This window comes from Geobacillus sp. Y412MC52 (assembly GCF_000174795.2).
Lineage (GTDB): Bacteria > Bacillota > Bacilli > Bacillales > Anoxybacillaceae > Geobacillus > Geobacillus thermoleovorans.
In genome coordinates, this window is sequence record NC_014915.1 from 95001 (window position 1) to 149993 (window position 54993).

The 54993-nt window shown below is 52.3% G+C and carries 68 protein-coding genes, 2 rRNA genes and 2 other annotated features (2 of these 72 running past the window's edge); all 70 genes read left to right on the plus strand.

All coding sequences use genetic code 11. From position 1 onward, the window contains the following. Positions 1–1738 (plus strand): 23S ribosomal RNA (locus tag GYMC52_RS00520); it begins 1191 nt to the left of the window's first position. Between the two features lie 228 nt (positions 1739–1966). After that, positions 1967–2083, plus strand: a 5S ribosomal RNA gene (gene rrf, locus GYMC52_RS00525). 265 nt (positions 2084–2348) lie between these two features. Then, on the plus strand, positions 2349–2810 hold the full coding sequence (locus tag GYMC52_RS00530) for a CtsR family transcriptional regulator (protein WP_012820466.1): 462 nt from the start codon (positions 2349–2351) through the stop codon (positions 2808–2810). Positions 2811–2825: 15 nt separating this feature from the next. Continuing rightward, positions 2826–3374, plus strand: coding sequence for a UvrB/UvrC motif-containing protein (locus tag GYMC52_RS00535; RefSeq protein ID WP_012820467.1), 549 nt, complete (start codon positions 2826–2828; stop codon positions 3372–3374). A gap of 5 nt (positions 3375–3379) precedes the next feature. Then, positions 3380–4471 (plus strand): protein arginine kinase, encoded by a 1092-nt coding sequence (locus tag GYMC52_RS00540; protein WP_012820468.1) that lies wholly within the window; start codon positions 3380–3382, stop codon positions 4469–4471. Beyond that, positions 4468–6900, plus strand: a complete 2433-nt coding sequence (gene clpC / locus GYMC52_RS00545) for an ATP-dependent protease ATP-binding subunit ClpC (protein WP_012820469.1) — start codon at positions 4468–4470, stop codon at positions 6898–6900. The genes GYMC52_RS00540 and clpC overlap by 4 nt, the downstream gene beginning before the upstream one ends. Before the next feature lie 77 nt (positions 6901–6977). Continuing rightward, on the plus strand, positions 6978–8351 hold the full coding sequence (gene radA / locus GYMC52_RS00550) for a DNA repair protein RadA (RefSeq protein ID WP_013143974.1): 1374 nt from the start codon (positions 6978–6980) through the stop codon (positions 8349–8351). A gap of 308 nt (positions 8352–8659) precedes the next feature. Then, complete coding sequence (locus GYMC52_RS00555; protein ID WP_012820471.1) at positions 8660–9754, plus strand: PIN/TRAM domain-containing protein; 1095 nt, start codon at positions 8660–8662, stop codon at positions 9752–9754. Between the two features lie 21 nt (positions 9755–9775). Then, on the plus strand, positions 9776–10462 hold the full coding sequence (ispD, locus tag GYMC52_RS00560) for a 2-C-methyl-D-erythritol 4-phosphate cytidylyltransferase (protein WP_012820472.1): 687 nt from the start codon (positions 9776–9778) through the stop codon (positions 10460–10462). 14 nt (positions 10463–10476) lie between these two features. Further along, positions 10477–10953 (plus strand): 2-C-methyl-D-erythritol 2,4-cyclodiphosphate synthase, encoded by a 477-nt coding sequence (gene ispF, locus GYMC52_RS00565; protein ID WP_012820473.1) that lies wholly within the window; start codon positions 10477–10479, stop codon positions 10951–10953. A gap of 201 nt (positions 10954–11154) precedes the next feature. Further along, complete coding sequence (gltX, locus tag GYMC52_RS00570; RefSeq protein ID WP_011229598.1) at positions 11155–12627, plus strand: glutamate--tRNA ligase; 1473 nt, start codon at positions 11155–11157, stop codon at positions 12625–12627. Between the two features lie 72 nt (positions 12628–12699). Further along, positions 12700–12935: a binding site (T-box leader), on the plus strand. Next, complete coding sequence (gene cysE, locus GYMC52_RS00575; protein WP_075261495.1) at positions 12933–13670, plus strand: serine O-acetyltransferase; 738 nt, start codon at positions 12933–12935, stop codon at positions 13668–13670. It overlaps the preceding feature by 3 nt. Continuing rightward, the gene (gene cysS / locus GYMC52_RS00580; RefSeq protein ID WP_011229600.1) at positions 13648–15048 is read left to right on the plus strand and encodes a cysteine--tRNA ligase; all 1401 of its coding nucleotides are present in this window, start codon (positions 13648–13650) and stop codon (positions 15046–15048) included. Before cysE ends, cysS begins: the two co-directional genes overlap by 23 nt. 6 nt (positions 15049–15054) lie before the next feature. Next, positions 15055–15480: a Mini-ribonuclease 3 gene (locus GYMC52_RS00585; RefSeq protein ID WP_012820476.1), complete on the plus strand. Its 426-nt coding sequence runs from the start codon at positions 15055–15057 to the stop codon at positions 15478–15480. Beyond that, positions 15480–16217 (plus strand): 23S rRNA (guanosine(2251)-2'-O)-methyltransferase RlmB, encoded by a 738-nt coding sequence (rlmB, locus tag GYMC52_RS00590; RefSeq protein WP_011229602.1) that lies wholly within the window; start codon positions 15480–15482, stop codon positions 16215–16217. The genes GYMC52_RS00585 and rlmB overlap by 1 nt, the downstream gene beginning before the upstream one ends. A 3-nt stretch (positions 16218–16220) precedes the next feature. After that, on the plus strand, positions 16221–16733 hold the full coding sequence (locus tag GYMC52_RS00595) for an NYN domain-containing protein (protein ID WP_012820478.1): 513 nt from the start codon (positions 16221–16223) through the stop codon (positions 16731–16733). A 36-nt stretch (positions 16734–16769) separates the two neighbouring features. After that, the gene (gene sigH, locus GYMC52_RS00600) at positions 16770–17486 is read left to right on the plus strand and encodes an RNA polymerase sporulation sigma factor SigH (RefSeq protein ID WP_012820479.1); all 717 of its coding nucleotides are present in this window, start codon (positions 16770–16772) and stop codon (positions 17484–17486) included. A gap of 60 nt (positions 17487–17546) precedes the next feature. Then, complete coding sequence (gene rpmG, locus GYMC52_RS00605; RefSeq protein ID WP_012820480.1) at positions 17547–17696, plus strand: 50S ribosomal protein L33; 150 nt, start codon at positions 17547–17549, stop codon at positions 17694–17696. A gap of 40 nt (positions 17697–17736) precedes the next feature. Then, complete coding sequence (secE, locus tag GYMC52_RS00610; protein ID WP_012820481.1) at positions 17737–17919, plus strand: preprotein translocase subunit SecE; 183 nt, start codon at positions 17737–17739, stop codon at positions 17917–17919. Between the two features lie 112 nt (positions 17920–18031). Further along, positions 18032–18565 carry a transcription termination/antitermination protein NusG gene (gene nusG / locus GYMC52_RS00615; protein WP_012820482.1) on the plus strand — a complete coding sequence of 178 codons (534 nt, stop codon included), beginning with the start codon at positions 18032–18034 and terminating at the stop codon, positions 18563–18565. A gap of 234 nt (positions 18566–18799) precedes the next feature. Beyond that, positions 18800–19225, plus strand: coding sequence for a 50S ribosomal protein L11 (gene rplK, locus GYMC52_RS00620; RefSeq protein WP_011229608.1), 426 nt, complete (start codon positions 18800–18802; stop codon positions 19223–19225). Between the two features lie 181 nt (positions 19226–19406). Continuing rightward, complete coding sequence (rplA, locus tag GYMC52_RS00625; protein WP_012820483.1) at positions 19407–20108, plus strand: 50S ribosomal protein L1; 702 nt, start codon at positions 19407–19409, stop codon at positions 20106–20108. Positions 20109–20155: 47 nt separating this feature from the next. Next, positions 20156–20319, plus strand: a sequence feature (ribosomal protein L10 leader region). 47 nt (positions 20320–20366) lie between these two features. Further along, positions 20367–20867, plus strand: coding sequence for a 50S ribosomal protein L10 (gene rplJ / locus GYMC52_RS00630; RefSeq protein ID WP_011229610.1), 501 nt, complete (start codon positions 20367–20369; stop codon positions 20865–20867). Between the two features lie 54 nt (positions 20868–20921). Continuing rightward, a complete protein-coding gene (rplL, locus tag GYMC52_RS00635) occupies positions 20922–21290 on the plus strand; it encodes a 50S ribosomal protein L7/L12 (RefSeq protein ID WP_012820484.1) in 369 nt (122 codons plus the stop codon). Between the two features lie 111 nt (positions 21291–21401). After that, on the plus strand, positions 21402–22004 hold the full coding sequence (locus GYMC52_RS00640) for a class I SAM-dependent methyltransferase (RefSeq protein ID WP_013143980.1): 603 nt from the start codon (positions 21402–21404) through the stop codon (positions 22002–22004). Between the two features lie 412 nt (positions 22005–22416). Continuing rightward, entirely contained in the window at positions 22417–25989 is a 3573-nt protein-coding gene (gene rpoB / locus GYMC52_RS00650) for a DNA-directed RNA polymerase subunit beta (protein WP_011229613.1), read from the plus strand. Positions 25990–26081: 92 nt separating this feature from the next. After that, on the plus strand, positions 26082–29681 hold the full coding sequence (rpoC, locus tag GYMC52_RS00655) for a DNA-directed RNA polymerase subunit beta' (protein WP_012820486.1): 3600 nt from the start codon (positions 26082–26084) through the stop codon (positions 29679–29681). Between the two features lie 134 nt (positions 29682–29815). Beyond that, positions 29816–30064: a 50S ribosomal protein L7ae-like protein gene (locus GYMC52_RS00660; protein ID WP_011229615.1), complete on the plus strand. Its 249-nt coding sequence runs from the start codon at positions 29816–29818 to the stop codon at positions 30062–30064. Positions 30065–30160: 96 nt separating this feature from the next. Next, entirely contained in the window at positions 30161–30583 is a 423-nt protein-coding gene (rpsL, locus tag GYMC52_RS00665; protein WP_011229616.1) for a 30S ribosomal protein S12, read from the plus strand. Between the two features lie 39 nt (positions 30584–30622). After that, the gene (gene rpsG / locus GYMC52_RS00670; RefSeq protein WP_011229617.1) at positions 30623–31093 is read left to right on the plus strand and encodes a 30S ribosomal protein S7; all 471 of its coding nucleotides are present in this window, start codon (positions 30623–30625) and stop codon (positions 31091–31093) included. A gap of 180 nt (positions 31094–31273) precedes the next feature. After that, complete coding sequence (gene fusA / locus GYMC52_RS00675) at positions 31274–33352, plus strand: elongation factor G (protein WP_013522754.1); 2079 nt, start codon at positions 31274–31276, stop codon at positions 33350–33352. A 128-nt stretch (positions 33353–33480) separates the two neighbouring features. Beyond that, on the plus strand, positions 33481–34668 hold the full coding sequence (gene tuf / locus GYMC52_RS00680; protein WP_011229619.1) for an elongation factor Tu: 1188 nt from the start codon (positions 33481–33483) through the stop codon (positions 34666–34668). A 296-nt stretch (positions 34669–34964) separates the two neighbouring features. Beyond that, positions 34965–35273 (plus strand): 30S ribosomal protein S10, encoded by a 309-nt coding sequence (rpsJ, locus tag GYMC52_RS00685; protein ID WP_008881945.1) that lies wholly within the window; start codon positions 34965–34967, stop codon positions 35271–35273. A 20-nt stretch (positions 35274–35293) separates the two neighbouring features. Further along, positions 35294–35935, plus strand: coding sequence for a 50S ribosomal protein L3 (rplC, locus tag GYMC52_RS00690; protein WP_011229620.1), 642 nt, complete (start codon positions 35294–35296; stop codon positions 35933–35935). 29 nt (positions 35936–35964) lie between these two features. Next, positions 35965–36588: a 50S ribosomal protein L4 gene (gene rplD, locus GYMC52_RS00695; RefSeq protein ID WP_011229621.1), complete on the plus strand. Its 624-nt coding sequence runs from the start codon at positions 35965–35967 to the stop codon at positions 36586–36588. Then, positions 36588–36875 (plus strand): 50S ribosomal protein L23, encoded by a 288-nt coding sequence (rplW, locus tag GYMC52_RS00700; RefSeq protein ID WP_011229622.1) that lies wholly within the window; start codon positions 36588–36590, stop codon positions 36873–36875. The genes rplD and rplW overlap by 1 nt, the downstream gene beginning before the upstream one ends. Positions 36876–36902: 27 nt before the next feature. Then, a complete protein-coding gene (gene rplB, locus GYMC52_RS00705) occupies positions 36903–37733 on the plus strand; it encodes a 50S ribosomal protein L2 (RefSeq protein WP_011229623.1) in 831 nt (276 codons plus the stop codon). Between the two features lie 33 nt (positions 37734–37766). Next, a complete protein-coding gene (gene rpsS, locus GYMC52_RS00710) occupies positions 37767–38045 on the plus strand; it encodes a 30S ribosomal protein S19 (protein ID WP_011229624.1) in 279 nt (92 codons plus the stop codon). An 18-nt stretch (positions 38046–38063) separates the two neighbouring features. Next, complete coding sequence (gene rplV / locus GYMC52_RS00715; RefSeq protein ID WP_011229625.1) at positions 38064–38405, plus strand: 50S ribosomal protein L22; 342 nt, start codon at positions 38064–38066, stop codon at positions 38403–38405. A 3-nt stretch (positions 38406–38408) separates the two neighbouring features. Continuing rightward, positions 38409–39065, plus strand: coding sequence for a 30S ribosomal protein S3 (gene rpsC / locus GYMC52_RS00720; protein ID WP_011229626.1), 657 nt, complete (start codon positions 38409–38411; stop codon positions 39063–39065). Positions 39066–39067: 2 nt separating this feature from the next. Then, the gene (gene rplP / locus GYMC52_RS00725; RefSeq protein ID WP_011229627.1) at positions 39068–39493 is read left to right on the plus strand and encodes a 50S ribosomal protein L16; all 426 of its coding nucleotides are present in this window, start codon (positions 39068–39070) and stop codon (positions 39491–39493) included. Further along, the gene (rpmC, locus tag GYMC52_RS00730; RefSeq protein WP_011229628.1) at positions 39493–39693 is read left to right on the plus strand and encodes a 50S ribosomal protein L29; all 201 of its coding nucleotides are present in this window, start codon (positions 39493–39495) and stop codon (positions 39691–39693) included. The genes rplP and rpmC overlap by 1 nt, the downstream gene beginning before the upstream one ends. A 24-nt stretch (positions 39694–39717) precedes the next feature. Then, positions 39718–39981, plus strand: coding sequence for a 30S ribosomal protein S17 (gene rpsQ, locus GYMC52_RS00735; RefSeq protein ID WP_012820488.1), 264 nt, complete (start codon positions 39718–39720; stop codon positions 39979–39981). A gap of 49 nt (positions 39982–40030) precedes the next feature. Then, the gene (gene rplN / locus GYMC52_RS00740) at positions 40031–40399 is read left to right on the plus strand and encodes a 50S ribosomal protein L14 (protein ID WP_011229630.1); all 369 of its coding nucleotides are present in this window, start codon (positions 40031–40033) and stop codon (positions 40397–40399) included. Between the two features lie 36 nt (positions 40400–40435). Further along, a complete protein-coding gene (gene rplX, locus GYMC52_RS00745) occupies positions 40436–40747 on the plus strand; it encodes a 50S ribosomal protein L24 (RefSeq protein ID WP_011229631.1) in 312 nt (103 codons plus the stop codon). Positions 40748–40774: 27 nt separating this feature from the next. Beyond that, the gene (gene rplE / locus GYMC52_RS00750) at positions 40775–41314 is read left to right on the plus strand and encodes a 50S ribosomal protein L5 (RefSeq protein WP_012820489.1); all 540 of its coding nucleotides are present in this window, start codon (positions 40775–40777) and stop codon (positions 41312–41314) included. A 29-nt stretch (positions 41315–41343) separates the two neighbouring features. Then, positions 41344–41529, plus strand: coding sequence for a type Z 30S ribosomal protein S14 (locus GYMC52_RS00755; RefSeq protein ID WP_003247599.1), 186 nt, complete (start codon positions 41344–41346; stop codon positions 41527–41529). A 33-nt stretch (positions 41530–41562) separates the two neighbouring features. Continuing rightward, positions 41563–41961: a 30S ribosomal protein S8 gene (gene rpsH, locus GYMC52_RS00760; RefSeq protein WP_012820490.1), complete on the plus strand. Its 399-nt coding sequence runs from the start codon at positions 41563–41565 to the stop codon at positions 41959–41961. Between the two features lie 32 nt (positions 41962–41993). After that, positions 41994–42530, plus strand: a complete 537-nt coding sequence (gene rplF / locus GYMC52_RS00765; protein ID WP_011229634.1) for a 50S ribosomal protein L6 — start codon at positions 41994–41996, stop codon at positions 42528–42530. Between the two features lie 33 nt (positions 42531–42563). Continuing rightward, positions 42564–42926: a 50S ribosomal protein L18 gene (rplR, locus tag GYMC52_RS00770; protein WP_013522755.1), complete on the plus strand. Its 363-nt coding sequence runs from the start codon at positions 42564–42566 to the stop codon at positions 42924–42926. Positions 42927–42945: 19 nt separating this feature from the next. Continuing rightward, the gene (rpsE, locus tag GYMC52_RS00775) at positions 42946–43446 is read left to right on the plus strand and encodes a 30S ribosomal protein S5 (RefSeq protein WP_011229636.1); all 501 of its coding nucleotides are present in this window, start codon (positions 42946–42948) and stop codon (positions 43444–43446) included. Between the two features lie 13 nt (positions 43447–43459). Beyond that, positions 43460–43648: a 50S ribosomal protein L30 gene (rpmD, locus tag GYMC52_RS00780; protein WP_011229637.1), complete on the plus strand. Its 189-nt coding sequence runs from the start codon at positions 43460–43462 to the stop codon at positions 43646–43648. Positions 43649–43672: 24 nt separating this feature from the next. Beyond that, positions 43673–44113: a 50S ribosomal protein L15 gene (gene rplO / locus GYMC52_RS00785; RefSeq protein WP_011229638.1), complete on the plus strand. Its 441-nt coding sequence runs from the start codon at positions 43673–43675 to the stop codon at positions 44111–44113. Beyond that, positions 44113–45405, plus strand: coding sequence for a preprotein translocase subunit SecY (gene secY / locus GYMC52_RS00790; protein ID WP_012820491.1), 1293 nt, complete (start codon positions 44113–44115; stop codon positions 45403–45405). The genes rplO and secY overlap by 1 nt, the downstream gene beginning before the upstream one ends. 43 nt (positions 45406–45448) lie before the next feature. Continuing rightward, the gene (locus tag GYMC52_RS00795) at positions 45449–46102 is read left to right on the plus strand and encodes an adenylate kinase (RefSeq protein ID WP_012820492.1); all 654 of its coding nucleotides are present in this window, start codon (positions 45449–45451) and stop codon (positions 46100–46102) included. After that, positions 46099–46866: a type I methionyl aminopeptidase gene (gene map, locus GYMC52_RS00800; protein ID WP_012820493.1), complete on the plus strand. Its 768-nt coding sequence runs from the start codon at positions 46099–46101 to the stop codon at positions 46864–46866. Before GYMC52_RS00795 ends, map begins: the two co-directional genes overlap by 4 nt. Before the next feature lie 95 nt (positions 46867–46961). Then, positions 46962–47180, plus strand: a complete 219-nt coding sequence (gene infA / locus GYMC52_RS00805; protein WP_011229642.1) for a translation initiation factor IF-1 — start codon at positions 46962–46964, stop codon at positions 47178–47180. A gap of 36 nt (positions 47181–47216) precedes the next feature. Next, positions 47217–47330, plus strand: a complete 114-nt coding sequence (gene rpmJ, locus GYMC52_RS00810) for a 50S ribosomal protein L36 (RefSeq protein ID WP_003247619.1) — start codon at positions 47217–47219, stop codon at positions 47328–47330. 20 nt (positions 47331–47350) lie between these two features. Continuing rightward, positions 47351–47716, plus strand: coding sequence for a 30S ribosomal protein S13 (gene rpsM, locus GYMC52_RS00815; protein WP_012820494.1), 366 nt, complete (start codon positions 47351–47353; stop codon positions 47714–47716). A gap of 25 nt (positions 47717–47741) precedes the next feature. Then, a complete protein-coding gene (rpsK, locus tag GYMC52_RS00820) occupies positions 47742–48131 on the plus strand; it encodes a 30S ribosomal protein S11 (RefSeq protein ID WP_011229644.1) in 390 nt (129 codons plus the stop codon). 150 nt (positions 48132–48281) lie between these two features. Beyond that, positions 48282–49226 (plus strand): DNA-directed RNA polymerase subunit alpha, encoded by a 945-nt coding sequence (locus GYMC52_RS00825; RefSeq protein WP_011229645.1) that lies wholly within the window; start codon positions 48282–48284, stop codon positions 49224–49226. Between the two features lie 100 nt (positions 49227–49326). Beyond that, the gene (gene rplQ, locus GYMC52_RS00830; protein ID WP_011229646.1) at positions 49327–49689 is read left to right on the plus strand and encodes a 50S ribosomal protein L17; all 363 of its coding nucleotides are present in this window, start codon (positions 49327–49329) and stop codon (positions 49687–49689) included. Positions 49690–49806: 117 nt separating this feature from the next. After that, positions 49807–50646 carry an energy-coupling factor ABC transporter ATP-binding protein gene (locus tag GYMC52_RS00835; RefSeq protein ID WP_011229647.1) on the plus strand — a complete coding sequence of 280 codons (840 nt, stop codon included), beginning with the start codon at positions 49807–49809 and terminating at the stop codon, positions 50644–50646. Beyond that, positions 50622–51494: an energy-coupling factor ABC transporter ATP-binding protein gene (locus tag GYMC52_RS00840; RefSeq protein WP_012820495.1), complete on the plus strand. Its 873-nt coding sequence runs from the start codon at positions 50622–50624 to the stop codon at positions 51492–51494. The genes GYMC52_RS00835 and GYMC52_RS00840 overlap by 25 nt, the downstream gene beginning before the upstream one ends. Continuing rightward, positions 51487–52284: an energy-coupling factor transporter transmembrane component T family protein gene (locus GYMC52_RS00845; protein ID WP_012820496.1), complete on the plus strand. Its 798-nt coding sequence runs from the start codon at positions 51487–51489 to the stop codon at positions 52282–52284. Before GYMC52_RS00840 ends, GYMC52_RS00845 begins: the two co-directional genes overlap by 8 nt. A 12-nt stretch (positions 52285–52296) precedes the next feature. Next, positions 52297–53073, plus strand: a complete 777-nt coding sequence (gene truA, locus GYMC52_RS00850; RefSeq protein WP_012820497.1) for a tRNA pseudouridine(38-40) synthase TruA — start codon at positions 52297–52299, stop codon at positions 53071–53073. Positions 53074–53252: 179 nt separating this feature from the next. Then, positions 53253–53690 carry a 50S ribosomal protein L13 gene (gene rplM / locus GYMC52_RS00855; RefSeq protein ID WP_011229651.1) on the plus strand — a complete coding sequence of 146 codons (438 nt, stop codon included), beginning with the start codon at positions 53253–53255 and terminating at the stop codon, positions 53688–53690. Positions 53691–53712: 22 nt separating this feature from the next. Then, complete coding sequence (gene rpsI / locus GYMC52_RS00860) at positions 53713–54105, plus strand: 30S ribosomal protein S9 (protein WP_012820498.1); 393 nt, start codon at positions 53713–53715, stop codon at positions 54103–54105. A 119-nt stretch (positions 54106–54224) separates the two neighbouring features. After that, entirely contained in the window at positions 54225–54665 is a 441-nt protein-coding gene (locus GYMC52_RS00865) for a YbaK family protein (RefSeq protein ID WP_012820499.1), read from the plus strand. A gap of 66 nt (positions 54666–54731) precedes the next feature. Then, positions 54732–54993: the beginning of an N-acetylmuramoyl-L-alanine amidase CwlD gene (gene cwlD, locus GYMC52_RS00870; RefSeq protein WP_012820500.1), read on the plus strand. Its footprint extends 455 nt past the window's final position; the window shows 262 of its 717 coding nt (coding positions 1–262); its start codon is at positions 54732–54734; its stop codon lies beyond the right edge, outside the window.

Below are 54993 nucleotides of genomic sequence, written 5' to 3' on the forward strand. Positions count from 1 at the left end.
ACGTGCCGCCGAAGCTGCGGGATGACCGTTGGTCATCGGTAGGGGAGCGTTCTAAGGGCAGAGAAGCCAGACCGGAAGGACTGGTGGAGCGCTTAGAAGTGAGAATGCCGGTATGAGTAGCGAAAACAGAGGTGAGAATCCTCTGCGCCGAAAGCCTAAGGGTTCCTGAGGAAGGTTCGTCCGCTCAGGGTTAGTCGGGACCTAAGCCGAGGCCGAAAGGCGTAGGTGATGGACAACAGGTTGAGATTCCTGTACCACCTTCTTCCCGTTTGAGCGATGGGGGGACGCAGGAGGATAGGGCGAGCAGGCGGCTGGAAGAGCCTGTCCAAGCCGTGAGGCTGATCCGCAGGCAAATCCGCGGATCATAAGGCCAAGCGGTGACGGCGACGGATGGATCCGGAAGTCCCCGATTTCACACTGCCAAGAAAAGCCTCTAGCGAGGGAAGAGGTGCCCGTACCGCAAACCGACACAGGTAGGCGAGGAGAGAATCCTAAGGCGCGCGGGAGAACTCTCGTTAAGGAACTCGGCAAAATGACCCCGTAACTTCGGGAGAAGGGGTGCTCTTTGGGGTGAAGAGCCCTGAAGAGCCGCAGTGAAAAGGCCCAAGCGACTGTTTATCAAAAACACAGGTCTCTGCGAAGCCGAAAGGCGACGTATAGGGGCTGACACCTGCCCGGTGCTGGAAGGTTAAGGGGAGCGCTTAGCGGAAGCGAAGGTGCGAACCGAAGCCCCAGTAAACGGCGGCCGTAACTATAACGGTCCTAAGGTAGCGAAATTCCTTGTCGGGTAAGTTCCGACCCGCACGAAAGGTGTAACGACTTGGGCGCTGTCTCAACGAGAGACCCGGTGAAATTATACTACCTGTGAAGATGCAGGTTACCCGCGACAGGACGGAAAGACCCCGTGGAGCTTTACTGCAGCCTGATATGGAATTTTGGTATCGCTTGTACAGGATAGGTGGGAGCCTGGGAAGCCGGAGCGCCAGCTTCGGTGGAGGCGACGGTGGGATACCACCCTGGCGGTATTGAAATTCTAACCCGCACCCCTTAACGGGGTGGGAGACAGTGTCAGGTGGGCAGTTTGACTGGGGCGGTCGCCTCCCAAAAGGTAACGGAGGCGCCCAAAGGTTCCCTCAGAATGGTTGGAAATCATTCGGAGAGTGCAAAGGCACAAGGGAGCTTGACTGCGAGACGGACAGGTCGAGCAGGGACGAAAGTCGGGCTTAGTGATCCGGTGGTTCCGCATGGAAGGGCCATCGCTCAACGGATAAAAGCTACCCCGGGGATAACAGGCTGATCTCCCCCAAGAGTCCACATCGACGGGGAGGTTTGGCACCTCGATGTCGGCTCATCGCATCCTGGGGCTGTAGTCGGTCCCAAGGGTTGGGCTGTTCGCCCATTAAAGCGGTACGCGAGCTGGGTTCAGAACGTCGTGAGACAGTTCGGTCCCTATCCGTCGCGGGCGGAGGAAATTTGAGAGGAGCTGTCCTTAGTACGAGAGGACCGGGATGGACGCACCGCTGGTGTACCAGTTGTCCCGCCAGGGGCACCGCTGGGTAGCTATGTGCGGACGGGATAAGCGCTGAAAGCATCTAAGCGTGAAGCCCCCCTCAAGATGAGATTTCCCACCGCGTGAAGCGGGTAAGATCCCTCGAAGATGACGAGGTCGATAGGTCCGAGGTGGAAGCGTGGCGACACGTGGAGCTGACGGATACTAATCGATCGAGGGCTTAACCAAGAAAAGCGCAGGCGAGCGGGTCGCCGCGACGGGCAAATGTTCTTCGCCTGCAGGGATGTTCACATCCCGAAGGCGAAGGTTATTTGACCCCGAGCGGCGGCGAGCCGGAGCTGGACAATGCGAAAAGCGCAGGCGAGCGGCTTCTTCCGACGGTTATCTAGTTTTGAGGGAATGAAAAAGTCTTGACAACAGGTCAACTTTCCTTATAATAAGACTTGTCCATTGTTGCCTAGTGGCTATGGCGGAGGGGAAACACCCGTTCCCATCCCGAACACGGAAGTTAAGCCCTCCAGCGCCGATGGTAGTTGGGGCCAGCGCCCCTGCAAGAGTAGGTCGCTGCTAGGCAAAATGGAAAGCACGTCTTTTCTTTCCTTGGAAGAAAAGGCGTGCTTTTTCATTTATTCGGCTGCTTGACGTTTTATTGTCCAAAAAAAACGGATATTCTATAGTTAGTTTTCCTTCTTTGGTCACTCTTGAAATTTTCCGTAATACATTGTATAGTAAGAGTAAGGTCAAATATAGTCAAAGTCAACAAATAGGCAGTGGGGTGTCCTTGTCAGCGGACGGCCCATCGCCAGGCAGCTTGGTTGTAAGGAAGGTGGTAGTTAGAGTGCCGAACATTTCCGACATCATTGAGCAATATTTGAAGCAAGTGCTCAATATGAGCGACCAAGATATCGTTGAAATTAAACGGAGTGAAATCGCTAATAAGTTTCAATGTGTTCCTTCGCAGATCAATTATGTCATCAATACGAGGTTTACCCTTGAAAGAGGGTACATCGTCGAAAGCAAGCGCGGTGGCGGCGGGTATATCCGTATTATGAAAGTAAAGGCGAAAAGCGAAGCACAGCTGATTGACCAGCTGATCGAGCTTGTCGGCCACCGCATCAGCCAGTCCAATGCCGAAGATGTGGTAAAACGTCTCGTTGAAGAAAAGGTAATTTCCGAGCGGGAAGCGAAAATTATGTTAAGCGCTATGGATCGTTCTGTTTTATATATCGATTTGCCCGAGCGGGACGAACTGCGGGCCCGCATGTTAAAAGCGATGCTGACGTCGCTGAAATACAAATAGGGGGAGGGGGAGGCATTGATTTGCCAAGAATGCAAGCAACGGCCGGCCACGATGCACTTTACAAAAATTGTAAACGGAGAGAAAACGGAGTTCCATCTTTGCGAGCAATGCGCCAGAGAGCATGGCCATATGTTTACGTTCTACGGCAATGATGATTTTTCACTCAACAACTTGTTGGCGGGGCTTCTCAACTTTCAAGCGCCAATGAAGGAAATGACAACTAACGCATTTCCGAATCCTGATGTGCTTCAATGCGAGACGTGTCAAATGACATATCACCAATTCACACAGATTGGACGGTTCGGCTGTGTCGATTGCTACCGGACGTTTGCCCGCTACTTGCCGCCGATTTTGAAAAGGCTTCATAGCGGCAATACCGCCCATTCAGGAAAAATTCCAAAGCGGAAGGGCGGCGTTCTCCACTTGCGTAAGCAGCTGGCCATCCTGAAACAAAAGCTTCAGGAGCTCGTTGCCCGCGAGGAGTTCGAGCGGGCGGCCGAGGTGCGCGACCAAATCCGCTCGTTGGAGGATGAACTGCGTCGACGCGGAGAGGGGGATATGTAAGCGGTATGTCGTTCGAGAAGTTTTTCAATACGGCGGTCAGCGCGTGGATGAGCCAAGAGGGGCCGGATTCGGACATCGTCTTAAGCAGTCGCATTCGATTGGCGCGCAACATCGTTGACTTTCGTTTTCCAACGCTGTTTAGCAGTGAAGAAGCCATGCAAATCGTCGCGTTGTTTGAACGGACGTTCGCCCATCGTTCTTACGAAGGGGCAGGCCGCTTCGAGTTGTTGAAAATGTCGGAGCTTCAGCCGATTGAAAAACGGGTATTGGTAGAAAAACACTTAATTAGTCCGCATCTGGCTGAGGATTCGCCGTTTGGCGCTTGTCTGCTTTCGGAAAATGAAGAAATCAGCATCATGATCAACGAGGAGGATCATATCCGCATCCAATGCCTATTCCCGGGGTTGCAGCTTGCTGAGGCTCTCGAGGCGGCGAGCGAATTGGACGATTGGATTGAAGAGTATGTCAACTATGCCTTTGACGAGCGGCTTGGTTATTTAACGAGCTGCCCGACCAATGTCGGGACGGGATTGCGGGCTTCGGTGATGATGCATCTTCCGGCGCTTGTGCTGACGCAACAAATTAACCGTATTATTCCTGCCATCAACCAGCTTGGGCTTGTTGTCCGTGGAACATACGGTGAAGGGAGTGAAGCGTTGGGAAATATATTCCAAATTTCCAACCAGATCACGCTTGGGAAATCGGAGGAAGACATTGTTGCTGATTTGCATACGATCGTTCAGCAGCTGATCGCCCAAGAAAGAGCGGCTCGTCAGGCATTAGTGAAAACTTTGGGCATACAATTAGAAGACAAGGTGTTCCGTTCATACGGCATACTGGCCAACTGTCGCGTCATCGAATCGAAAGAAGCGGCGCAATGTTTGTCCGATGTTCGCTTAGGGATTGATCTAGGATATATCAAGAACATCTCGCGCAACATTTTAAATGAGCTGATGATTTTGACGCAGCCGGGATTTTTGCAGCAATATGCCGGCGGGCCGCTTCGCCCTGAAGAACGGGACGTCCGCCGTGCGGCGCTGATCCGGGAGCGCTTAAAAATGGAGGAACGAAGAAAGATGGAGGGTGATGAACGATGATGTTTGGCAGATTTACAGAACGGGCGCAAAAGGTGCTGGCGCTGGCGCAGGAAGAAGCCATTCGCCTCGGCCATAACAATATCGGCACAGAACATATTTTGCTCGGCCTCATCCGCGAGGGCGAGGGGATCGCGGCTAAGGCGCTCATGGCGCTTGGGCTCGGCCCAGATAAAATCCAAAAAGAAGTCGAATCGCTCATCGGCCGTGGCAGTGAAGTGTCGCATACGATCCACTATACGCCGCGGGCGAAGAAAGTGATTGAGCTGTCGATGGACGAAGCGCGGAAGCTCGGCCATTCATACGTTGGCACGGAACATATTTTGCTCGGGTTGATCCGCGAGGGAGAAGGGGTAGCCGCTCGCGTGCTGAACAATTTGGGCGTAAGCTTGAACAAAGCGCGCCAACAAGTGTTGCAGCTGCTTGGCAGCAATGAGTCGATGTCAGGCCATGGCGGCGGTGCTTCGCACGTGAGCACGCCGACGCTTGACAGCCTCGCCCGCGACTTGACGGCGATTGCCCGCGAAGGGCGGCTGGACCCGGTCATCGGCCGCAGCAAAGAAATTCAGCGCGTTATTGAAGTGTTAAGCCGCCGGACGAAAAATAATCCGGTGTTGATCGGCGAGCCGGGCGTTGGGAAAACGGCCATTGCTGAAGGGTTAGCCCAACAAATCGTCAATAACGAAGTGCCGGAAACGCTGCGCGACAAGCGGGTCATGACGCTCGATATGGGGACGGTCGTCGCCGGAACGAAATACCGGGGGGAATTTGAAGACCGACTGAAAAAAGTGATGGATGAAATTCGTCAAGCGGGCAACATCATCTTGTTCATCGATGAACTGCATACATTAATTGGCGCCGGTGGGGCGGAAGGAGCGATCGACGCGTCGAACATTTTGAAACCGGCGTTGGCGCGCGGGGAGCTTCAATGCATCGGCGCGACAACGCTCGATGAATACCGGAAATATATTGAAAAAGACGCCGCGCTTGAACGCCGCTTTCAGCCGATTTACGTGGATGAACCGACAGTGGAAGAATCGATCCAAATTTTAAAAGGGTTGCGCGATCGGTATGAAGCGCACCACCGCGTTTCGATTTCCGACGAGGCCATTGAGCAAGCCGTCAAGTTGTCCGACCGTTACATTACCGATCGTTTCCTGCCGGATAAGGCGATCGATTTGATCGACGAGGCTTGCTCGAAAGTGCGCCTTCGTTCGTTCACTGCACCGCCGAAATTGAAAGAACTTGAACAAAAGCTCGAGGAAGTGCGAAAAGAAAAAGACGCGGCTGTGCAAAGCCAAGAGTTTGAGAAAGCGGCATCGCTGCGCGATATGGAACAGCGGCTGCGCGAAGAACTGGAGGAAACGAAACGGGCGTGGAAGGAAAAACAAGGCCAAGAAAATTTGGAAGTGACGGTCGAAGACATCGCCGCGGTTGTCTCGAGTTGGACCGGCATTCCCGTATCGAAGCTTGCTGAGACGGAAACAGAGCGGCTGCTCAAATTGGAAGAAATTTTGCATTCGCGTGTCGTCGGCCAAGATGAGGCGGTCAAAGCGGTCGCCAAAGCAGTGCGCCGCGCCCGTGCTGGCCTGAAAGACCCGAAACGCCCGATCGGTTCGTTCATTTTCCTTGGTCCGACCGGCGTTGGGAAAACGGAGTTGGCCCGAGCCTTGGCAGAAGCGATGTTTGGCGATGAAGACGCCCTCATTCGCATCGATATGTCCGAGTATATGGAAAAACACTCGACATCGCGGCTCATCGGGTCGCCGCCGGGGTATGTCGGTTATGAAGAAGGCGGCCAGCTGACGGAAAAAGTGCGCCGCAAGCCGTATTCGGTTGTCCTGTTAGATGAGATGGAAAAAGCGCATCCGGACGTGTTCAATATTTTGCTGCAAGTGTTGGAAGATGGGCGGCTGACTGACTCGAAAGGGCGGACGGTCGACTTCCGCAACACGATCATCATCATGACGTCCAACGTCGGCGCCGATGCGCTGAAACGGAATAAGTACGTTGGCTTCAACATTCAAGACGGGAACCAGCAATACAAAGATATGAAAAGCAAAGTGATGGATGAGCTGAAAAAAGCATTCCGTCCAGAGTTTTTAAACCGGATCGACGAAATCATCGTCTTCCATTCGCTCGAAAAAGACCATCTGAAACAAATCGTCCGATTGATGGCCGATACGCTCGTGAAGCGGCTGAAAGAGCAAGACATTGATCTTGAGCTGACGGAGGCCGCCATTGAGAAAATCGCCGCCGAAGGGTTCGATCCAGAATACGGTGCCCGCCCGTTGCGCCGCGCCTTGCAAAAGCATGTTGAAGACCGTTTGTCCGAAGAATTGTTAAAAGGCACGATCGCCAAAGGGCAAAAAGTCGTTGTGGATGTCAAAGACGGGGAGTTTGTCGTATTGTCGAAACAGGCGGTCGTGTGAGGGAAGAAAAGGCATGCGGCAGCTTCCTGCCCATGCCTTTTTTTCGTTGGAAAACGTTACAGAAAGGGTTAAGATCGATGGCGAAGAAGAAAACGAAGTTCGTTTGCCAAGAGTGTGGATATGAGTCGGCCAAATGGCTTGGACGCTGTCCGGGATGCCAAACATGGAATTCGCTTGTTGAGGAAATTGAGCAGGAGAAACCGACTGTGCGCGGCGCATTTCTTCATTCGGAGCGGGCGGGTTCGGCCAAACCGGTCCCGATTACAGCCGTGGAGGCGGTGCAAGAGCCGCGCATGAAAACGAACAGCGCGGAGCTCGATCGCGTGTTGGGCGGTGGAATCGTCAAAGGTTCGCTCGTTTTGATCGGCGGCGACCCTGGCATTGGCAAATCAACGTTGCTTTTGCAAACATCGGCGCAGCTGGCCGCCGCTGGGCATCAAGTGCTGTATGTCTCCGGTGAGGAATCGGTCAAACAAGTAAAGCTGCGCGCTGGACGCCTTCGTGCGGAGTGCGATCGGCTGTACGTGTTGGCGGAAGCAGATTTGGAATACATTGTGGCAGCGGTTGAAACGGTTCAACCTGCTTGTGTCATCATTGATTCGATTCAGACGGTGTATCGCACCGATATTTCCTCTGCACCGGGCAGCGTCGCCCAAGTGCGCGAATGCACGGCCGAGCTGATGAAGCTGGCGAAAACAAAAGGCATTGCCATTTTTATCGTCGGTCATGTGACGAAGGAAGGGGCGATCGCCGGGCCGCGCCTGCTCGAACATATGGTGGACACCGTTCTCTATTTTGAAGGGGAGCGACACCATACGTATCGCATTTTGCGAGCGGTGAAAAACCGTTTTGGCTCAACGAACGAAATCGGCATTTTTGAGATGCGCGACATTGGGCTGAAGGAAGTGGAAAACCCATCAGAAGTGTTTTTAGAAGAACGGTCGCGCGGAGCGGCTGGCTCGACGGTCGTGGCGGCGATGGAAGGGACGCGGCCGGTGCTCGTGGAAATCCAGGCGCTCGTCTCGCCGACGAGCTTCGGCAACCCGAGACGGATGGCGACCGGCCTTGACCATAACCGTGTGTCGCTTTTGATGGCCGTGCTCGAAAAGCGGGTTGGGCTGCTGTTGCAAAACCAAGATGCTTATTTGAAAGTGGCGGGCGGCGTGAAGCTTGATGAGCCGGCAATTGACTTGGCGGTCGCTGTCAGCATCGCCTCGAGCTTTCGCGATCGGCCGACGAATCCGGCGGATGTCATTATCGGCGAAGTCGGCTTAACTGGAGAGGTGCGCCGCGTCTCGCGCATCGAACAGCGCGTGCAGGAGGCGGTAAAATTAGGCTTTTCCCGCATTATTGTGCCAAAAAACAATTTAGCTGGCTGGCAGCCGCCAAAAGGTGTGCAAGTGATCGGTGTTTCGCATGTGGCCGAGGCGCTTGAGCATACAATGTGTTAATCGCTCTTTCACCTGCGCAACCCGCTTCTTCGCGCCCAAGGGGATATGAGCGATCAAAAATTCATCGCCTCTTCATTCTTAAGTGTTCAAGCAGAGGCATAAACAGCCTAAAAGGATTGAATCTTTTCGCTCTGATGTACGTAAAAAATAGTAGGGTGATCCGAAACAACTATGGCGTTTGGCCGGCGTTTTCCGCTATTGTTACAAGCAGATGTCGAATGTTCAAAAACGATTAAAAATTGCCTTCCAATTGGTTTCAAACATTGGAAACTGTTTATAATGTTAAATAGGGAGGTGAAGATGGGCTGATGGTCAAACGCATTGTGCAATTATTTTTCCTCGCCGTGGGCGGAACGTTAGGCGCCATGTTTTTTCCTGACTTGCTTAAGCTGATGAATGTGAGCGGCATGCCGCTTCTCAATAATTCTTATACGCTTGCGGTGCTGGGGGCAGTCGTTTTCTTTTTGTTGACGTTTTGGCTTGTCGATTATGTGGTCGACATGATTCGCTGGGTGGAGGAAACGCTCGTGAAGGCGCCGGCCGCCGACGTGCTGTTTGGTAGTCTCGGGCTGATTTTCGGTCTTATTATCGCGTTTTTCGTTGTCATGCCGTTGCAGTCGTTTCACATTCAAGTGTTGAATACGGTGTTGCCGATTTTTTTGACGGTGTTGCTTGGCTACTTAGGGTTTCGCGTCGGTTTAAAGAAACGGAATGAGTTGATGAACTTATTTTCCTTGTCCAACCGCATGGCGAAGAAAAAAGGTGGAGAAGCGGAAAACGAACCGTCAAAGGGCGGTGCTGTGAAAATTTTGGATACGAGCGTCATCATCGACGGGCGGATCGCAGACATTTGCCAAACCGGGTTTTTGGAAGGGCCGCTTGTCATTCCGCGGTTTGTGCTCGAAGAATTGCAGCATATCGCCGATTCGTCCGATGTGCTGAAACGGAACCGCGGCCGCCGCGGCTTGGATATTTTGAACCGCATCCAAAAAGAAATGGCGATGAAAGTGGAAATCCATGAAGCGGATTTCAGCGACGTCCAGGAAGTCGACAGCAAACTCGTCAAGCTGGCGAAGCAACTTCAAGGCGTTGTCGTGACGAACGATTTCAATTTAAACAAAGTATGTGAGCTGCAAAACGTGCGTGTTTTGAATATCAACGATTTAGCGAATGCCGTCAAACCGGTCGTGCTGCCAGGCGAGGAGCTGAACGTACACGTCATTAAAGATGGGAAGGAGCATAACCAAGGCGTGGCCTATTTGGACGACGGGACGATGATCGTCGTCGAAGATGGCAAAGAATATATCGGCAAACGGGTTGACGTTTTAGTCACCAGCGTGTTACAAACATCTGCGGGGAGAATGATTTTTGCCAAATTGAAACTGCTGCAAAAAGCGTTGTAAAACGAATAGGGGAAACGGCCAATGAATTACGAAGCGATTGTCTTGGCGGCCGGGCGGGGAAAGCGGATGAACGCCGGCATGAACAAGCAATTCCTTGAGCTTGGCGGTGAGCCGCTCATCGTTCGGACGCTGAACGTGTTTGAGCGCGATGAGTGGTGCACCCGCATCGTGCTCGTCGTCAACCCAGCCGAGCGAAGTCGATTTGAGCAGCTGCTCGCCCGCTTTCGCATTCGAAAAGTCGCCGCGCTTACCGACGGCGGCGAGGAGCGGCAGCATAGCGTCTACAACGGATTGCAGGCGCTCGCGGGGGAGGAGATTGTTCTCATCCATGACGGCGCCCGCCCATTTGTCCGCGTCCATCATTTGCACGAGCTAGTGAACGCCGCTGTTCAGTACGGGGCGGCGATCCCGGCAGTGCGGGTGAAAGATACGATCAAAAAAGCGAACGGTTTGTTTGTCGAACAGACGATTGATCGTTCCAGCTTGTGGGCGGTGCAGACGCCACAAGCTTTTCGTCTGTCTTTGATCATGGAAGCGCACGAAGCGGCGAAACAGGCTGGCTATCTCGGCACGGATGACGCCGGCCTTGTGGAGCGAATCGGCAAGCCGGTGAAGATCATTGAGGGGGATTATCGCAATATTAAGCTGACGACGCCGGAGGACCTTTTGTTTGCTGAGGCGATTTTGGCAAGCCGGATGGCCGAATAGATGGGGGTGGAGAGATGTTTCGCATTGGACAAGGGTTTGACGTCCATCAGCTTGTTGAAGGGCGTCCGCTGATCATTGGCGGCGTCACCATTCCGTATGAAAAGGGGCTGCTCGGCCACTCAGATGCCGACGTGCTGCTTCATGCGGTGGCGGACGCATGCCTTGGGGCGATCGGCGCCGGCGATATCGGCCGGCATTTTCCGGACACAGATCCGCGCTTTAAAGATGCCGACTCGGCTGAGCTGTTGGCGCACGTATGGGCGCTCGCTCGGCAGGAAGGGTATAGGCTCGTGAACGCCGACTGCACGATCATCGCACAAAAGCCGAAGATGGCGCCGTATATTGAAGAAATGAGGGCGGTGATCGCTCGGTTGCTGGAAGCCGAGCGCTCGCAAGTCAATGTGAAGGCAACGACGACGGAGAAGCTTGGATTCACTGGGCGGGGGGAAGGCATTGCCGCCCAGGCGGTCGTCTTGCTGCAAAAAAGCTAATGGAGCGGCCTTTGGCAACATCATTTGGGAAGACCTCGTTCCTTAATACATAAGCGCTTTGTTCGCCGTCCTGGCTAGGAGGTGTAAAGGGGGGCGTCGGCGGCGTGGTGCGGCTTAGGCGAGAGCTGTCTGTTTTGAACTTTGCTGCGATAAACGGTACAATAATAGCACAAGCTTTGATGGAAGTGGAGGGTTTGGATGATGGCAAAAGAGGTGCGCGTGCGCTATGCGCCGAGCCCAACCGGCCATTTGCATATCGGCGGGGCGCGGACAGCGCTGTTTAACTATTTGTTTGCCCGCCATCACGGTGGAAAAATGATCGTCCGCATCGAGGATACGGATATTGAACGGAACGTCGAAGGTGGCGAAAAGTCGCAGCTCGAAAACTTAAAATGGCTCGGCATTGATTATGATGAATCGATTGATCAAGATGGCGGCTACGGGCCGTACCGGCAAACGGAGCGGCTCGATATTTACCGAAAATATGTGAATGAATTGCTTGAGCAAGGGCATGCGTACAAATGTTTTTGCACGCCGGAAGAGCTCGAGCGCGAGCGGGAGGCGCAGCGGGCGGCCGGCATCGCCGCTCCGCAGTACAGCGGCAAATGCCGCCATTTGACGCCGGAGCAGGTCGCGGAGCTCGAGGCGCAAGGGAAGCCGTATACGATCCGCCTGAAGGTGCCGGAAGGGAAAACGTACGAGTTTTACGATTTAGTGCGCGGCAAAGTGGTGTTTGAATCGAAAGATGTCGGCGGCGATTGGGTGATTGTCAAGGCGAATGGCATTCCGACATACAATTTCGCTGTTGTCATAGACGACCATTTAATGGAAATCAGCCATGTGTTTCGCGGTGAGGAACATTTGTCCAATACGCCGAAGCAGCTCATGGTATACGAGTATTTCGGCTGGGAGCCGCCGCAGTTCGCGCACTTGACGTTGATCGTCAACGAGCAGCGGAAAAAGCTGTCTAAGCGCGATGAATCAATCATTCAGTTCGTCTCGCAATACAAAGAACTTGGCTATTTGCCGGAAGCGATGTTCAACTTTTTCGCTTTGCTTGGCTGGTCGCCGGAAGGAGAGGAAGAAATTTTTACGAAAGACGAACTGATCCGCATGTTCGATGTCTCCCGGCTGTCAAAATCGCCGTCCATGTTTGATACGAAAAAGCTGACATGGATGAACAACCAATATATCAAAAAGCTTGATCTTGACCGGCTTGTCGAGCTGGCCTTGCCGCATTTAGTGAAAGCCGGGCGCCTGCCGGCGGATATGACGGACGAACAGCGGCAATGGGCGCGCGATTTAATTGCTTTGTATCAAGAGCAAATGAGCTACGGGGCGGAGATCGTCCCGCTGTCTGAGCTGTTCTTTAAAGAAGAAATCGACTACGAGGACGAGGCGCGTCAAGTGCTTGCTGAAGAGCAAGTGCCGGCTGTGCTTTCCACCTTCCTTGAGAGCGTGCGTGAGCTTGAGCCGTTTACGGCAGACGAGATTAAAGCGGCCATTAAAGCGGTGCAAAAGGCGACCGGGCAAAAAGGGAAAAAGTTGTTTATGCCGATCCGCGCGGCGGTGACGGGACAAACGCACGGACCGGAGCTGCCGTTTGCCATTCAGTTGCTCGGCAAAGAAAAAGTGATCGAGCGGCTGGAGCGGGCGTTGCAAGAAAAATTTTAATCGGTCTCTGCACGTTTATACGGTGAGTGTGGTATAATAATACAAAGTTTTCGTTGCCATAAGTGTATAAGGAACAAAGCGTTGACGAGGAGAAGTAGGAAGCATCGGCATCCCAGAGAGAGCCGCCTTGGCTGGAAGCGGCTTATGTTCGGTGCTGTCTGAAGTGCGCCTCGGAGTCTCCTTTCGAACCGGAACAGAGACGTTCTGCAGTAGAGGGGAGCGGAGCATCTCCGTTATCGGAATCGAGTGAGCGAAACGGCGCCCCGTTTCGCTAAACAGAGTGGAACCGCGCCAAAAGCGTCTCTGTGTCTGCGGCACAGGGACGCTTTTTTATTCAAGACAACTTAGAGGGATGGAGGGAGGACATTATGTTTAAAACGTTAAAAGAGGATATTGAGGTCATTTTTGAGCAAGACCCGGCGGCGAGAAGCTATTTGGAAGTCATTTTAACGTATTCCGGCCTGCATGCCATCTGGGCGCATCGGATCGCCCATGCGCTTTACAAGCGGAAATTTTACTTTCTTGCCCGCTTGATTTCGCAAATCAGCCGCTTTTTCACTGGCATTGAAATCCATCCGGGCGCGAAAATCGGCCGCCGCTTTTTCATCGACCACGGCATGGGCGTGGTGATCGGCGAAACGTGCGAAATCGGCGACAATGTCACCGTCTATCAAGGGGTCACATTAGGCGGGACAGGGAAAGAAAAAGGGAAGCGGCACCCGACGATCAAAGACAACTGTTTGATCGCTGCCGGCGCGAAAGTGCTCGGTTCGATTACGATCGGGGAAAACTCGAAAATCGGCGCTGGGTCGGTCGTGTTAAAAGACGTGCCGCCCAATTCGACCGTCGTTGGCATTCCGGGCCGCGTCGTTGTGCGCGACGGGGTGAAAGTGAAGAAAGATTTAAACCATACCGACCTTCCTGACCCGATCGCCGACCGGTTTCGGGAGCTTGAAGAGGAAATCGCCCGGCTGAAAAGCGAGCTTGAGGCATTGAAACAACAAGAAAGGAAGAACGAGTATGAGCAGCATCCGGCTTTATAATACGCTGACGCGAAAAAAAGAACCGTTTGAGCCGCTGGAGCCGAATAAAGTGAAAATGTATGTGTGCGGCCCGACCGTCTATAATTATATTCACATCGGCAATGCTCGGGCCGCCATCGTTTTTGACACGATCCGCCGCTATTTGGAGTTCCGCGGCTATGATGTGACGTATGTATCGAACTTTACAGATGTTGATGACAAGTTGATCAAAGCGGCCCGCGAGCTCGGCGAGAGCGTGCCGGCGATTGCTGAGCGGTTTATTGAGGCGTATTTTGAAGACATTCAGGCGCTTGGCTGCAAAAAAGCGGACATCCATCCGCGGGTGACCGAAAACATTGATACGATTATCGAATTCATTCAGGCGCTCATTGACAAAGGATATGCCTACGAAGTCGACGGCGACGTGTATTACCGGACGCGCAAGTTCCGCGAATACGGCAAGCTGTCTCATCAATCGATCGATGAGCTGCAAGCTGGGGCGCGCATCGAAATTGGGGAGAAAAAAGACGATCCACTTGATTTCGCCCTTTGGAAAGCAGCGAAGGAAGGAGAAATTTGTTGGGACAGTCCATGGGGGAAAGGGCGGCCTGGTTGGCATATCGAATGCTCGGCGATGGCGCGCAAATATTTGGGCGATACGATCGATATCCACGCCGGCGGCCAGGACTTGACATTCCCGCACCATGAAAACGAAATCGCCCAGTCGGAGGCGCTGACCGGCAAACCGTTCGCGAAATATTGGCTGCACAATGGGTATTTAAATATTAACAACGAAAAAATGTCGAAGTCGCTTGGCAATTTCGTGCTCGTTCACGATATCATCCGGGAGATCGACCCGCAAGTGCTGCGTTTTTTCATGCTGTCGGTGCATTACCGCCATCCGATCAACTACAGCGAGGAACTGCTTGAGAGTGCGCGGCGCGGACTCGAGCGCCTGAAGACGGCGTACAGCAATTTGCAGCATCGCCTGCAGGCAAGCACGAACTTAACGGACAATGACGAGGAATGGGTTTCGCGCATTGCCGACATCCGCGCCTCGTTCATCCGTGAAATGGACGACGATTTCAACACGGCGAACGGCATTGCCGTATTGTTTGAACTGGCGAAGCAGGCCAACTTGTACTTGCAGGAAAAAACGACATCCGAGAAGGTCATTCACGCGTTTTTGCGCGAGTTCGAACAGCTGGCGGACGTACTTGGACTCACCTTGAAGCAGGATGAGCTGCTTGATGAGGAAATCGAGGCGTTGATCCAAAAGCGCAATGAAGCGCGGAAAAACCGCGATTTTGCGCTGGCCGACCGCATTCGCGACGAGTTGAGAGCGAAAAACATCATTTTGGAAGACACGCCGCAAGGAACAAGATGGAAACGGGGATAGCACGCGATGATGGCGGAGTTTGAAACGGTCAACGATGTGAAGCAGTTAAATGGACTGGCGCTTGCCTATATTGGCGACGCCGTGTACGAGGTGTATGTGCGACGCCATTTGCTTGCTGGCGGCAGCGTGCGGCCGCATGAGCTGCATCGGCGGGCGGTCCGCTATGTGTCGGCGCGGGCGCAAGCGCGAGTGATTTTGGCGTTGCTTGACGAGGGCGTCCTGACCGAGGAGGAAAAGGACATCGTCCGCCGCGGCCGCAATGCCAAATCAGGCACAATCCCGAAAAATACGGATGTGCAAACATACCGGCATAGCACGGCCTTTGAGGCGCTCATCGGTTATCATTTTTTGGTTAATAATGAAAAGCGGGTTGATGAGCTGATCGGCCGTTCGTTTGCCATTATTGAAAGGGAAGAAAGGGCGTTGGAATGATGGACTACATTATCGGCAAAAATCCGGTCATTGAAGCGCTCAAAGCCGGGCGCGACATCAATAAAATTTGGATCGCGGAAGGGGCGCAGCGCCATACCGTCGAACCTGTGCTTGAATGGGCAAAGCGGCGGGGCGTGCTCGTCCAATATGTCCCGAAGCGCAAGCTTGATCAGATGGCTGAAGGAGCTCATCAAGGGGTGATCGCTCAGGCGGCGGCTTACCGCTACTATGAAATCGATGACTTGTTCGCTCGCGCCGCCGAGCGGGGCGAGGCGCCGTTTTTTCTCATCTTGGACGAGCTTGAGGATCCGCATAATTTAGGGGCCATCATGCGCACCGCTGATGCGGTCGGGGCGCACGGCCTCATTATTCCGAAGCGGCGTTCGGTCGGGCTGACCCAAACGGTGGCGAAGGCGTCGACCGGGGCGATTGAGCACGTTCCGGTCGCGCGTGTGACAAACTTGGCGCGGACGATTGACGAGCTGAAAGAGCGCGGAGTGTGGGTAGCCGGAACGGATGCATCGGCTCAAGACGACTACCGCTCGCTCGATGGCACGATGCCGTTGGCGCTCGTAATCGGGAGCGAAGGAAAAGGGATCAGCCGCCTAGTGCTTGAAAAGTGCGATTTCTTGTTCCGGTTGCCGATGCGCGGCCATGTCACCTCACTCAATGCCTCTGTCGCCGCCAGCCTGCTCATGTACGAGGTGTACCGGAAGCGGTATCCGTTGGGAGAATAGCGAATGAACATTTTGATTGTCGACGGCTATAACATCATCGGAGCGTGGCCGGAGCTGCGCCGGCTGAAAGAAGAGGGCGATCTGGCAGCGGCAAGGGATTTATTGATTGAAAAAATGGCTGACTACAAAGGATTCACCGGGGACCATGTCGTGATCGTATTCGATGCCCACCTCGTGCAAGGAAACGAGAAAAAGTATAAACATTACGACGTCGATGTCATTTTTACAAAGGAACATGAGACGGCCGATGAGCGAATTGAACGGTTGGCGAAGACATTGATGAATGCGCGCACAAAAGTGTATGTCGCTACCTCCGACTACACCGAACAATGGACGGTGTTCGGCCAAGGCGCCCTGCGCAAGTCGGCGCGCGAGCTATTGGATGAAGTCGAGACGGTTGAGCGGGACATTTCCCAAAAAGTAAAAGCGATGCGGCAGCGCACTCCGATCTCCAAAGTTCCGCTAAATGATAGAATTGCTGAAATTTTTGAAAAATGGCGAAGAGGAGAAAAATGAGCGGTTGACGCTGTAAAAATTTGTCCTGTATAATACATGTTAGCGATTGATGCGGTCGGGGGGATCAGCGTGGGGGAATGCTTGAAAGCAATGAAAGGGAAAGATTATCATCAGCTGGACGATGAGCGGCTTGTTGCGCTCGTTCACGAAGGGGATGGGGAAGCACTTGATTTTTTAATCCATAAATATCAAAACTTTGTGCGCGCCAAAGCTCGCTCCTATTTTTTAGTCGGAGCTGATCGGGAAGATATCGTGCAGGAAGGAATGATCGGTCTGTATAAGGCCGTCCGTGATTTTAAGGGGGACAAGCTTTCCTCATTTAAAGCGTTTGCAGAACTTTGCATCACAAGGCAAATGATTACCGCGATTAAAACGGCGACCCGCCAAAAGCATATTCCGCTCAACTCTTACGTTTCCTTGGATAAGCCGATTTATGACGATGAATCTGACCGGACGCTGATGGATGTGTTGTCCGGCACGCAGGTGACGGACCCGGAACAATTGATTGTCAACCGCGAGGAAGTCGATGATATTGAACTAAAGATGGCGGAACTGCTCAGCGACCTCGAGCGGAAAGTGCTCGCTTTGTATTTGGATGGACGCTCATACCAGGAAATTTCCGAAGAGCTGAACCGCCATGTCAAGTCGATCGACAACGCGTTGCAACGCGTCAAGCGGAAGCTCGAGAAATATTTGGAATACCGCGAGATCAGTTTGTGGGCATCGCGCCGCCGCATCAAAAGATGTCATTGACAGCGAAACAGCCAATATGATAAATTTTTATGGACATCTCGAAGGAACGGTGGAATGCTGATGCGCCAAAAAGTGACGCTGGCTTGCGCGCAGTGCGGAAGCCGAAACTATACGGCAGCAAAACAAATACGTCGCCTTGGTGAGCGCCTTATGGCCAACAAGTTTTGCTCAACATGCAACAAACATACAATCCATCGTGAAACGAAATAGACGGTGGAGATAGTTTTGAACGATGATGGAGGTACGAGTGATGCAGCGAGTAATCAACTTTTTAAAAGAAGTCGTACGCGAGTTGAAAAAAGTGAGTTGGCCAAACCGGAAGGAGTTAGTGAACTACACGGCGGTCGTGTTGGCCACGGTGGCGTTTTTCACCGTCTTTTTTGCCGTTGTGGACCTCGGCATTTCTGAGTTGATTCGCCTCGTGTTTGAATAAGCGGACGAAGGATATGTTATAATGAAAGATAATCGTGCGCGTATGGAACCCGGCAACGGGTTTTTGTTTTGCGCAAAAAACAAAACGAAAACCGCCTTGGGGAGGCTTGTTGATGGAGAAAAACTGGTATGTTGTCCATACATATTCGGGATATGAAAACAAAGTGAAAGCCAATTTGGAAAAACGCGTCGAATCGATGGGAATGCAAGATAAAATTTTTCGCGTCGTCGTTCCGGAAGAGACGGAGACGGACGTCAAAAACGGAAAACGGAAAACGACGAAAAAGAAAGTGTTCCCTGGCTATGTGCTCGTTGAGATGGTCATGACGGATGACTCATGGTATGTCGTGCGCAACACGCCGGGCGTCACTGGATTTGTCGGCTCAAGCGGAGCTGGTTCGAAACCGACGCCGCTTATGGAGGAAGAAGTAAAAATGATCTTGAAGCGGATGGGCATGCCGCTTGCCGAGGTTGACGTAGACTATGAGGTAAATGAAACGGTGCGGATCAAAGAAGGTCCGTTTGCGAACTTTACAGGGAAAATTGAAGCGATTGACCCGGATAAACATAAAGTGAAGTTGCTTGTCGATATGTTTGGGCGCGAAACACGGGTGGAGCTTGAGTTTTCGCAAATAGAAAAAATCTAATGGATAAAGAACTTGCAATTGATAGGGAAAAGTGATACTATTTTAAAGTCAGTATGTCTCTTAAACGGAGACATATGGCGGTGAACTTATACACTTGTATAAGGGAGCCGTTTTGTTTTTACGCTGATCCTCTCAACTGAACGGGAGATAGGAAAACGGCTCAGTAGACCGGAGCCGGATGAGTGGGAGGGGCAATCCCTAATACCACATCACGGACTTAAGGAGGTGTGTCTCGTGGCGAAAAAAGTAATCAAGGTCGTCAAACTGCAAATTCCTGCAGGGAAAGCGAATCCGGCGCCGCCAGTAGGTCCTGCGTTGGGTCAAGCCGGTGTCAATATTATGGCGTTTTGCAAAGAGTTTAATGCCCGCACGGCGGACCAAGCAGGGTTGATCATTCCGGTTGAAATTACGGTTTTTGAAGACCGTTCATTTACATTCATCACGAAAACGCCGCCAGCCGCTGTATTGCTGAAAAAAGCGGCGGGCATTGAATCGGGCTCCGGCGAACCGAACCGCAACAAAGTGGCGACAATTAAACGCGACAAAGTGCGTGAGATCGCTGAGCTGAAAATGCCGGATTTGAATGCGGCGAGCATTGAGGCGGCCATGCGCATGATCGAAGGCACGGCCCGCAGCATGGGCATTGTGATTGAAGACTAAAGCCGGTGCGTCGTTTGTAGGGGAGGTTGCGTCATTGGGCAACCTCTCTCTCCATGAACAAAAACAGCAAGACGGGCCTGATGAATGGGCATCCGTCCGCTTCTTCGTTTTCGAAAGAAGCGAAGAACGTTCAATGTGGGAGGTTTTTCCGCTAAAACCACAACCGAGGAGGATTTTTCACATGCCGAAAAGAGGAAAGAAATACTTAGAAGCATTGAAACTCGTCGACCGCTCCAAAGCATACCCGATTGCTGAAGCAATCGAGCTCGTGAAAAAAACGAACATCGCGAAATTCGATGCCACGGTGGAAGTGGCGTTCCGTTTGGGCGTCGACCCGAAAAAAGCGGACCAACAAATTCGCGGCGCCGTCGTCCTGCCGCACGGCACAGGGAAAGTGGCGCGCGTGTTGGTGTTCGCGAAAGGGGAAAAAGCGAAAGAAGCAGAAGCGGCTGGCGCTGACTATGTCGGCGATACAGAATATATCAACAAAATCCAGCAAGGTTGGTTTGACTTTGATGTCGTTGTTGCTACGCCGGACATGATGGGTGAAGTCGGGAAACTCGGCCGCATTTTAGGGCCGAAAGGGTTGATGCCAAACCCGAAAACTGGAACAGTCACGTTTGACGTAGCAAAAGCGGTGCAAGAAATCAAGGCTGGTAAAGTGGAATACCGCGTCGACAAAGCGGGCAACATCCACGTTCCTATCGGCAAAGTGTCGTTTGACAACGAGAAATTGGCTGAAAACTTCGCAGCCGTCTATGAAGCAATTTTGAAAGCCAAACCGGCGGCGGCAAAAGGGACGTACGTGAAAAACGTCACGATTACATCCACAATGGGCCCTGGCATCAAGGTTGACCCGTCCACGGTTGCTGTTGCACAATAACCGTTGACTTTTGTTTGTCCGTCTGTTAAAATCCCATTTGGCTGAACAAATGAATATCATTTGTACCGTAGACAGTAGGTGCCTGTTTGAGGCTTAATTTCCTACCGAGGTATGTGGACGATAGAACAGCGCGCCCTGCGTCGGGGACGAGCGGCGGTGCGTTGAACGACACCTCCATGTCTACGCGGCATGGAGGTTTTTTATTGAGCAGACGGTATAAGTGGTATTCTCTCATTTTCCTTACAGGAGGTGCAGGACGTGTCGAGCGCGATTGAACTGAAAAAACAAGTGGTCGCGGAAATCGCAGACAAATTCCGGGCCAGCAAGGCAACCGTCATCGTTGATTACCGCGGCTTGAACGTGGCGGAAATGACCGAGTTGCGCAAACAGCTGCGCGAGGCAGGCGTCGAGTTTAAAGTGTACAAAAACACCTTGACCCGCCGGGCGCTCGCGGAAGTCGGCTTGGAAGGACTGGATGAAGTGTTCACCGGTCCAAATGCCATCGCCTTCAGCAATGAAGATGTCGTGGCGCCGGCAAAAATTTTAAGCGAGTTTGCGAAAACGCATGAAGCATTGGAAATCAAAGGCGGCGTCATCGAAGGGAACATCGCCAGCAAAGAAGAAATCGATGCGTTGGCGAAACTCCCGTCCCGCGAAGGGTTGCTTTCGATGTTGCTTAGCGTTCTTCAAGCCCCGATCCGCAACTTTGCGCTTGCGATTAAAGCGGTGGCTGACAAGCAAGAGGAACAAGGCGCGTAATGGCGCATCGATATGTGCTTAACAATCATTCAGAAAACAAAGGAGGAAGTTGTGATGACGAAAGAACAAATCATCGAAGCTGTGAAAAACATGACGGTATTGGAATTAAATGAATTAGTCAAAGCAATTGAAGAGGAATTCGGCGTAACAGCTGCGGCTCCGGTTGTTGTCGCGGGCGGCGCAGCAGCTGGCGCTGAAGCAGCGGCAGAAAAAACGGAATTCGACGTCATTCTTGCCGACGCCGGCGCGCAAAAAATCAAAGTCATCAAAGTCGTTCGCGAAATCACTGGCCTCGGCCTGAAAGAAGCGAAAGACTTGGTCGACAACACCCCGAAGCCGATCAAAGAAGGCATTGCGAAAGAAGAAGCAGAAGAAATCAAAGCAAAACTCGAAGAAGCTGGCGCGAAAGTCGAAATCAAGTAATGGCTGCGCCATTGAAAAAAGAGGCTTGCCCGAAGCAAGGGACGGCCTCTTTTTTGTTACACTATATAACGGAAGGCAGTGCAGCCTGTCGACAAGGAGGAGGGGATGATGATGAGCGAGCATTATTACTCAGTCAATCCGAAGTCGGAGCGAAACCCGCAAACGTGGACGTACGTGTTGCGGGGGCATGAATTCCGCTTTACGACCGACAGCGGAGTGTTTTCAAAGCGCGAAGTCGACTTTGGCACACGCCTGTTAATTGAAACGTTCGAGGAACCGGGAGTGGCTGGGGATTTGTTGGATGTCGGCTGCGGATATGGGCCGATCGGGCTTGCCTTGGCCAAATCGTTTCCAAACCGGCGCGTTCACATGATTGATGTCAACGAGCGGGCGCTCGAACTGGCGCAGGAAAACAAGCAGGCAAACGGGATTGACAATGCGGTGATTTACAAAAGCGATCTTTTTTCGGAAGTCGGAGAACAGCGATTTGCAGCGGTCGTCACCAATCCGCCGATCCGGGCTGGCAAACGGGTCGTTTACGCGATTTTTGAACAAAGCCGCGATCATCTGCTCGATCATGGCGAGCTATGGGTCGTCATTCAAAAAAAGCAAGGCGCCCCATCGGCCTTGCAAAAGCTGAACGAATGCTTTCCCGCTGTAGAAGTCGTCGCGAAGAAAAAAGGATATTATATCATAAAGGCGAAAAAATGTTGACACCGTTTTTTTATTGTGGTAGCATTATAAAATGCTAAATATGCACATTTCCCGTGCAGAGGGGATGACGTATAATTTTGGACGCAATGGAAACAATGATAAAATCAATAAACAACGAACCATATGGTTTTCTATTGGAATAGAAACCATTTTCTTTTTTTCTCCATTCAACTCAACGCCTGGTTTCCTCGCGCCGGGAGCGTGTTAAATCCCCTAAATGAAACGGCGGTGCACGCAACGAAGCCGTTTCCGCCCGGATGGCGGGGGCCGGCTGCATGCATGCTAGTGCTTTGCCCCGGAATGACGGAGCGGCCAGTCCGCCTTGAAGGCATTGATTGCTGAGCAGAGCGGATGATGGAGCTGTTCCGGTTCCGGTTTTCACTAATGTCTACATTTGAGGGGTGAATCACTCTTGACAGGCCGACTAGTTCAATACGGGCGACACCGCCAACGCAGAAGCTATGCACGCATCAGCGAAGTGCTGGAATTGCCGAACTTGATCGAAATTCAAACGTCCTCCTACCAATGGTTTCTCGATGAAGGGCTGCGGGAAATGTTTAGGGAAATTTCCCCGATTGAAGACTTTTCCGGCAATCTCTCGCTTGAATTTATCGACTATAGTTTAGGAGAACCGAAATATACGGTCGAAGAGGCGAAAGAACGCGACGTTACATATGCGGCGCCGCTTCGCGTCAAAGTTCGCCTGATCAATAAAGAAACGGGCGAAGTGAAGGAACAAGACGTGTTTATGGGCGATTTTCCGCTCATGACGGAAACCGGAACGTTTATTATCAATGGGGCGGAACGCGTCATCGTTTCCCAGCTCGTCCGTTCGCCAAGCGTCTATTACAGCGACAAAGTTGATAAAAACGGCAAACGCGGCTACTCGGCGACAGTGATTCCGAACCGCGGCGCATGGCTTGAATATGAAACCGATGCGAAAGACGTCGTTTACGTTCGCATCGACCGCACCCGTAAACTGCCGGTTACGGTGCTTCTCCGTGCGCTTGGGTTCAGCTCCGACCAAGAAATCATCGATCTGCTCGGTGACAACGAATACTTGCGCAATACGCTTGAAAAAGATAATACCGACAGCACGGAAAAAGCGTTGATTGAAATTTACGAGCGTCTTCGTCCGGGAGAGCCGCCGACGCTTGAGAATGCGAAAAATTTGCTGGCGTCGCGCTTTTTTGATCCGAAGCGCTATGACTTGGCGAGCGTAGGCCGTTATAAAATCAATAAAAAACTTCATATTAAAAACCGCCTGTTCAATCAGCGGCTCGCGGAAACGATCATTGATCCCGAAACCAAGGAAGTCATCGCCGAAGCTGGAGCGATGATCGACCGCCGAACGCTGAATCGCCTGCTCCCGTATTTGGAAAAAGGGGTCGGCTTACAGACATACCGCCCGGCCGAAGGGGTGGTGGACGGGGACATTTCGGTGCAAACGATCAAAATTTATGCCCCGAATGACCCGGATGGCGAAAAAGTGATCAACGTCATCGGCAACGGCTTCATCGCCGAGGATGTCAAACATATTACACCGGCTGACATCATTGCGTCGATCAGCTATTTCTTCAACTTGCTCCACGGCGTCGGCGATACGGATGACATCGACCATTTAGGCAACCGCCGCCTCCGTTCGGTCGGCGAACTATTGCAAAACCAATTCCGCATCGGCCTGTCGCGCATGGAGCGCGTCGTGCGCGAGCGCATGTCGATCCAAGATACGAACACGATTACGCCGCAGCAGCTGATCAACATCCGCCCAGTGATCGCGGCGATCAAAGAGTTTTTCGGCAGCTCGCAGCTGTCACAGTTCATGGATCAAACGAACCCATTGGCCGAACTGACGCACAAGCGGCGTCTGTCCGCGCTTGGCCCTGGCGGATTGACACGTGAGCGCGCTGGGTTTGAGGTGCGCGACGTTCACTATTCGCACTACGGGCGGATGTGTCCGATTGAAACGCCGGAAGGTCCGAACATCGGACTCATCAACTCGCTGTCCACTTACGCGAAAGTGAACAAGTTCGGCTTTATTGAAACGCCATACCGGCGCGTCGATCCGGAAACAGGGCGGGTGACGGACCAAATCGATTATTTGACAGCCGATGAAGAGGACAATTACGTTGTAGCGCAGGCGAACGTACCGCTTGCGGAGGACGGCACGTTCCTTGAAGAAAACGTTGTCGCCCGTTTCCGCGGCGAGAACATCGTCGTCAAGCGCGATCGCGTCGACTACATGGACGTTTCGCCGAAGCAAGTCGTCTCGGCAGCGACAGCGTGCATCCCATTTTTGGAAAACGACGACTCGAACCGCGCGCTGATGGGAGCGAACATGCAGCGGCAAGCCGTGCCGCTGTTGGAACCGGAAGCGCCGATCGTTGGCACGGGGATGGAGTATGTTTCGGCGAAAGACTCGGGCGCAGCGGTCATTTGCAAGCACCGCGGCATCGTCGAGCGCGTCGAAGCAAAGGAAATTTGGGTGCGTCGGCTGATTGAAGTGGACGGCAAAGAAGTCAAGGGTGATCTAGATAAATATCGGTTGCTGAAATTCGTTCGTTCGAACCAAGGCACGTGCTATAACCAGCGGCCGATCGTGAAAAAAGGCGATATCGTTGAGAAGGGCGAAATTTTGGCCGATGGCCCGTCGATGGATAAGGGCGAATTGGCGCTTGGCCGCAATGTGCTTGTCGCCTTTATGACATGGGACGGTTACAACTACGAAGACGCGATCATCATGAGCGAACGGCTCGTCAAAGAAGACGTGTATACATCCATTCATATTGAAGAGTATGAAGCCGAATCGCGCGATACGAAACTCGGTCCGGAAGAAATTACGCGCGACATTCCAAACGTCGGCGAGGATGCGCTGAAAAACTTGGATGAACGCGGCATCGTCCGCATCGGCGCAGAAGTGAAAGACGGCGACTTGCTCGTCGGCAAAGTGACGCCAAAAGGAATGACCGAGCTGACGGCGGAAGAGCGGCTTTTGCACGCGATCTTCGGCGAAAAAGCGCGCGAGGTGCGTGATACGTCGTTGCGCGTCCCGCACGGCGGCGGCGGCATCGTCCTTGACGTGAAAGTGTTCAACCGCGAAGACGGCGACGAGCTTCCGCCGGGTGTCAATCAACTGGTGCGCGTCTATATTGTGCAAAAGCGGAAAATTTCCGAGGGCGACAAAATGGCAGGCCGCCACGGAAACAAAGGGGTTATTTCCCGCATTTTGCCGGAGGAAGATATGCCCTTCTTGCCGGATGGCACGCCGATTGACATCATGTTAAACCCACTCGGCGTTCCGTCGCGGATGAACATCGGGCAAGTATTTGAGCTGCACCTTGGCATGGCGGCGAAAAAACTCGGCCTGCACATCGCCTCCCCGGTCTTTGACGGGGCGACGGAGGAAGACGTTTGGAACATCCTCGAAGAGGCAGGTCTAGCGCGCGATGCAAAAACGGTGCTGTATGACGGACGGACGGGTGAACCGTTTGATAACCGCGTGTCGGTTGGGATCATGTACATGATCAAGCTCGCCCACATGGTCGACGACAAGCTTCATGCCCGTTCCACCGGCCCGTACTCACTCGTCACTCAACAGCCGCTTGGCGGCAAGGCGCAGTTCGGCGGCCAGCGCTTTGGTGAGATGGAAGTATGGGCGCTTGAGGCGTATGGGGCGGCATACACGCTGCAAGAAATTTTGACCGTCAAGTCCGACGATGTCGTCGGCCGTGTCAAAACGTACGAGGCGATCGTCAAAGGGGAAAACATTCCGGAGCCGGGTGTGCCGGAGTCGTTTAAAGTGTTGATCAAAGAGCTGCAAAGCTTGGGCATGGACGTCACGATTTTGACGAGCGATGAACAAGAAGTGAACATGGAAAACTTTGATGATGATGATGACCATGCACCGGATGCCATCATGGTGGACGTCAAACCGGCCGAACGGGAAGAAGCCGGTGAAGAGAAAGATGCGGTGACGAAAGAATAAACCGGCCATAACGGCCAGGCGGGGAGCTGTTCCCCGCCATTGGCCGCTTGAGCGAACGGAAAACCGACGGATCAAAAAGGGAGGTATACCCCTTGCTAGATGTCAATAAGTTTGAGTACATGAAAATTGGGCTCGCTTCCCCGGAGAAAATTCGTTCTTGGTCGTATGGCGAAGTCAAAAAGCCGGAGACAATCAACTATCGGACGTTAAAGCCGGAAAAAGACGGCTTGTTTTGCGAGCGCATTTTCGGTCCGACGAAAGACTGGGAATGCCATTGCGGCAAATATAAACGCGTTCGCTACAAAGGCGTCGTCTGCGACCGCTGCGGCGTCGAAGTGACGCGCTCGAAAGTCCGCCGCGAACGGATGGGCCATATCGAGCTGGCTGCCCCGGTTTCGCACATCTGGTATTTCAAAGGCATCCCGAGCCGGATGGGGTTGGTTCTTGACATGTCGCCGCGGGCGCTCGAAGAGGTCATTTATTTTGCATCCTATGTCGTCACCGACCCGGGTGATACGCCGCTTGAGAAAAAGCAGCTGTTGTCGGAAAAGGAATACCGCGCCTATCGCGAGAAGTACGGTCAATCGTTCCAAGCGTCGATGGGGGCGGAGGCGATCAAAAAGCTGCTCCAAGACATTGATTTGGATAAAGAGGTGGCCGCGCTGAAAGAAGAGCTGAAAACGGCGCAAGGGCAACGGCGCGCCCGCATCATTAAGCGGCTTGAAGTGCTTGAAGCGTTCCGCAGTTCAGGGAACGACCCGGCATGGATGGTGCTTGATGTACTGCCGGTCATTCCGCCGGAGTTGCGCCCGATGGTTCAGCTTGACGGCGGGCGGTTTGCAACATCGGATTTGAACGATTTGTACCGCCGCGTCATCAACCGTAACAACCGGCTGAAACGGCTGCTTGATCTCGGTGCGCCGAACATTATCGTCCAAAATGAGAAGCGGATGCTGCAAGAGGCGGTTGATGCTTTGATCGATAACGGCCGCCGCGGCCGTCCGGTGACCGGTCCGGGGAACCGTCCGTTAAAATCGCTTTCTCATATGCTGAAAGGGAAGCAAGGGCGCTTCCGGCAAAACTTGCTCGGCAAACGCGTTGATTATTCCGGCCGCTCCGTCATCGTCGTCGGCCCAAACTTAAAAATGTATCAATGCGGGCTGCCGAAAGAAATGGCGCTAGAGTTGTTCAAGCCGTTCGTCATGAAGGAGCTTGTGGAGCGGGGGTTGGCGCATAACATTAAAAGCGCGAAACGGAAAATCGAGCGCGTCCATCCGGAAGTGTGGGATGTGCTTGAAGATGTCATCAAAGAACATCCGGTGCTGTTAAACCGCGCTCCGACGCTGCACCGTCTCGGCATTCAGGCGTTTGAACCAACGCTTGTGGAAGGGCGGGCGATCCGTCTTCATCCGCTTGTTTGCACGGCGTACAACGCTGACTTTGACGGCGACCAAATGGCGGTGCACGTGCCGCTGTCGGCTGAGGCGCAAGCCGAAGCGCGCTTGTTGATGTTGGCGGCGCAAAACATTTTGAACCCGAAAGACGGGAAGCCGGTCGTGACACCATCACAAGACATGGTGTTGGGCAACTACTACTTGACGATGGAGCGCGAGGGAGCCATCGGCGAAGGCATGGTGTTCAAAGACACGGACGAGGCGCTGCTTGCTTACCATAACGGCTACGTCCATCTCCATTCGCGCATCGCCATTCATGCCGGTTCGCTGAAAAACGAAACGTTTACCGAAGAGCAAAACAACAAGCTGCTCTTAACGACCGTCGGAAAGCTCATTTTCAACGAAATTTTGCCGAATTCGTTCCCGTACATCAACGAGCCGACGACGGAAAACATTGAAGGGCGGACGCCGGACAAGTACTTCCTTGACAAAGGGGTCAACGTGCGCGAAGAAATTCGCAAGCGCGAACTCGTGCCGCCGTTTAAGAAAAAAGTGCTCGGGCAAATTATCGCTGAAGTGTTCAAACGGTTCAAAATCACCGAAACATCGAAGATGCTCGACCGCATGAAAGACCTTGGCTTCCAATATTCGACGAAGGCCGGCATCACGATCGGCGTGGCCGATATCGTCGTCCTGCCGGAAAAACAAGAAATTTTGGATGAAGCGCAAGCGAAAGTCGATACGGTTTTGAAGCAGTTCCGCCGCGGCTTAATTACGGACGAAGAGCGGTACGAGCGCGTCATCTCCATCTGGAGCGCGGCGAAAGACAAAATTCAAGACCGGTTGATGAAGTCGCTTGATAAACGCAACCCGATCTTTATGATGAGCGATTCCGGAGCGCGCGGGAACGCGTCGAACTTTACGCAGCTTGCGGGGATGCGTGGTTTGATGGCCAACCCGGCCGGCCGGATCATTGAGCTGCCGATCAAGTCGTCGTTCCGCGAAGGCTTGACGGTATTGGAATACTTTATCTCGACGCACGGCGCGCGAAAAGGATTGGCGGATACGGCGCTCAAAACGGCCGACTCAGGCTATCTCACGCGCCGCCTTGTCGACGTGGCCCAAGACGTCATCGTCCGCGAAGAAGATTGCGGCACCGACCGCGGCATTTTGGCGCGGGCGCTGACGGATGGCACGGAAGTTGTCGTCAAGCTTGAAGAGCGGCTTGTCGGCCGCTATGCGCACAAAACGGTGCGCCATCCGGAAACGGGCGAAGTGATCGTCCGCAAAGACGAGATGATCACCGAAGATATCGCCAATGAGATCATTAAAGCCGGCATTACGGAAGTATGGATTCGCTCCGTATTCGCCTGCAACACGCGCCATGGCGTCTGCAAAAAATGTTACGGCCGCAACATGGCGACCGGCATGGACGTCGAAGTTGGCGAAGCCGTCGGCATTATCGCCGCTCAGTCGATCGGCGAGCCGGGCACGCAGCTGACAATGCGGACGTTCCATACAGGCGGCGTCGCCGGCGACGATATCACTCAAGGTTTGCCACGGGTGCAAGAGCTGTTTGAAGCGCGCAACCCGAAAGGGCAAGCGGTCATTTCTGAAATCGACGGCACGGTTATTTCGATTAATGAAACGCGCGACAACCAATATGAAATCGTCGTGCAAAGCGAGGTCGAAACGCGTACGTATGTAGCGCCGTACAACGCGCGGCTGAAAGTCGAAGAAGGTCAGCGCGTCGAACGAGGCCAAGAGCTGACAGAAGGCTCGGTCGACCCGAAACAGTTGTTGCGCGTGCGCGATATTACATCCGTTCAAGAGTACTTGCTTCGTGAAGTGCAAAAAGTGTACCGGATGCAAGGGGTGGAGATCAGCGACAAGCATATCGAGGTCATGGTGCGGCAAATGCTGCGCAAAGTGCGCGTCATCGATGCCGGCGACACCGATGTGCTGCCGGGTACGCTTTTGGATGTCCACCAGTTTACGGATGTCAACGCCAAAGCTCTTCGCGAAGGGAAACGGCCGGCGACGGCCCGCCAGGTGTTGCTCGGCATCACGAAAGCGTCGCTTGAGACGGATTCATTCTTGTCTGCTGCTTCGTTCCAAGAAACGACGCGCGTCTTGACCGATGCAGCGATCAAAGGAAAACGTGATGAACTGCTTGGCTTAAAAGAAAACGTCATTATCGGCAAACTCGTCCCGGCTGGAACCGGTATGGCCCGCTACCGGAAAGTGAAGCCGGCCGTCAAAAAGGAAACGGCTGGCGACACGGTGTCGTCCAAATAACGCGAACCAAGTGGCCGGCTAAGGCGCTCCTTGGCCGGCCATCATCTAATTAAAAATCCAGTTGACAATCGGCAAAGAAAATGGTAGTCTAATAAAGGTGTTCCAACAACCTGGTACTTTGGAGGATATGTTACATGTCTTATGAAAAAGTATTACAGGCTGGAAAAATTGTCATTGGAACCAAACAAACGATAAGGGCTTTAAAGGAAGGGAAAGCAGCGGAAGTGATCGTGGCGGAGGATGCCGACTTGCCGATCATCGAAAAAGTGACCGCCGCCGCCAATGAGGCAAACGTGCCGGTCACAAAAGTCGATTCGATGAAAAAGCTTGGCAAGGCGTGCAAAATCCAAGTCGGCGCGGCCGCGGTGGCGATCCTTCGGTAACGTTTTGCCTTTCTCCCCTAAAACCTTTATTTGCATAAACGATGAACCACCTGGATATGTGGGCTTAAACGATACATGCGAAAGGAGGATCTTTTCATGCCTACAATCAACCAATTGGTCCGCAAAGGACGCGAGAAAAAAGTCGTGAAATCGAAATCTCCTGCGTTGAACAAAGGGTATAACAGCTTCAAAAAAGAGCAAACGAATGTGTCGTCTCCGCAAAAACGCGGCGTTTGCACGCGTGTCGGCACGATGACGCCGAAAAAACCGAACTCAGCGTTGCGGAAATACGCCCGTGTCCGCTTGACAAATGGGATTGAAGTTACGGCGTACATTCCGGGGATCGGCCATAACTTGCAAGAACACAGCGTTGTGCTCATCCGCGGCGGACGTGTCAAAGACTTGCCGGGGGTACGCTACCATATCATCCGTGGGGCGCTGGATGCTGCAGGCGTAGCGAACCGGATGCAAGGTCGTTCGAAATACGGCGCGAAAAAACCAAAAGCAGCGAAAAAATAATGAAATGAAGAGAATGTTTTCCTGAAAGGAGGAAACACTATGCCACGTAGAGGCCCTGTTGCTAAACGTGACGTACTGCCGGATCCAATTTACAACTCGAAGCTTGTTACCCGTTTGATCAATAAAATTATGATCGACGGCAAAAAATCAAAAGCGCAAAAAATTCTTTACACCGCGTTTGATATTATCCGTGAGCGCACGGGTAAAGATCCAATGGAAGTGTTTGAGCAAGCGTTAAAAAACGTTATGCCAGTGTTGGAAGTGCGTGCTCGCCGCGTTGGTGGGGCGAACTACCAAGTTCCGGTTGAGGTTCGTCCGGATCGCCGCGTTTCTCTCGGTTTGCGCTGGCTCGTGCAATATGCACGTCTTCGCAACGAAAAAACGATGGAAGAGCGCTTGGCAAATGAAATTATGGACGCTGCCAACAACACGGGTGCAGCGGTGAAAAAACGCGAAGATACACATAAAATGGCTGAAGCGAACCGCGCGTTTGCCCATTACCGCTGGTAAGGAGCGCCGCCTAAAGGAAATAGGTGAGGAGGCACTGCGTTTGCCTATTCACCTATCTTCCTATATATTGCGGCCTTTCCGGTCGCGCGTGGGACAACTTCAAAGACAAGGGGATTGCGCCATCGATGGCGGCGCCATCTACTTATATTTCATATTTGAAGGAAGGAGAAAATAACCGATATGGCAAGAGAGTTCTCCTTGGAAAAGACTCGCAACATAGGAATCATGGCGCACATTGACGCCGGGAAAACGACGACGACTGAACGGATTTTGTTCTATACCGGCCGCGTTCATAAAATCGGGGAAGTGCATGAAGGCGCGGCAACGATGGACTGGATGGAACAAGAACAAGAGCGCGGAATTACGATCACGTCCGCGGCGACAACGGCGCAATGGAAAGGCCATCGCATCAATATCATCGACACGCCGGGGCACGTCGACTTTACGGTCGAGGTTGAGCGTTCGTTGCGCGTATTGGACGGGGCCATCACGGTCTTGGACGCGCAATCGGGTGTTGAGCCGCAAACGGAAACCGTTTGGCGCCAAGCGACGACATATGGCGTCCCACGGATCGTGTTCGTCAACAAAATGGATAAAATCGGCGCCGATTTCTTGTATTCGGTGAAAACGCTCCATGACCGTCTGCAAGCAAACGCCCATCCGGTGCAGCTGCCGATCGGTGCCGAAGATCAATTCTCCGGCATTATTGACTTGGTCGAAATGTGCGCGTACCATTACCATGATGAGCTGGGTAAAAACATCGAGCGCATTGACATTCCCGAAGAATACCGCGATATGGCAGAAGAGTACCATAACAAGCTGATTGAGGCGGTCGCTGAGCTGGACGAAGAATTAATGATGAAGTATTTAGAAGGGGAAGAAATCTCGACGGAAGAGCTGAAGGCTGCAATCCGCAAAGCGACGATCAGCGTGGAGTTCTTCCCGGTCTTCTGCGGATCGGCGTTTAAAAACAAGGGTGTTCAGTTGCTTCTTGACGGCGTTGTCGACTACTTGCCGTCTCCGGTTGACATCCCGGCGATTCGCGGCGTCGTTCCGGATACCGAAGAAGAAGTGACACGTGAAGCAAGCGATGACGCTCCGTTTGCCGCTTTGGCATTTAAAATCATGACTGACCCGTATGTCGGGAAATTGACGTTTATTCGCGTCTACTCTGGAACGCTTGATTCCGGTTCATATGTGATGAACACGACGAAAGGGAAGCGCGAACGGATCGGCCGCTTGTTGCAAATGCACGCGAACCACCGTCAAGAAATTTCGAAAGTCTATGCCGGTGATATTGCCGCAGCGGTAGGTTTAAAAGATACGACGACCGGTGATACTCTATGTGATGAGAAGCATCCTGTCATTTTAGAGTCGATGCAATTCCCAGAACCGGTCATTTCGGTGGCAATCGAGCCGAAATCGAAAGCCGATCAAGACAAAATGAGCCAAGCGCTGCAAAAATTGCAAGAAGAAGACCCGACTTTCCGCGCTCACACCGACCCGGAAACGGGACAAACGATCATCTCCGGAATGGGCGAGTTGCACCTTGACATCATCGTCGACCGGATGCGCCGCGAGTTCAAAGTCGAAGCGAACGTCGGGGCGCCGCAAGTTGCCTACCGCGAAACGTTCCGCAAATCGGCGCAAGTCGAAGGCAAATTCATCCGTCAATCCGGCGGCCGCGGTCAATACGGCCACGTTTGGATCGAATTCTCGCCGAACGAGCGCGGCAAAGGCTTCGAATTCGAGAACGCCATCGTCGGTGGGGTTGTTCCGAAAGAGTATGTGCCGGCCGTCCAAGCTGGATTGGAAGAAGCGATGCAAAACGGCGTCTTAGCCGGCTATCCGGTTGTCGACATTAAAGCGAAGCTGTTCGACGGATCGTACCACGATGTCGACTCGAGCGAAATGGCATTCAAAATCGCTGCTTCCTTGGCATTGAAAAACGCCGCGACGAAGTGCGATCCGGTTCTTTTGGAACCGATCATGAAAGTCGAAGTCGTCATCCCTGAAGAGTACCTCGGTGACATCATGGGCGACATCACGTCCCGTCGCGGCCGCATCGAGGGGATGGAAGCGCGCGGCAACGCCCAAGTCGTCCGGGCGATGGTGCCGTTGGCTGAAATGTTCGGTTATGCGACATCGCTCCGTTCGAACACGCAAGGACGCGGAACGTTCTCGATGGTGTTTGACCACTATGAAGAAGTTCCGAAAAACATCGCCGATGAAATTATCAAAAAAAATAAAGGCGAATAATTGATTTCTCTTGCTAGTTTCGCTATAAATACTTATGTAAGTAAGACTTGGGAACATTTTGTTCCCAAGCATCCTATACTTACCCAACCATATAAATTCATATCTTACTTTTAAGGAGGATATCTCTCATGGCTAAAGCGAAATTTGAGCGCACGAAACCGCACGTCAACATTGGCACGATCGGCCACGTTGACCACGGGAAAACGACGTTGACAGCTGCGATCACGACGGTTTTGGCGAAACAAGGCAAAGCCGAAGCAAAAGCGTACGACCAAATCGACGCTGCTCCGGAAGAGCGTGAACGCGGGATTACGATTTCGACGGCGCACGTCGAGTATGAAACAGATGCTCGCCACTATGCGCACGTTGACTGCCCGGGCCACGCTGACTACGTCAAAAACATGATCACGGGCGCGGCGCAAATGGACGGCGCGATCCTTGTTGTATCGGCGGCTGACGGTCCGATGCCGCAAACGCGCGAACACATTCTTCTCTCCCGCCAAGTCGGTGTTCCGTACATCGTTGTATTCTTGAACAAATGCGACATGGTGGACGACGAAGAATTGCTTGAACTTGTTGAAATGGAAGTTCGCGATCTTCTCTCTGAATACGACTTCCCAGGCGATGAAGTGCCGGTCATCAAAGGTTCGGCATTAAAAGCGCTTGAAGGCGACCCGCAATGGGAAGAAAAAATCATTGAACTGATGAATGCGGTTGACGAATACATCCCGACGCCGCAACGTGAAGTGGACAAACCGTTCATGATGCCAATCGAGGACGTCTTCTCGATCACGGGCCGCGGTACGGTTGCAACAGGCCGTGTTGAACGCGGTACGTTGAAAGTTGGCGACCCGGTTGAAATCATCGGTTTGTCGGATGAGCCGAAAACGACGACCGTTACGGGTGTAGAAATGTTCCGCAAACTTCTCGATCAAGCGGAAGCCGGCGACAACATCGGTGCGCTTCTCCGCGGCGTATCTCGTGATGAAGTCGAGCGCGGCCAAGTATTGGCGAAACCTGGTTCGATCACGCCGCACACGAAATTCAAAGCGCAAGTATACGTCCTGACGAAAGAAGAAGGCGGACGCCATACTCCGTTCTTCTCGAACTACCGTCCGCAATTCTACTTCCGTACGACGGACGTAACGGGCATTATCACGCTTCCGGAAGGCGTCGAAATGGTTATGCCTGGCGACAACGTTGAAATGACGGTGGAACTGATCGCCCCGATCGCGATCGAAGAAGGTACGAAATTCTCGATCCGCGAAGGCGGCCGTACGGTCGGCGCTGGCTCTGTATCGGAAATCATCGAGTAATCACGGCAAAAAAGGGTGTCCAGCAATGGACATCCTTTTTTTGATGCCATCTTGACCGTCAGATTGGCGGCTGTGTTGAAAACGGGATGGCGGCTATGTATAATAGAAGAAGTGTGGGAAAAGCAAAGAAATCACTTGCAATCTTGCTTACATACCAGTATAATATCAAATGTTGGTCTTTGACTGCGATGAAGCGGAAGGTTGCTGACACACCCGGCCGCTTTGCCACGGCGGTGTGCAGGAAATTTCCGTGGAGAAGTCTATTTTCAAAATAGGCGAAGAAGGAGGGAAACCAAATGGCAAAAGAAAAAATTCGCATTCGTTTAAAAGCTTACGATCATCGAATTTTAGACCAATCGGCGGAGAAAATTGTGGAAACCGCAAAACGTTCCGGGGCAAAAGTGTCGGGGCCGATCCCGTTGCCGACGGAAAGAACGGTGTATACGATCTTGCGTGCCGTTCATAAGTACAAAGACTCCCGTGAACAATTCGAAATGCGGACGCATAAACGTTTGATCGACATCATCAACCCGACTCCGCAAACGGTTGATTCGTTAATGCGTCTCGATTTGCCGTCGGGCGTTGATATTGAAATTAAACTTTGATCGACTGGGAGGTGTGACACATGACGAAAGGAATCTTAGGAAGAAAGATCGGTATGACGCAAATATTTGCGGAAAATGGCGATTTGATTCCGGTAACCGTCATCCATGCGACGCCGAACGTCGTCCTGCAAAAGAAAACGATCGAAAACGACGGTTACGAAGCGATCCAATTAGGTTTTGAAGATATTAGCGAAAAACGCGCCAATAAACCGCAAATTGGCCATGCTGCCAAAGCTAACACGGCACCTAAGCGCTTCATTCGTGAAATCCGCGGCGCCAACATCGATGAATATGAAGTTGGCCAAGAAGTGAAAGTTGACATTTTCAGCGAAGGCGAAATTGTCGATGTCACGGGCATTTCGAAAGGGAAAGGTTTCCAAGGGGCGATCAAACGCCACGGTCAATCACGCGGACCAATGGCTCACGGTTCCCGTTATCATCGCCGTCCGGGTTCGATGGGGTCCATCGCGCCAAACCGCGTTTTCAAAACGAAAAACTTGCCGGGCCGCATGGGCGGTGAGCGCGTGACGATCCAAAACTTGAAAATCGTGAAAGTGGATCCGGAGCGCAACTTGCTGCTCATTAAAGGCAATGTGCCGGGTCCGAGAAAAGGCTTAGTCATCGTCAAAAGCGCCGTGAAAGCGGCGAAGAAGGCGAAATAACATCCGGCCAAGAAAGGAGGAACTACGTAATGCCAAAAGTAGCATTATACAACCAAAACGGTCAGACGGTCGGCGAAATCGAGTTGAACGACGCCGTTTTTGGGATTGAACCGAATAAGCATGTGTTGTTCGAAGCAGTGATTATGCAACGCGCCTCGATGCGTCAAGGAACGCATAAAACGAAAAACCGCGCTGAAGTGAGCGGCGGCGGCCGCAAGCCATGGCGCCAAAAAGGGACAGGACGCGCCCGTCAAGGTTCGATTCGCGCTCCGCAATGGCGCGGCGGCGGTACGGTCTTTGGTCCAGTTCCGCGCAGCTACAGCTACAAACTTCCGAAAAAAGTTCGCCGTTTAGCGATCAAATCGGCATTGTCTTCGAAAGTGCTCGAAAACGACATCGTTGTATTGGATCAATTGTCGCTTGAAGCACCGAAGACGAAGGAAATGGTCAAAATTTTAAACAATCTCTCAGTGGATCGGAAAGCACTCATTGTGACCGACGAGCTGAATGAGAATGTATATCTGTCGGCGCGCAACATTCCGGGCGTCAAAGTGGTGGCAGCCAACGGCATCAATGTGCTCGATGTGCTCAACCATGACAAACTCGTCATTACGAAGGCGGCCGTGGAGAAAGTAGAGGAGGTGCTTGCATAATGAAAGACCCTCGCGACATTATTAAGCGCCCCATCATCACGGAAAATACAATGAATTTGATCGGGCAAAAAAAATATACGTTTGAGGTCGACGTCAAAGCGAACAAGACGGAAGTGAAAGACGCCGTCGAGAAAATTTTTGGCGTTAAAGTAGCCAAAGTGAACATCATGAACTATAAAGGGAAATTTAAACGCGTCGGCCGCTACAGCGGCTATACGAACCGCCGCCGCAAAGCGATCGTCACGCTGACGCCGGACAGCAAAGAGATCGAACTGTTTGAAGTGTAACATAAACGATGAAGGAGGGACATTCCGATGGCGATCAAAAAGTACAAACCGACATCGAACGGCCGTCGCGGCATGACGGTGCTTGATTTCTCGGAAATTACGACGGATCAGCCGGAAAAATCGCTGCTTGCTCCGTTAAAGAAGAAGGCGGGCCGCAACAATCAAGGGAAAATTACGGTGCGCCATCAAGGCGGCGGCCATAAACGCCAATATCGGATTATCGACTTTAAACGCGACAAAGACGGAATTCCAGGACGCGTTGCTACGATTGAATACGATCCGAACCGTTCTGCCAATATCGCGCTCATCAACTATGCAGACGGTGAAAAACGCTACATTATCGCGCCGAAAAACTTGAAAGTCGGCATGGAAATCATGTCCGGTCCGGATGCGGACATTAAAATCGGCAATGCGCTTCCGCTTGAGAACATCCCAGTCGGTACGCTCGTCCACAACATTGAGCTGAAACCGGGCCGCGGCGGACAATTGGTGCGTGCAGCTGGTACGTCGGCGCAAGTGCTCGGGAAAGAAGGAAAATACGTCATCGTTCGTTTGGCTTCCGGCGAAGTGCGCATGATTTTAGGCAAATGCCGTGCAACGGTTGGTGAAGTCGGCAACGAGCAACACGAACTTGTCAACATCGGGAAAGCAGGACGCGCCCGCTGGTTGGGGATTCGCCCGACAGTTCGCGGTTCGGTTATGAACCCGGTTGACCATCCGCACGGCGGTGGTGAAGGGAAAGCGCCAATCGGACGCAAATCGCCGATGACACCATGGGGCAAACCGACGCTTGGATACAAAACACGCAAAAAGAAAAACAAATCGGATAAATTCATCATCCGTCGCCGCAAGAAATAATGAACGAGCGCAATTCAGAAGGGAGGTTCACTTATGGGTCGCAGCTTGAAAAAAGGTCCGTTTTGCGATGAGCATTTGATGAAAAAAATCGAAAAACTGAATGCAACAGGGCAAAAACAAGTGATCAAAACGTGGTCTCGCCGTTCGACGATCTTCCCGCAGTTTGTCGGGCATACGATCGCGGTGTACGATGGCCGCAAACATGTTCCGGTCTACATCACGGAAGACATGGTCGGGCACAAACTCGGCGAATTTGCGCCGACGCGCACGTTCCGCGGCCATGCTGGCGATGACAAGAAAACGAAACGGTAATGAGAGGAGGTTCTAGATATGCAAGCTAAAGCTGTTGCAAGAACCGTTCGCATCGCTCCTCGCAAAGCGCGCTTAGTCATTGACTTGATTCGCGGGAAAGAAGTGGGCGAAGCGTTCGCTATTTTGCGCCATACACCAAAAGCAGCTTCCCCGATCATTGAGAAAGTGTTGAAATCAGCAGTTGCCAACGCTGAACACAACTATGACATGGACGTCAACAACTTGGTCATTACTCAAGCGTATGTCGACGAAGGCCCGACGCTGAAACGGTTCCGTCCGCGCGCCATGGGACGGGCAAGCGCCATTAACAAACGCACAAGCCATATTACGATCGTCGTTTCAGAAAAGAAGGAGGGATAATCCGTGGGTCAAAAGGTCAACCCGATCGGTCTGCGCATCGGCATCATTCGTGACTGGGAATCGAGATGGTATGCGGAAAAAGACTATGCAGATCTGTTGCACGAAGACTTGAAAATCCGTGAATACATTAGCAAACGCCTGCAAGACGCGGCCGTCTCCCGCGTGGAGATTGAACGGGCAGCCAACCGCGTCAACGTAACGATCCATACCGCCAAACCGGGCATGGTCATCGGGAAAGGCGGTTCGGAAGTGGAAGCGCTCCGTAAAGCGCTCGCGCAATTGACCGGTAAACGCGTCCATATCAACATTGTAGAAATCAAAAAACCAGACTTGGATGCACGTCTTGTTGCTGAAAATATCGCTCGTCAGCTTGAAAACCGCGTATCGTTCCGCCGGGCGCAAAAACAAGCGATCCAACGTGCGATGCGCGCTGGGGCGAAAGGGATCAAAACGATGGTATCCGGCCGTTTGGGCGGGGCTGACATCGCTCGTTCGGAGCATTACAGCGAAGGGACGGTTCCACTCCATACGCTGCGCGCTGACATTGACTATGGAACGGCAGAAGCCGATACGACGTACGGAAAAATCGGCGTGAAAGTATGGATTTATCGTGGAGAAGTCCTTCCGACCAAGAAAAAAGCTGAGGAAGGAGGAAAATAATCATGTTAATGCCAAAACGCGTCAAATATCGCCGTGAACATCGCGGACGGATGAAAGGCCGGGCGAAAGGCGGCACGGAAGTTCATTTCGGTGAATTTGGGTTGCAAGCATTAGAATCAGCTTGGATTACGAACCGTCAAATCGAAGCAGCCCGTCGGGCGATGACCCGTTACATGAGACGGGGCGGGAAAGTATGGATCCGCATTTTCCCTTCCAAACCGTATACGGCAAAACCGCTTGAAGTGCGGATGGGTTCTGGTAAAGGGGCGCCGGAAGGCTGGGTCGCCGTTGTCAAACCAGGCAAAGTGATGTTTGAAGTGGGCGGTGTTTCTGAGGAAGTGGCACGTGAAGCATTGCGTCTCGCTTCTCACAAACTTCCGATCAAATGCAAATTTGTAAAACGTGAAGAAACTGGTGGTGAAGCGTAATGAAAGCGAAAGAAATCCGTGAGTTGACCACTGCCGAGATCGAACAAAAAATTAAAGCATTGAAGGAAGAATTGTTCAACCTTCGCTTCCAACTGGCCACAGGTCAATTGGAAAACACGGCGCGCATCCGCCAAGTGCGCAAAGACATCGCCCGCATGAAAACGATTATTCGCGAACGTGAGCTCGCTGCCAATAAATAATGTGTTTGAGAGGAGGTTTGTGGAATGAGCCAACGCAATCAACGCAAAGTGTATGTCGGGCGGGTTGTATCGGACAAAATGGACAAAACGATCACCGTGTTGGTCGAAACGTACAAAAAACATCCGCTGTACGGCAAACGCGTGAAATATTCGAAAAAATATAAAGCGCATGATGAACATAACATCGCTAAAGTCGGCGATATCGTGAAAATTATGGAAACTCGCCCGCTGTCGGCCACAAAACGCTTCCGCTTAGTGGAAGTCATCGAAAAATCGGTTGTTCTGTAATCGTTCTTCACTTAGTTCGGAGAGATAATTCCGAAAGGAGGTTTCGTCGATGATTCAACAAGAATCTCGCTTGAAAGTAGCTGATAACTCTGGTGCACGCGAAGTGCTTGTCATTAAAGTGCTCGGAGGCTCGGGTCGCCGCTATGCGAACATCGGCGACGTCGTTGTGGCGACGGTCAAAGATGCGACACCAGGTGGCGTTGTTAAAAAAGGTCAAGTCGTGAAAGCAGTTGTTGTTCGTACGAAACGCGGGGTGCGCCGTCCGGACGGTTCGTACATCCGCTTTGACGAAAACGCCTGCGTCATCATCCGTGATGACAAAAGCCCGCGCGGCACGCGGATTTTCGGACCGGTTGCCCGTGAATTGCGCGATAAAGACTTCATGAAAATCATTTCTTTAGCTCCGGAAGTTATTTAATGAAACGGAACAGCGTTTCAAGGAGGTGCGAATGCGATGCATGTAAAAAAAGGCGATAAAGTGCAAGTAATCTCCGGCAAAGACAAAGGCAAGCAAGGCGTCATTCTGGCGGCGTTTCCGAAGAAAAACCGCGTCATCGTCGAGGGCGTCAATATTGTGAAAAAGCATGCGAAACCGTCGCAAGCGAACCCGCAAGGCGGCATCATTGAGAAGGAAGCGCCGATCCACGTTTCGAAAGTCATGCCGCTCGACCCGAAAACGGGTGAACCGACGCGCATCGGCTACAAAATTGTCGATGGCAAAAAAGTGCGCTATGCGAAAAAATCCGGCGAGATTTTGGATAAATAACCGTGACGCAGGAAGGGAGGTACTTTTATGAACCGCCTGAAAGAGAAGTATGTAAACGAAGTCGTACCTGCTCTCATGAGCAAGTTCAACTATAAATCGATCATGCAAGTGCCAAAAATCGAAAAAATCGTCATCAACATGGGTGTCGGCGATGCGGTGCAAAACCCAAAAGCATTAGACAGCGCCGTTGAAGAGCTGACGCTGATCGCCGGTCAGCGTCCGGTGGTAACGCGTGCGAAAAAATCGATCGCCGGCTTCCGTCTTCGCCAAGGGATGCCGATCGGTGCGAAAGTGACGCTGCGCGGCGAACGGATGTATGAGTTTCTCGATAAGTTGATTTCGGTCTCGCTTCCGCGCGTGCGCGACTTCCGCGGCGTATCGAAAAAGTCGTTTGACGGCCGCGGCAACTATACGCTCGGCATTAAAGAACAGCTCATTTTCCCTGAGATTGACTACGATAAAGTGAACAAAGTGCGCGGCATGGACATCGTGATCGTCACAACGGCCAACACGGATGAAGAAGCTCGTGAACTGCTGGCGTTGCTCGGCATGCCATTCCAAAAATAATGATCCCATAACGCAAGGGAGGCGAAATCGTGGCTAAAAAATCGATGATCGCGAAACAAAAACGGACGCCGAAGTTTAAAGTGAGAGCGTACACCCGTTGCGAGCGCTGCGGCCGCCCGCACTCGGTCTATCGCAAATTCAAATTGTGCCGTATTTGTTTCCGTGAGCTCGCATACAAAGGTCAACTTCCAGGCATCAAAAAAGCCAGCTGGTAATCAACCCATTGATTGGGAAGGAGGTAAAACATAATGGTGATGACAGATCCAATTGCTGATATGCTGACTCGCATCCGCAATGCGAATATGGTGCGTCACGAAAAGCTCGAAGTCCCGGCTTCGAAAATCAAGCGGGAAATCGCGGAAATTTTAAAGCGCGAAGGGTTTATTCGTGATTATGAATATATCGAAGACAACAAACAAGGCATTCTCCGCATCTTCTTGAAATACGGTCCGAACAATGAACGTGTCATTACCGGGCTGAAACGCATCAGCAAACCGGGGTTGCGCGTTTACGTCAAAGCCCATGAAGTGCCGCGCGTCCTAAACGGCTTAGGGATCGCGATTCTTTCGACATCGCAGGGCATCTTAACAGACAAAGAAGCACGGCAAAAAGGCACGGGCGGCGAAGTAATCGCCTACGTTTGGTAATCTATCTGCTCAAGAATGGAGGTGTTTTTGACATGTCACGTGTCGGCAAAAAACCAATTGAAATTCCTGCCGGTGTCACCGTTACGGTCAACGGCAACACGGTTACGGTCAAAGGGCCGAAAGGGGAGCTGACCCGCACGTTCCATCCAGATATGACGATCACGGTTGAGGGCAATGTCATCACGGTTACGCGTCCAAGCGATGAAAAACATCATCGCGCGCTCCATGGCACGACGCGCAGCTTGCTCGCCAACATGGTCGAAGGCGTTTCGAAAGGTTATGAAAAAGCGCTCGAACTCGTTGGTGTCGGGTACCGGGCGTCGAAACAAGGGAAAAAGCTTGTATTGAGCGTCGGTTATTCTCATCCGGTAGAAATTGAGCCGGAAGAAGGCCTTGAAATTGAAGTGCCATCCCAAACGAAAATCATCGTCAAAGGGGCAGACAAACAGCGCGTCGGCGAACTGGCCGCCAACATTCGCGCGGTTCGTCCGCCAGAGCCGTATAAAGGCAAAGGCATCCGCTACGAAGGTGAACTTGTGCGCCTGAAAGAAGGCAAAACTGGTAAATAACGCGGCATAGCGAAGCGAAAGGAGTGACATTCGATGATCACGAAAGTGGACCGAAACGCGGTTCGGAAGAAAAGACACGCGCGCATCCGCAAAAAAATCTTCGGCACGGCTGAACGTCCGCGGTTGAGCGTGTTCCGTTCAAATAAACATATTTACGCGCAAATTATCGATGATACAAAATCGTCAACGATCGTCAGCGCCTCGACGTTGGACAAAGAGTTTGGCTTGGATTCGACGAACAACATTGAGGCAGCGAAAAAAGTCGGCGAACTTGTCGCCAAACGTGCATTGGAAAAAGGCATTAAAAAAGTCGTGTTCGACCGTGGCGGGTATTTATATCACGGACGGGTAAAAGCATTGGCAGACACCGCCCGCGAAGCCGGCTTGGAATTCTAATTACAAAGGAGGGACAACGATGCGTCGTATCGATCCAAACAAACTTGAATTGGAAGAGCGTGTAGTCGCGGTCAACCGTGTAGCAAAAGTCGTGAAAGGCGGACGTCGCCTGCGCTTTTCAGCTCTCGTCGTCGTCGGCGATAAAAACGGCCATGTCGGATTTGGCACCGGAAAAGCACAAGAGGTTCCAGAAGCGATCCGCAAAGCGATTGAAGATGCGAAGAAAAACTTAATTGAAGTGCCGATCGTCGGCACAACGATTCCGCATGAAGTCATCGGCCATTTCGGTGCCGGGGAAATCATTTTGAAACCCGCTTCCGAAGGTACCGGGGTCATCGCTGGGGGTCCGGCGCGTGCTGTATTAGAGCTGGCGGGCATCAGCGACATCTTGTCGAAATCGATCGGTTCAAACACGCCAATCAACATGGTGCGCGCAACGTTTGATGGGCTGAAACAATTAAAACGCGCCGAAGACGTAGCGAGATTGCGCGGCAAAACAGTCGAGGAACTGTTAGGATAAGGAGGGAACGATCATGGCAAAAAAACTGGCGATTACCCTCACGCGCAGCGTGATTGGCCGTCCGGAAGACCAACGCGTTACCGTCAGAACGCTCGGCCTGCGAAAAATGCATCAAACGGTCATCCACAATGACAATCCTGCGATCCGCGGGATGATCAACAAAGTGGCCCACCTTGTCAAAGTCAAAGAAATTGAAGAATAATGAATCATAAGGAGGTGCTTTGCCATGAAACTTCATGAATTGCAACCAGCGCCGGGATCCCGAAAGAAAGCTGTGCGCGTCGGCCGCGGGATCGGTTCGGGCAACGGCAAAACGTCCGGCCGCGGTCAAAAAGGTCAAAATGCCCGCTCGGGTGGAGGAGTTCGTCTTGGGTTTGAAGGCGGTCAAACCCCGCTGTTCCGCCGCTTGCCGAAACGAGGATTTACGAACATCAATCGGAAAGAGTATGCTGTTGTGAATCTGGAAAAACTGAATCGTTTTGAAGACGGAACGGAAGTGACGCCGGAATTGCTTCTTGAGACGGGCGTCATCAGCAAGTTGAAATCGGGCGTGAAAATTTTGGGCAAAGGCCAAATCGAGAAAAAGCTGACGGTCAAAGCGCATAAGTTCTCGGCATCGGCGAAAGAGGCCATTGAGGCGGCTGGCGGTAAAACTGAGGTGATTTAATGTTTCGGACAATCTCCAACTTTATGCGCGTCAGTGATATTCGAAACAAAATTATTTTCACTCTTCTTATGTTGATCGTGTTCCGCATTGGAACGTTCATCCCTGTTCCGGGCGTGAACGCGGATGTGTTAAAACTGCAAGATGAATTGAATGCATTCGGCGTCCTGAACATTTTCGGCGGCGGGGCGCTGCGAAACTTTTCGATTTTTGCCATGGGGGTTATGCCCTATATCACGGCATCGATTATCGTCCAGCTGCTGCAAATGGACGTTGTTCCAAAATTTACGGAGTGGTCGAAGCAAGGCGAGGTTGGCCGGCGTAAATTAGCTCAGTTTACCCGCTATTTCACGGTCGTGCTCGGGTTTATCCAAGCCATCGGCATGTCGTACGGCTTTAACAACTTGGCTGGCGGGATGCTCATTCGAAATCCGGGCATCGGCACGTATTTGCTGATCGCGGTTGTCTTGACCGCCGGCACCGCATTTTTAATGTGGCTCGGCGAACAGATCACCGCGAAAGGCGTGGGCAATGGCATTTCGATCATTATTTTCGCCGGGATTGTCTCAGGCATTCCGACGGTCTTGAACCAAATTTACGCTCAACAGTTTGAAAATGTCGGGGAAGATGTGTTTTTGCGCATCGTCCGGCTCCTGCTTGTGGCGTTGGCGGTCGTTGCCGTCATCGTTGGTGTCATTTACATCCAGCAGGCGTTCCGGAAAATTCCGATTCAATACGCGAAGCGGCTTGAGGGCCGAAGCCCGGTGGGCGGCCACTCGACTCATTTGCCGCTCAAAGTGAACCCAGCGGGAGTTATTCCGGTCATTTTCGCTGTATCGTTTTTGATTGCACCACCGACCATTGCATCGTTTTTTGGCACGAATGATGTAACATTGTGGATTCGCCGAACGTTTGATTATACGCACCCGGTTGGGATGATCATTTACGTCGTGCTCATCATCGCGTTTACGTACTTTTATGCGTTTGTTCAAGTCAATCCGGAGCAGATGGCGGACAACTTGAAAAAACAAGGCGGCTACATCCCAGGTATTCGCCCTGGGAAAAACACACAAGAGTACGTGACGAGAATTTTATACCGGCTGACGCTGGTCGGATCAATCTTTTTGGCGGTTGTCGCTGTGCTGCCGGTGTTCTTTGTGAACTTTGCCAACTTGCCGTCTTCCGCACGAATCGGCGGTACGAGCTTGCTTATTGTCGTCGGCGTGGCGCTTGAGACGATGAAACAGCTTGAGAGCCAGCTGGTGAAACGCCATTACCGTGGATTCATCAAATAAAGAAGGCAAGAACGGACGTCCCTTGCCGATAGGGGGAGTTAGGATGAATTTAGTGCTGATGGGGCTGCCGGGTGCCGGCAAAGGCACGCAGGCCGGGAAAATTGTCGAGGCTTACGGAATTCCGCATATTTCAACGGGAGATATGTTTCGAGCGGCGATCAAAGAAGGGACGCCGTTAGGGTCGCAGGCAAAGCAGTATATGGACCGCGGTGATCTTGTGCCGGATGAGGTGACGATCGGCATCGTCCGCGAACGGCTGAGCAAAGAGGATTGCCAAAATGGTTTTTTGCTCGATGGATTCCCGCGCACGGTCGCCCAAGCAGAAGCGCTTGAAACGTTGCTTTCGGAAATCGGGCGCAAGCTTGACTATGTCATCCATATCGACGTTCGCCAAGAGGTCTTAATGGAGCGCCTGACCGGCAGACGTATTTGCCGCAACTGCGGAGCAACGTACCATCTCGTTTTTCATCCGCCGGCGAAACCGGGCGTATGCGATAAATGCGGTGGCGATCTGTACCAGCGCCCCGATGATAATGAAGCAACGGTGGCCAATCGGCTTGAGGTGAATATGAAACAAATGAAGCCGCTCCTCGATTTTTACGAGCAAAAAGGCTATTTGCGCCACATTAACGGCGAACAGGAAATGGAAAAGGTGTTTGCTGATATTTGTGAAGTGCTCGGGGGACTTGCTCGATGATTCGTTGCAAAACCGCGCAGGAAATTGCTTTGATGCGCGAGGCGGGAAAAATCGTTTTCCTTACATTGAAAGAATTGCAAAAGCACATTCGTCCCGGGATCACAACAAAGGAACTGGACGCCATCGCGGAGGAAGTGATTCGTTCCCATGGCGCCATTCCGTCGTTTAAAGGGTATCAAGGGTTTCCAGGGAGCATTTGCGCCTCGGTGAATGAAGAGCTTGTGCACGGGATTCCCAGCGGCCGCGCATTGCGGGAAGGCGATATTATTACGATCGATGTCGGCGCGCAGTATGAAGGCTATCACGCCGACTCGGCCTGGACGTATCCGGTCGGGGAGATTGACGCCGAGACGAAACGGTTGCTTGACGTGACAGAGCAATCGCTGTACGTCGGGCTCGCCGAGGCAAAACCGGGCGCTCGTTTAACGAACATCTCCCATGCGATTCAAACGTATGTCGAAGCGCATCACTTTTCCGTTGTTCGCGAGTATGTCGGGCATGGAATTGGTCAACACTTACATGAAGACCCACAAATCCCACATTATGGGCCACCGAACAAAGGCCCGATTTTGCGGCCAGGGATGGCGCTGTGCATCGAACCGATGGTCAATGCCGGCAGCCGTTACGTGAAAACGTTGGCCGACGATTGGACCGTCGTCACGGCCGATGGAAAACGGTGCGCCCATTTCGAACATACGATTGTCATTACAGAAGATGGCTGCGAAATTTTAACACATTGTGGAAATGAGTCTCCCACTTCATAAGTGGGAAGGGGTAAACGTCTTCTCGATCATCATGGATATCACGTTCGGTTTTGCGTAACACAATGTTACTCATTCGAAGGAGGGAGAGCCGCTCGATGGCGAAAGATGATGTAATTGAAGTGGAAGGCACCGTCATCGAAACATTGCCAAATGCGATGTTTCGTGTAGAATTAGAAAATGGGCACACGGTGTTGGCTCATGTATCCGGCAAGATCCGCATGCATTTCATTCGCATTTTGCCTGGCGACCGGGTGACGGTGGAGCTGTCGCCGTATGATTTGACGCGTGGACGGATCACGTATCGATATAAATAAAGGAATGCACTCCGTTCAATTAGGGAGGTAAACAACATGAAAGTAAGACCATCTGTCAAACCGATTTGCGAAAAGTGCAAAGTTATTCGCAGACGCGGCAAAGTTATGGTGATTTGCGAAAATCCGAAGCATAAACAACGCCAAGGGTAATTTTCAAGGAGGTGTATCATATGGCACGCATTGCAGGTGTCGATATTCCGCGTGATAAACGGGTAGTCATTTCGTTAACATACATTTATGGGATCGGCAAACCGACAGCACAAAAAATCTTAAAAGAAGCCGGCGTATCGGAAGACACACGCGTTCGCGACTTAACGGAAGAAGAGCTTGGCCGCATTCGTGAAATCGTCGGCTGCTTAAAAGTGGAAGGCGATTTGCGGCGTGAAGTATCGTTAAATATTAAACGGTTGATGGAGATCGGCTGCTATCGTGGTCTTCGCCATCGCCGCGGATTGCCGGTTCGCGGCCAAAACACGAAAAACAATGCCCGCACGCGCAAAGGTCCGCGCCGCACGGTAGCGAACAAGAAAAAATAATCACGCAAAGGAGGTCATTTGACGAATGGCACGCAGAACAAACACTCGTAAACGCCGGGTAAGAAAAAATATTGATACAGGCATCGCCCATATCCGTTCAACGTTCAACAACACGATCGTGACGATTACGGATGTTCATGGCAACGCCATTGCTTGGGCGAGCGCTGGTTCGTTGGGGTTTAAAGGTTCGCGCAAATCAACGCCGTTTGCGGCGCAAATGGCGGCTGAAGCAGCAGCGAAAGCGTCGATGGAGCATGGCATGAAAACGGTCGAAGTGAACGTCAAAGGTCCGGGGGCTGGCCGCGAGGCAGCGATCCGTGCATTGCAAGCAGCCGGGTTGGAAATTACGGCGATCAAAGACGTCACTCCAATCCCGCACAATGGATGCCGTCCGCCAAAACGTCGCCGCGTGTAACGCCCCTGTATAGAATTTGCACCATTGTCAATAATGGGATATGATAAAGACCATGGCAGGCAAGCGTAAAGAGAGATTCATGGGGGAATGTTGTTAGGCGTGTACCGTTTGATCGGGGTCTCGACGTTTTGAAGGAGGGTATAATAATCGATGATTGAAATTGAAAAGCCGAAAATTGAAACGGTCGAACTGAGCGAAGATGCCAAATATGGCAAATTCGTCGTCGAACCGCTTGAGCGTGGATATGGTACAACCTTAGGGAACTCCTTGCGTCGTATCCTATTGTCTTCACTCCCTGGTGCAGCTGTAACATCGGTGCAAATCGACGGCGTCTTGCATGAGTTTTCAACGATTGACGGCGTCGTTGAAGATGTGACAGCCATCATTTTGAATATCAAAAAACTAGCGTTGAAAATTTATTCAGACGAAGAGAAAACGTTGGAGATTGATGTGCAGGGTGAAGGAGTTGTCACGGCTGCCGATATCACTCACGACAGCGATGTAGAAATTTTAAACCCGGACCTTCATATCGCGACGCTGGCGGAAGGCGGCCGCCTGCGCATGCGCATGACCGCCAAGCGCGGGCGCGGATATGTTCCTGCTGAGGCGAATAAGCGCGAGGACCAGCCCATCGGCGTCATTCCGATCGATTCCATTTATACGCCGGTCTCCCGAGTTTCTTATCAAGTCGAGAATACAAGGGTCGGCCAAGTGACGGACTATGACAAATTGACCATTGATGTGTGGACGGATGGAAGCATCGGGCCGAAAGAGGCCATTTCCCTTGGAGCGAAAATTTTAACGGAGCACTTAAACATTTTTGTCGGCTTGACGGATGAAGCGCAAAATGCGGAGATCATGGTCGAGAAAGAGGACGATCAAAAAGAAAAAGTGCTCGAAATGACGATCGAGGAACTCGATCTTTCGGTTCGTTCCTACAATTGCTTGAAGCGGGCCGGCATCAACACTGTTCAAGAACTGACGCAAAAAACGGAAGAAGATATGATGAAAGTGCGCAACCTCGGCCGCAAGTCGCTTGAGGAAGTGAAAGCGAAGCTGGCTGAGCTCGGCCTCAGCCTGCGCAAAGACGACTAAGTGCCGGCCTCCGCCGGCAAGCCGGAAACACACTTTCACCATATCGCTTTGATGATGACCACCATGAGGAACACATCACTTTAAAAGGGAGGGACATTTGATGTCGTACAGAAAATTAGGACGCACGACTTCGCAACGAAAAGCACTGCTTCGCGACTTGGCAACAGACTTAATCATCAACGAACGCATTGAAACGACGGAAGCGCGGGCGAAAGAACTGCGCTCGGTCATGGAAAAAATGATTACGCTCGGCAAACGCGGCGATTTGCATGCCCGCCGCCAAGCAGCGGCATTCATCCGCAAGGAGGTCGCCAACAGCGAAACCGGCCAGGATGCGTTGCAAAAGCTGTTCAGCGACATTGCGCCGCGCTACCAAGATCGCCAAGGCGGCTATACGCGCATTATGAAACTTGGTCCTCGCCGCGGTGACGGGGCGCCGATGGTCATTATTGAACTCGTGTAACGGTTTCATTTCAACAAGGGCGAGACAGTTTCGTTTGAACTGGATCTATGCCCTTTTTTTGTTTACCATCATTTAGCAGGCTGCGTTTGCAACGCGGCGAAGCAAGGGGAAACGATCATGGCCGAACCAATCTTGTCGATCGAGGGAGTGTCCTTTCGCTATCCAAATCAATCCGACTATGCGGTGCAAAACGTCAGCTTCACGGCCGAGCGCGGGGAGTGGTTAGCGATCGTCGGCCATAACGGATCCGGCAAATCGACCATCGCTCGGATGCTGATCGGCTTGCTTCGGCCGGAGCGGGGCGCCATTCGCTTGTTTGGACGCCTTTTGAACGACGCAACCGTTTGGGAGGTGCGCCGCCGCGTCGGCCTTGTGTTCCAGAACCCGGACAACCAGTTTGTCGGTGCGACCGTGGAAGACGACATCGCTTTTGCCCTTGAAAACAACGGCATTCCGCGCTTGGAAATGGTCGAGCGCATTCGCGAGGCCATTCGCCAAGTCCATATGGAGCCGTTTCTCCATTATGAGCCGCACCGGTTGTCTGGGGGGCAAAAACAGCGCGTCGCCATCGCTGGCATTTTGGCGCTCCGCCCCGATATGATCATTTTGGACGAAGCGACATCGATGCTTGACCCGCGTGGAAGGGAAGAAGTGCTTGAGACGGTGCGCCGCCTGAACCGCCAGCAGCGCATTACCGTCTTGTCAATTACCCATGATTTGGAAGAGGCAGCGAAGGCGGACCGCCTCATTGTGATGAACAAAGGCGAAGTGATGGCAGAAGGGACGCCGGAGCAAATCTTTCGGCTCGGAAGCAAACTCGAGCGCATCGGTCTTGATTTGCCGTTTGCCGTGAAAATGGGCAGCCGCTTGCGGGAACAAGGCATTCCGCTTCGGGCCGGGTATTTCACGACAGAGGAGTTGGTCGAGGAGCTATGGACATTGTATTCGAAAAAGTAGAGCATGTGTACAACGCCCGTTCACCGCTTGCCCGCCGGGCGCTTTATGATGTCAATGTCGCGATCCGAAGCGGGGTGTACGTCGCGATTGTCGGGCATACGGGCTCAGGAAAATCGACCCTCCTTCAGCATTTAAACGGGTTGCTGCAGCCGACAAGCGGCGCCGTGAAAATCGGACAAGAGACGATCACGAGCAATAAACGGCCAAAGCAGCTCAAACCGTTGCGCAAAAAGGTCGGGGTCGTCTTCCAGTTCCCGGAGCACCAGTTGTTTGAAGAAACGGTGGAGAAAGATATTTGTTTTGGCCCGCTCAATTTTGGCGTGCCGGAAGACGAGGCGAAGCGGAAGGCGCGGGAGCTCATTCAGCTTGTCGGGTTGAGCGAGGACGTATTGACGAAATCGCCGTTTGATTTGAGCGGAGGGCAAATGCGGCGCGTCGCCATCGCCGGCGTGCTCGCGCTTGAGCCGGAAGTGCTTGTGCTCGATGAACCGACCGCCGGCCTTGATCCGCGCGGGCGCAAAGAGATGATGGAGATGTTTTATCGCCTCCATCGTGAGAAGCAGTTGACAACCGTTCTCGTCACCCACAGCATGGAAGATGCAGCTCGGTACGCTGATGAGATCATCGTCATGCATGAAGGAACGGTATGGGGCCACGGAACGCCGGAAGAGATGTTTCGCGACGCTGACAAACTGGCTGCCATCGGTTTGAGTGTGCCGGAAACGGTCAAATTGAAGCAGCAGCTCGAAAAGCGGTTGGGTGTTGTCATTCCGTCGCCATGCTTGACGTTGGAACAGACAGCGGAAGCCATCCAGCAATTGTTCTCCAAGGTGAGCGTCCATGACTAATCATTTGATTATCGGGCAATATGTGCCTGGTCATTCCGTCATTCATCGCTTAGATCCGCGCGCCAAACTATTGATCGTGTTTGCTTACGTCCTGATCGTCTTTTTGGCGAACAATGCGGCCACGTATGCACTGCTGTCGCTGTTTGCGTTTGCCTTTGCAGCGCTGTCTCGCATCCCGTTTTCGTTCATTGCCCGCGGCTTGAAACCGATTTTATGGGTCATTTTGTTTACGCTGCTGCTACATCTGTTCATGACGAAAGAAGGAGATGTCATCTACCAAATCGGTGCGCTCTCTGTATATGAAGGCGGCATCAAGCAAGGGGTCTTTATTTCCCTAAGGTTTTTGCTCCTTGTATTGATGACGACGATGCTGACGTTGACGACGACGCCGATTGAAGTGACCGACGGCGTCGAAAGCTTGCTTGGGCCGCTCAAAAAGATGCGCGTTCCTGTCCATGAGCTCGCCTTGATGATGGCCATTTCGCTTCGCTTCATTCCAACATTGATGGAAGAGACGGAAAAAATTATGAAAGCGCAGGCGGCCCGCGGCGTTGATTTTTCTGGCGGCCGTTTTTCCGAACGGATGAAAGCCATTGTCTCACTGCTTGTGCCTCTGTTTATCAGCTCGTTCAAACGAGCCGATGAGCTGGCGACAGCCATGGAGGCGCGCGGCTACCGCGGCGGGGAAGGGCGGACGAAATTCCGCCAGCTCGCTTGGAAGCCGGTGGACACCGTGTTTTTAGCGGCCGTGGCGCTGCTGGCCGTATTGCTCTTTCTACTACGTTCGTAGCGGAGGAAGGCCATGACAAAACGGATCAAATGCATCATCGCCTATGATGGCACCCATTTTTCCGGTTACCAAATTCAGCCGGGAAAGCGGACGGTGCAAGGCGAGCTCGAGGAAGTGCTTCGGCGGATGCATAAAGGGAAGGGAGTGCGTGTGGCGGCTTCCGGAAGGACGGATGCCGGCGTTCATGCCTATGGCCAAGTGATCCACTTTGATACGTCGCTTTCCCTTTCCTCGGAGCAGTGGAAAAAGGCGTTGAACGCCCAGCTGCCGGATGATATCGTCGTTCGCTTTGTACAGGAGGCCGATGCAGACTTCCACGCCCGTTTTTCGGCGAAAGCGAAAGAATACCGCTATAAAGTATGGACGGCTGCCGAGCGAGACGTGTTTCGCCGCCATTATTGCGCATGGCATCCATATCCGCTTCATATGGATGCGATGAACGAGGCGCTTCGTTTGTTTTGTGGGACGCATGATTTCACGAGTTTTTGCTCCGCTAAAACGACGATCGAAGACCGGGTGCGCACCATTTACCGGGCTAAAGTGAAGGTTGACGGCCCGATGCTCGAGTTTCGTTTTGTCGGCAGCGGCTTTTTATACAACATGGTGCGCATCATGGTTGGCACGGTGTTGGAGATCGGCCAAGGGAAGCGTTCTCCCGCCGACATTTCGACACTGCTTGCGGCGAAAGATCGGCGCCTCGCTGGTCCAACCGCGCCGGCTGAAGGGCTGTATTTATGGCGTGTATACTACGGGGATGAATGGTTAGACCGTGAATTGGCGGATGGCTGATGTTTTCACCCTTATTTTCTAAGACAACGAGTCCTTGTGTAACATTTTCTTGACATTGGCGCGCCGGCAAGCTATTATATCATATGGCATGTATTTTCCACGATTAGCCCCGGACCATAATCGTGTTGAAATAAACGACCATTTGTTTGTTCATTTTTTTATTTTAGGAGGGAACTGCATTGCGTACGACTTATATGGCGAAACCGAATGAAGTAGAGCGGAAATGGTACGTTGTCGACGCAGCTGGCAAAACGTTAGGCCGCTTAGCCAGCGAAGTAGCGGCGCTGTTGCGCGGCAAACATAAACCAACGTTCACTCCGCATGTTGACTGCGGGGATCACGTCATCGTCATCAATGCCGACAAAGTCGAACTGACAGGGAAAAAATTGACGAAAAAACTGTACTATCGCCACAGCTTATATCCAGGCGGTTTAAAAGTAAGAACAGCGTTGGAAATGCGCACAAACTATCCGGAACAAATGATCGAACGTGCCGTGCGCGGCATGCTTCCAAAAGGCAGCCTCGGCCGGCAAATGTTCAAAAAGTTGCACGTATACCGTGGAAGCGAACATCCGCATCAAGCGCAAAAACCAGAAGTGTATGAACTTCGCGGATAATTGACAAGGGAGGGTATTGATTTTGGCACAAGTACAATATTACGGCACAGGTCGTCGCAAAAGCTCGGTTGCCCGCGTCCGCCTCGTTCCAGGCGATGGACGCATCATCGTCAATAAACGAGACATTCGCGAATACATCCCGTCGGAAGCGCTCATCGAGATGGTGAAGCAGCCGCTCGTATTGACGGAAACGCTCGGGAGCTACGACGTGTTGGTGAACGTCCAAGGCGGCGGATTTGCCGGCCAAGCCGGCGCCATTCGCCACGGCATCGCCCGCGCGTTGCTTGAAGTCGATCCGGAATTCCGCGCAGTGCTGAAACGGGCCGGTTTGCTGACGCGCGATGCCCGCGTTAAAGAACGGAAAAAATACGGACTCAAGGGCGCCCGCCGCGCTCCGCAATTCTCGAAACGTTAATCGCACGATGTTCCAACCCAGCCGATTTGGCTGGGTTTTTTGCTTATTTCTGCCTTTCGCCTGCGCGTATGATTGTGAGCGATCGTTAGACACTACATCGTAAAGGAGCGTGAAAGACGATGACAGTCATCACTTCATTGGCGGAAAAAAGGCAGGAAAAGCAGCTTCGCTATGAACGGAACATGTTGCGCGAACTCTCCCTTGAGAAGTTGCGGACCAAAGCGCTTGAGCACTTTGTTCCGTTTTATACGGCGTATCGGATGTTCCCATCCGTTGTGGAGGAAGGCTGCATTGATCTGGCCATTGAAGCGTATTTGCTCGGCGCTCGCTACAGCCGATTCGGCTATTATGGGGAGCCTGCGGCCAGCGTACGCTGTCGATGTGCTCAAGAAGAAAAATATTTGATCGATACGCTGTTTGATTTTCTTTGCTTTTGGGGCCATATCGACAACGATTTCCTCAGCCAGTCGCTGTATGACGCGTGTGAACAATATATCGGCAACTGGTGGACGGAAGGATTTGAGCGGGGCAAAAAACGGCGTCGTCTAAAACTTCGCTGAATGAGTTCTATTCCCGCGCCTTGTCCCATATAAGATAGAGAAGGGAAACGTGCGGGAGGAGAAACAATGAAAGAAAAATGGAAGTGGCTGGTCGCTTTTGCTGCCGTCGCCCTTATGAGCACTTTGCTATTTCCGTCTTTATTTTCCGATTTGACATCAACAAAACCATGGAATCTCCCATTATCGGGGAGAATCATCGTATTGGACCCCGGCCATGGTGGGCCGGACGGCGGCGCCGTCGGTGGTGAGGCGGTGGAAAAGGACATCGCGCTCAACGTGGCGAAAAAGCTGCGCGATTATCTGCAGCAGCAAGGGGCGCTCGTCCTGA

Bases quoted from the DNA above. Each gene is read 5' to 3' on its own strand.
- GYMC52_RS00540 (WP_012820468.1), top strand. From the start codon at position 3,380: ATGTCGTTCGAGAAGTTTTTCAATACGGCGGTCAGCGCGTGGATGAGC.
- clpC (WP_012820469.1), top strand. From the start codon at position 4,468: ATGATGTTTGGCAGATTTACAGAACGGGCGCAAAAGGTGCTGGCGCTG.
- radA (WP_013143974.1), top strand. From the start codon at position 6,978: ATGGCGAAGAAGAAAACGAAGTTCGTTTGCCAAGAGTGTGGATATGAG.
- GYMC52_RS00555 (WP_012820471.1), top strand. From the start codon at position 8,660: ATGGTCAAACGCATTGTGCAATTATTTTTCCTCGCCGTGGGCGGAACG.
- ispD (WP_012820472.1), top strand. From the start codon at position 9,776: ATGAATTACGAAGCGATTGTCTTGGCGGCCGGGCGGGGAAAGCGGATG.
- ispF (WP_012820473.1), top strand. From the start codon at position 10,477: ATGTTTCGCATTGGACAAGGGTTTGACGTCCATCAGCTTGTTGAAGGG.
- gltX (WP_011229598.1), top strand. From the start codon at position 11,155: ATGGCAAAAGAGGTGCGCGTGCGCTATGCGCCGAGCCCAACCGGCCAT.
- cysS (WP_011229600.1), top strand. From the start codon at position 13,648: ATGAGCAGCATCCGGCTTTATAATACGCTGACGCGAAAAAAAGAACCG.
- GYMC52_RS00585 (WP_012820476.1), top strand. From the start codon at position 15,055: ATGATGGCGGAGTTTGAAACGGTCAACGATGTGAAGCAGTTAAATGGA.
- rlmB (WP_011229602.1), top strand. From the start codon at position 15,480: ATGGACTACATTATCGGCAAAAATCCGGTCATTGAAGCGCTCAAAGCC.
- GYMC52_RS00595 (WP_012820478.1), top strand. From the start codon at position 16,221: ATGAACATTTTGATTGTCGACGGCTATAACATCATCGGAGCGTGGCCG.
- sigH (WP_012820479.1), top strand. From the start codon at position 16,770: ATGTTAGCGATTGATGCGGTCGGGGGGATCAGCGTGGGGGAATGCTTG.
- rpmG (WP_012820480.1), top strand. From the start codon at position 17,547: ATGCGCCAAAAAGTGACGCTGGCTTGCGCGCAGTGCGGAAGCCGAAAC.
- secE (WP_012820481.1), top strand. From the start codon at position 17,737: ATGCAGCGAGTAATCAACTTTTTAAAAGAAGTCGTACGCGAGTTGAAA.
- nusG (WP_012820482.1), top strand. From the start codon at position 18,032: ATGGAGAAAAACTGGTATGTTGTCCATACATATTCGGGATATGAAAAC.
- rplA (WP_012820483.1), top strand. From the start codon at position 19,407: ATGCCGAAAAGAGGAAAGAAATACTTAGAAGCATTGAAACTCGTCGAC.
- rplL (WP_012820484.1), top strand. From the start codon at position 20,922: ATGACGAAAGAACAAATCATCGAAGCTGTGAAAAACATGACGGTATTG.
- GYMC52_RS00640 (WP_013143980.1), top strand. From the start codon at position 21,402: ATGAGCGAGCATTATTACTCAGTCAATCCGAAGTCGGAGCGAAACCCG.
- GYMC52_RS00660 (WP_011229615.1), top strand. From the start codon at position 29,816: ATGTCTTATGAAAAAGTATTACAGGCTGGAAAAATTGTCATTGGAACC.
- rpsL (WP_011229616.1), top strand. From the start codon at position 30,161: ATGCCTACAATCAACCAATTGGTCCGCAAAGGACGCGAGAAAAAAGTC.
- rpsG (WP_011229617.1), top strand. From the start codon at position 30,623: ATGCCACGTAGAGGCCCTGTTGCTAAACGTGACGTACTGCCGGATCCA.
- fusA (WP_013522754.1), top strand. From the start codon at position 31,274: ATGGCAAGAGAGTTCTCCTTGGAAAAGACTCGCAACATAGGAATCATG.
- tuf (WP_011229619.1), top strand. From the start codon at position 33,481: ATGGCTAAAGCGAAATTTGAGCGCACGAAACCGCACGTCAACATTGGC.
- rpsJ (WP_008881945.1), top strand. From the start codon at position 34,965: ATGGCAAAAGAAAAAATTCGCATTCGTTTAAAAGCTTACGATCATCGA.
- rplC (WP_011229620.1), top strand. From the start codon at position 35,294: ATGACGAAAGGAATCTTAGGAAGAAAGATCGGTATGACGCAAATATTT.
- rplD (WP_011229621.1), top strand. From the start codon at position 35,965: ATGCCAAAAGTAGCATTATACAACCAAAACGGTCAGACGGTCGGCGAA.
- rplW (WP_011229622.1), top strand. From the start codon at position 36,588: ATGAAAGACCCTCGCGACATTATTAAGCGCCCCATCATCACGGAAAAT.
- rplB (WP_011229623.1), top strand. From the start codon at position 36,903: ATGGCGATCAAAAAGTACAAACCGACATCGAACGGCCGTCGCGGCATG.
- rpsS (WP_011229624.1), top strand. From the start codon at position 37,767: ATGGGTCGCAGCTTGAAAAAAGGTCCGTTTTGCGATGAGCATTTGATG.
- rplV (WP_011229625.1), top strand. From the start codon at position 38,064: ATGCAAGCTAAAGCTGTTGCAAGAACCGTTCGCATCGCTCCTCGCAAA.
- rplP (WP_011229627.1), top strand. From the start codon at position 39,068: ATGTTAATGCCAAAACGCGTCAAATATCGCCGTGAACATCGCGGACGG.
- rpmC (WP_011229628.1), top strand. From the start codon at position 39,493: ATGAAAGCGAAAGAAATCCGTGAGTTGACCACTGCCGAGATCGAACAA.
- rpsQ (WP_012820488.1), top strand. From the start codon at position 39,718: ATGAGCCAACGCAATCAACGCAAAGTGTATGTCGGGCGGGTTGTATCG.
- rplN (WP_011229630.1), top strand. From the start codon at position 40,031: ATGATTCAACAAGAATCTCGCTTGAAAGTAGCTGATAACTCTGGTGCA.
- rplX (WP_011229631.1), top strand. From the start codon at position 40,436: ATGCATGTAAAAAAAGGCGATAAAGTGCAAGTAATCTCCGGCAAAGAC.
- rplE (WP_012820489.1), top strand. From the start codon at position 40,775: ATGAACCGCCTGAAAGAGAAGTATGTAAACGAAGTCGTACCTGCTCTC.
- rpsH (WP_012820490.1), top strand. From the start codon at position 41,563: ATGGTGATGACAGATCCAATTGCTGATATGCTGACTCGCATCCGCAAT.
- rplF (WP_011229634.1), top strand. From the start codon at position 41,994: ATGTCACGTGTCGGCAAAAAACCAATTGAAATTCCTGCCGGTGTCACC.
- rplR (WP_013522755.1), top strand. From the start codon at position 42,564: ATGATCACGAAAGTGGACCGAAACGCGGTTCGGAAGAAAAGACACGCG.
- rpsE (WP_011229636.1), top strand. From the start codon at position 42,946: ATGCGTCGTATCGATCCAAACAAACTTGAATTGGAAGAGCGTGTAGTC.
- rpmD (WP_011229637.1), top strand. From the start codon at position 43,460: ATGGCAAAAAAACTGGCGATTACCCTCACGCGCAGCGTGATTGGCCGT.
- rplO (WP_011229638.1), top strand. From the start codon at position 43,673: ATGAAACTTCATGAATTGCAACCAGCGCCGGGATCCCGAAAGAAAGCT.
- secY (WP_012820491.1), top strand. From the start codon at position 44,113: ATGTTTCGGACAATCTCCAACTTTATGCGCGTCAGTGATATTCGAAAC.
- GYMC52_RS00795 (WP_012820492.1), top strand. From the start codon at position 45,449: ATGAATTTAGTGCTGATGGGGCTGCCGGGTGCCGGCAAAGGCACGCAG.
- map (WP_012820493.1), top strand. From the start codon at position 46,099: ATGATTCGTTGCAAAACCGCGCAGGAAATTGCTTTGATGCGCGAGGCG.
- infA (WP_011229642.1), top strand. From the start codon at position 46,962: ATGGCGAAAGATGATGTAATTGAAGTGGAAGGCACCGTCATCGAAACA.
- rpmJ (WP_003247619.1), top strand. From the start codon at position 47,217: ATGAAAGTAAGACCATCTGTCAAACCGATTTGCGAAAAGTGCAAAGTT.
- rpsM (WP_012820494.1), top strand. From the start codon at position 47,351: ATGGCACGCATTGCAGGTGTCGATATTCCGCGTGATAAACGGGTAGTC.
- rpsK (WP_011229644.1), top strand. From the start codon at position 47,742: ATGGCACGCAGAACAAACACTCGTAAACGCCGGGTAAGAAAAAATATT.
- GYMC52_RS00825 (WP_011229645.1), top strand. From the start codon at position 48,282: ATGATTGAAATTGAAAAGCCGAAAATTGAAACGGTCGAACTGAGCGAA.
- rplQ (WP_011229646.1), top strand. From the start codon at position 49,327: ATGTCGTACAGAAAATTAGGACGCACGACTTCGCAACGAAAAGCACTG.
- GYMC52_RS00835 (WP_011229647.1), top strand. From the start codon at position 49,807: ATGGCCGAACCAATCTTGTCGATCGAGGGAGTGTCCTTTCGCTATCCA.
- GYMC52_RS00840 (WP_012820495.1), top strand. From the start codon at position 50,622: ATGGACATTGTATTCGAAAAAGTAGAGCATGTGTACAACGCCCGTTCA.
- GYMC52_RS00845 (WP_012820496.1), top strand. From the start codon at position 51,487: ATGACTAATCATTTGATTATCGGGCAATATGTGCCTGGTCATTCCGTC.
- truA (WP_012820497.1), top strand. From the start codon at position 52,297: ATGACAAAACGGATCAAATGCATCATCGCCTATGATGGCACCCATTTT.
- GYMC52_RS00865 (WP_012820499.1), top strand. From the start codon at position 54,225: ATGACAGTCATCACTTCATTGGCGGAAAAAAGGCAGGAAAAGCAGCTT.